Origin of the sequence: Actinosynnema sp. CA-299493, from assembly GCF_050946825.1 — a bacterium.
Taxonomy (GTDB): domain Bacteria; phylum Actinomycetota; class Actinomycetes; order Mycobacteriales; family Pseudonocardiaceae; genus Actinosynnema.
Genome location: NZ_CP191993.1, coordinates 3,025,024 through 3,082,694 on the forward strand (window position 1 = coordinate 3,025,024; position 57,671 = coordinate 3,082,694).

The following is a 57,671-nucleotide window of genomic DNA, read 5'->3' on the forward strand; positions in this document are numbered from 1 at the left end:
CGGTCGCTCCGGCAGCGCGTCACCGCGTGGCGGTCACTCCGGCAGCGGGTAGGCGCCGGCGGCGATGTCGGCGAACAGCGTCGGACCGGTCGGCGTCCAGCCGAGCAGCTCCCGGGTGCGGGCGCTCGACGCGGTGAGGTCCATGCCGGCGAAGTGCCCGATCCAGCCGAAGTGCGCCTCGGCGTCCTCCGGCGCCACCGACACCGTGTGCAGGCCCAGGTGGTCGCCGAGGGCGGCGGCGATGTCGCGGATCGGCAGGCCTCCCTCGGCCACGGCGTGCACCCGCGACCCCGCCGGCGCCTGTGCCAGCGCGAGCCGGACCAGCCGCGCGGCGTCGGAGCGGTGCACGGCGGGCCAGCGGTTCGAGCCGTCGCCGAGGTAGCCGACCGCGCCCCGCTGCTTCGCGACCTTCGTCAGCGTCGAGACGAAGCCCGGGTCGCCCATGCCGTGCACGGACGCGGCGAAGCGCACCGCCACCGGCCGGACACCGCGGTCGGCGTAGGACAGGGCGAGGTTCTCGCTGCCGCCGCGCGGTGAGTCGGCGCCGTGGTGCGGCGACGGGTCGTCCTCCGTCAACGGCCGGTCGGTGATGTCCGAGGCCACGCCGGAGGCGAACAGGAACGGCTTGCCGGTGCCCTCGATGGTGTCGAGCATCCGCCGCACGGCGGCGTGCTCGCTGCGGCCGGCGCCGGCGTAGTCGGCGAAGTCGTGCTTGAAGGCGAGGTGGACGACACCGTCGGCGGCCTCCGCGCCGGCGGCCAGGCTGTCGACGTCGTCCAGGCTGCCGCGGTGCGCGGTCACGCCCCTGGCCTCCAGGGCGGCGGCCGATTCGTCGGAGCGGGCGAGGCCGACGACCTCGTGGTCGTGGGCGAGCAGTTCGTCGGTGACGGCCGAGCCGATCCAGCCGGAGGCCCCGGTGACGAAGACGCGCATGGTGTTCCTTCCGCTATGTCAGTGACTGACATCGACCGTAGCACGCCATGTCAGCGACTGTCATCACTACACTCCCGGTCATGAGCCGCTGGGAGCCGGACGCCCGCGGGCGGATGATCCGCGCCGCGATGGACCTCTTCGCCGAGCGCGGCTTCGAGCAGACCACCGCCGGGGACATCGCCGAACGCGCCGGCGTGACCGAGCGGACGTTCTTCCGTCACTTCGCGGACAAGCGCGAGGTGCTCTTCGACGGCGCCCAGGTGATGGAGCAGGTGGCGTCGACCGCGATCCTCGCCGCGCCGCCCTCCGCCGAACCGCTCGACGCCGCGCTGGCCGGCGTGGTCGCGGCGGGCGCCCTGCTGGAGGACCGGCGCGACCACGCCGTGCGGCGGAACCGCTTGATCGAGGCCAACCCGGGCCTGCGGGAACGCGAGCTGCTCAAGCTCGCGGCGCTGGCCGACGCGACGGCCGGGACGTTGCGCGAGCGGGGCGTCGCCGACCAGGTCGCCGACCTCGCCGCCCACAGCGCCGTGACGGTGTTCCAGGTCGCCGTCGCACGCTGGGTGTCGGAGGAGGAGCCACCCCCCGTCGCCGCCTGCATTGCGGACAGCGCGGCGGTACTGCGCGCCCTTTAGGCCGGTGAGCGGGCCAAGGGCCATCACGCGCCCGACCGGTCTCCGGGGTCCACCGAGCGGCGGACCCCGGAGACCGGGGGAGTCGCGCGGGTCAGGCCCGCGGGAGGGTGAAGATCAGGCCTTGGCTCATCTTCGACCGGATGCCCTGCACGTCCACGCTGACGACCTTCGCCCGGTGCTGCGTGTCGGGGGTCAGCCCGGTCAGCGTGACCTGGTTCTGGGTGACGAAGCCGGTGTGCCCCCCGTCCCCGTCCAGGTACACGTCGTAGCCCCCGATCGGGTTCCACCAGGAATAACCCCGCCAGGTCAGCGTCACCGACGTCGGGGTCGTCGAGACCACCGTCAGCCCGTCGGGGCGCGGCGGTCGCTCCATGATGACCCCCTGCAACGACACGGTGCCCAGCAGGTCGTTCTGCGCCGGATCGTGCGTGCAGGACGCGGTGATCGTGCCCAGTGACGTGCCGTTCGCACGCTTGGGGCGCAGGGTCAGCGTCAGGTCGTCCACGCGCACGTCGTAGGACCCGGAAGTGTTCAGGTACTGCGCCGGGAAGCTGCCCGCGGCCCGCGCCGCGGTCCCCTGGGTGGTCTGCAACCACTTGGGCGCGAAGGTGAACGAGGCCTCGGTGGTCCGCGTCCCGCCCGGACCGACGATCCTCGCGCCGAGCTTCGCGGTGCTGTCGCCGTCCAGGCGCACCCCTTCGGCCAGCGTCAGCACCGGGCGCAGCTCGCGCAGGTCCAGGTCCACGTCGATGTAGAAGTACTGGCTGGTGGGAGCGCTGTTCGAGCCGATGCCCTCATTCGGCAGGCCGCCGACGACCCACACGGTCAGCTGGGCGCTCGGCCAAGCGGAGGTCGTGCACGTGTACTCCATGCGCACCGCCGTCGTCTCCGCCGACGCCGGGCTCGCGGCCCCCGTCAGCGCCCCGGCGGCCACCAGGGCCGACGCCAGGGACAAGGCGGTGACGCGAAATGAAGTCCATTTTCTACGCAACTTTTACGTCCTCTCCGTGTTCACCCGCCCACGGACAGTGTCCCGCAGATCAACCCCTACACGGGTGGACCATCCAGACGCACGGGGAATGAAGAAGGAGGAAATAAGACGCTCGGCGGGCGATCACCGGCTGTCGCGCACCACCTTCGCCGCCGCCGTGCCGCGCGCACGCCTCACCCGACCCGCGACCCTGCCCCCTGCTGCCAGGTCGTCACCGGTCAACGACAGCAGCGGGAACGGCCTCCACGTGACCGGTCACGTCACGCGATCGGACAGTCCGACGCGGGTCCCGTGAAATATGTCGGGGAAGGTGATAAGAATGAAGGTCGACTTCGCCTGAAATGGCGGAAGAAAGACAATCCCAGTATATCACAGGGGGCAAGCGTGACCACCGGGGAATTGTCCGCCGAACAACAGCGGATCACCTTCCTGCACGATCGGCTGGCGCGGGAGCAGGCTGCGGCACGAGCGGAGCTGGCCGCCGCGCTCAAGGACGGCGACGAACAGCGCTGGCACCGCGAGGTGGCCGTCCGCACGTTGTCCGAGCAGGTCAGCCGCCTGGGCGCGGCGGAGGAGAACCTGTGCTTCGGCCGCGTCGACACCACCGAGGACCGCGTCTACGTCGGCCGGATCGGCTTGTTCGACACCGAGCGCGACTACGAGCCGTTGTTGACCGACTGGCGCGCGCCGGCCGCCCGCCCGTTCTACACCGCGACCGCGGCGAACCCGGAGGGAGTGACCCTCCGCCGCCATTTCCGGACCAGGGGCGGGCGCTTGGAAGGCTTCTACGACGACGAGCTCCACCTCACCTCGAAAGCGCTGCTCGACGCGGTGCGGGCGCCCCGCTCCGCCACCATGCGCGACATCGTGTCCACCATCCAGGCCGAGCAGGACGAGGTGATCCGCCTGCCGCACCGGGGCGTGCTGGTGATCGAGGGCGGACCGGGCACGGGCAAGACGGCCGTGGCGCTGCACCGCGTGGCCTACCTGCTCTACGCGCAACGCGACCGGCTCTCCCGCCAAGGCGTGCTGGTGGTCGGCCCGAACCCGGGGTTCCTGCGGTACATCGGCGAGGTCCTGCCGTCCCTGGGCGAGACCGACGTCGTGTTCGCCACGCCGGGCGAGCTGTTCCCCGGCGTCCGGACCGAACGCGAGGACACCCCGGAGCTCCAGGTCCTCAAAGGCGGCCGGTCGGCCGTCGACCTGCTGGTCGCGGCCATCGCCGACCGGCAGGAGCTGCCCGCCGAGCCCATCCCGGTCGAGCTGGAGGACGTCACCGTCGACCTGACCGCCGAGATCGCCGCCCGCGCCAGGGAACGGGCGCGCGCCGCCGGGCTCAAGCACAATGAGGCCCAACCGGCGTTCCACCGGGCGCTGGTGGACGCCCTGGTCGCACCCGCGCTCGACCTCATCGGCGAGGACTGGCCGGAACTGGCGGCCGACGTGCGCCGCGAGCTCACCGGCCACCCCGACGTGCGCCGCGCCGCCGCCGAGCTGTGGCCGATCCTCACGCCCCGACGACTCCTGGCCGACCTCTACGCGGGCCGCTGCTCCGCCCTCGGCCACCCCGAGCTGCGCCGCGAGGACCCGCACGCGTGGACGGTCTCCGACGTGCCGCTGCTGGACGAGGCCGCCGAACTGCTCGGCTCCGACGGCGAGGCCGAACGCCGCGCGGCGGCGGAGCGGAGGCGTGCCGTCGAGTACGCGCAAGGCGTGCTGCACGTCATCGACACCGACCCGGCGATGCACACCGACGAGTTGCGGGCCGTCGACCTGGTCGACGCCGAGTGGCTGGCCGACCGCCACACCGCCGCGGACCACCGCGTCCTGGCCGAGCGCGCCGCCGTCGACCGCGAGTGGACCTACGGCCACATCGTGGTCGACGAGGCGCAGGAGCTGTCCGAGATGGACTGGCGGCTGCTGGCCAGGCGCGGGCCGAACCGGTCCATGACCGTCGTCGGCGACCTGGCCCAGCGGCAGGCCGAGGCGGGCGCCCGCGACTGGCGGACGGTGCTGGACCCGCTCGCCCGGGACCGCTGGCAGCACCGCAGGCTCACGGTCAACTACCGCACACCGGCCGAGATCACGGCCTACGCCGCCGGCGCGCTGGCCGAGGTGGACCCCGACGCCGTCCCGCCGACGTCCGTGCGGCACGGCGAGCCACCACTCGAGGTCACCGGCGCCGACCCCTGGTCGTTCCGCCCGGCCACCGGCACGTTCGCCGTGATCACCCCGACCGGCCCGCTCACGCCGCGCGCGGCGAAGGGCTTGGAGTTCGACACGGTCGTCGTGGTCGACCCCGAGCGGATGACACCGGCCGAGCGGTACGTCGCCCTGACCCGCGCCACCCGCCGCCTGGTCGTGGTGCGCACCTGAGGAACGGCCGGGGACGCGTCCCCGGCCGACCTGGGCAGATCAGGCGTTCACCGTCGCCGGCCCGGGTGCCGGCCCGGCCGTCGCGGGCACGCCGCGCAGCACGGTCACCGCGAGCGTGGCGGCGCCCGCGACCAGGACCGCCGCCACCACCGCGGCCACGTTGAGCCCATTGGTGAACGCCGCCCGCGCCGGTTCCACCAACGCCCGCGCCGCCTCCGCGGGCAGGTCGGCGGCGGCGGCCAGCGCGCCCGGCAGCGAGTCCGCGGCCTCGGCGGGCACGCCGGACGGCATGGTGGCGTGGTAGACGGCGGTGCCGATGCTGCCCATCAACGCGATCCCGAGCGACACGCCGAGGTCGCTCGCGGTGCTGCTGACCGCCGACGCGGCGCCCGCCTTCTCCGGCGGCGCGGCGGTGATCACCAACGTGGTGGTCAACGCCATCGTCGGCGCGATGCCGGGGTAGAGCAGGTAGAAACCGGTGATCAGCAGCGGCAGCCCGCCGACGCCGCCGACCTGCGTCAGCACCACGTACCCGGCCACCGAGAACACCGCACCGCCCGCCACCACGTACGCCGGCCGCACCCGCCGGGCGATGATCGGCGACAACGTCGACACGGCCACCAGCGCCAGCGCGGCGGGCAGGATCCACAGCCCCGCCGCCAACGGCGACAGCCCGGCGACCAGTTGCAGGTACTGCGTGAACAGCAGGTAGATGCCGCCGAGGGCGATGGCGGACAGCAGGAACACGCCCAACGCGCCGCTGAACGTCCGGTTCGCGAACAGCCGCACGTCCAGCAGCGGGTGGTCCAGCCGGAGCTGCCGGCGGGCGAACAGCACCCCGAACGCGACGCCGACGACCACCGTCACCGCGGACGTCACCGTCAGCCCGGACTTGGCGAAGTCCTTGACGCCGTAGACGAACGGCAGCAGCGCCGCCATCGACAGCAGCACGCTCGGCACGTCCGGGAGCCCGACGCCGGGCGCGCGGTACTCCGGCACCGCCAGCGGCGCCACGACCACCACCAGCGCCATCACCGGCACCCCGATCAGCAGCGCCGCGCCCCACCAGAACGACTCCAGCAGCAGCCCGCCGACCAGCGGCCCGACCGCGACGCCGACCGACACCGACGCGGCCCACAGCCCGATCGCCGTGGCCCGCTGCCGCGCGTCCCGGAACATGGTGCTGACCAACGACAACGTGGACGGCATGACGGCCGCCGCGCCGACGCCCATCAGCGCGCGGGCCGCGATCAGCGCCTCGGCGTTCGGCGCGAACGCGGACCCGATGGACGCCATCCCGAACACCACCGCGCCGAACACCAGCACCCGCCGCCGGCCGATCCGGTCGCCGACGGTGCCCATGGCCACCAGGAGCCCGGCCATCACGAACCCGTACACGTCGTTGACCCACAGCAGCTGACCGCTGGTCGGCCGCAGGTCGGCGGCGATGTGCGGGGTGGCCAGGAACAGCACGGTCATGGCCAGGAACAGCAACGCGGTCGGCAGCAGCAGCACCGCGAGTCCGAACCACTCCCTGGTCCCGGCCCGGTCACCGACATCGACATCGACAGACATGGTGTTTCGTTCCCTTGCTCGCACCGCCCGGGCGGGTCATCCCGCCCTGGTCACCCCACGGTGGCCGGGGCCGCTCCAGGAACCCTCCAGATCGACTTCGGGTACGGTCGGACCGTGCGTTTCGGGGTGCTGGGCCCGCTCTCGGCGTGGACGTCGGACGCCCGCCCCGTCCGCGTCCCCGAGGTGAAGGTCCGGGCGCTGCTGGCCCAGTTGGCGATCGACGCGGGCCGCGTGGTGCCCGCCGACCGGCTGATCGACCGCCTGTGGGGCGACCGGCTGCCCGCGAACCCCGCCGGCGCGTTGCAGACCAGGGCGTCCCAGCTCCGGGCCGCGCTGGACGACGCCGAACCGGGCGCGCGGCGGCTGGTCGTCTCACGCCCGCCCGGCTACCTGCTCGACGTCGCGCCGGACGCGGTGGACGCCGGCCGGTTCGAGGCGCTCCTGGCCGAGGCCGCCACGGGCGACCCGCGCGTCCGGGTCGAGCTGCTGGACGAGGCCCTGGCGCTGTGGCGGGGACCGGTGCTGGCCGACTTCGCCGACGAGGCGTTCGCCCGCGAGGCCGCCGCCCGGCTGGACGAACTGCGGCTCACCGCGTGGGAGCAGCGCGCCGAGGCCCGGCTGGAGTTCGGCGAGCCGGGCGTGCTCGCCGACGAGCTGGGCGAGCTGGTGGCCAGGCACCCGTTGCGCGAACGCCTCCGCGCCGCCCACCTGCGCGCCCTCTACCGGGCCGGCCGGCAGGGCGAGGCGCTGGTGGGCTACCGCGACCTGCGGGCCCGGCTGGTCGCGGAGCTCGGCGTCGAGCCCGGACCGGTGCTGGCCGCGCTGCACCGGGCGATCCTCGACCAGGACCCGTCGCTCGGCGGCGCGGTGGAGCCGCCGACGAACCTGCCGCACCCGCTCGGCGACCTGGTCGGCCGGGACGCCGACGTCGACGAGGTGCGGGCGCTGCTCGCGGCGGACCGGCTCGTCACCCTCACCGGGCCCGGCGGCGTGGGCAAGACCCGGCTGGCCCTGGCCGTGGCCCGAGACCTGCTGGCCGGCTTCCCGGACGGGACCTGGCTGGTGGAGCTGGCTACCCTGCCCGCGGGCGCGCCGCCGGACGAGGTGGCGGCCCTGGTCGCGGCGAGCGTGGGCGTCCGCGACGGCGTGGCGACCGACCTGGTGGGCACGCTGGCCGAGGCGGTGCGCGCCAAGCGGATGCTGCTCCTGCTGGACAACTGCGAGCACGTCGCGCCGGCCGTGGCGGAGCTGGCCGCCGGGCTGCTGCGCGCCGCGCCGGGGCTGCGGGTGCTGGCCACCAGCCAACGTCCGCTCGACGTGGCCGGCGAGCTGCTGTGGCCCGTGCCGACGTTGGCCGGGCCGAGCGCCGTCGAGCTGTTCGTGGCCCGCGCGGCGGCGCGCGCGCCGGGCTTCGCCCTCGACCCCGCCAACGCCGACGCCGTCGCGGCGATCTGCCGCCGGCTCGACGGCATCCCGCTGGCCCTGGAACTCGCCGCGACCAGGGTGCGCGCGTGGGGCGTGCACGAGGTGCTGGCGCGGCTGGACGACCGGTTCCGCGTGCTGACCGCCGGGCACAGCGGCGCGCCCGCCCGGCAGCGGACCCTGCGGGCGGTGCTCGACTGGAGCTGGGAGCTGCTGACCGAGGCCGAGCGGACCGTGCTGCGCCGGCTGTCCGCGCACGTGGACGGCTGGACGTTGAGCGCGGCGGAGGCCGTGGCCGGTGACGACGACCTCGACGTGCCCGACCTGCTGGCCCGCCTGGTGGACCGGTCGCTGGTCACCGCCACCCTCGGCGACGACCCGCCGCGCTACCGGCTGCTGGAGTCGGTCGCCGAGTACTCGGCCGCCAGGCTGCGCGAGGCGGGCGAGGCCGCGGCGGTCGAGCGGCGGCACCGCGACCACTACGCGCGCCTGGCCGCGACCGCCGACCCGCTCCTGCGCGGCCCGGAGCAGCGGCGGTGGCTGCGCCTGCTCGACGCCGAGACGGCCAACCTGCGCGCGGCGATCGACCACGCGGCCCGGGACGGCGAGGCGTTGCCGCTGGTGGACTCGCTGGCCTGGTACTGGGTGCTGCGGGGCAGGCTGGGCGAGGGCCTGCGCGCGTTCACGGCGGCACTGGCCGGTGGCGGCCCGGCGGACCAGGCGGGCACGGTCCAGGCCTGGCACACCGCGTTCGGCCTGCTCACGGGGGTGACGTCGAGCCTCGTGCCGCCGCCCGGCGCCCGCCCCGCCGACCGGGACGCCGCGGCGCGCCGGGCCCGGGCCGAGTGGTTCCTCGGGTTCGTCGGCGTGGGGATCGGCGAGCCCGGCCTCGGCGAGGACCTCGTCCGGTCGGCGCTGGCGGTGTTCCAGGACCAGGGCGACCCGTGGGGCACTGCCGCCGCGCTCGGCACCCTCGCGCACTACGCGTCGACGCGCAGCGACCTGGACGCCCTGGCGCGACACGGCGAGCGCAGCATGGCGCTGTTCGCCGAGGTGGGGGACCGCTGGGGCCGGCTGCACGCGACGTTCGGGCTCGGCGCGCACGCCGAGATCGTCGGCGACTACGACCGCGCCGCCGCCCTGCACCGGGAGGGCCTGCGGATCGCCGAGGAGCTGGGCCTGGGCACCGAGGTGGCGGACGAGCTGTCCGCGCTCGGCCGGATCGCGCTGCTGACCGGCGACTACGAGCAAGCCGACGAGCTGCACGCCTGCGCCCGGGCGCAGGCCGCGGCGCAGGGCTACACGCTCGGCGAGGAGTTCGCCGAGCTCGGCCTGGCGCTGAGCCTGCGCCGCCAGGGCCGGTTCGCCGAGGCCGAGGCGCTGCTGCGCAAGTGGCTGGTCTACGACCGGCGGCTGGAGTCGGAGATCGCGGTCTCCCTCATCGTCGCCGAGCTGGGCTTCATCGCCGAACTGCGCGGCGACCCCGACACCGCCCGCGCCCTGCACCTGGAGGGCCTGGCCGCGGCCCGCAAGGCCGCCGACCCGCGTGCCGTGGCCCTAGCGCTGGAAGGGCTGGCCGGCGCGGAATCCCTGGCCGGGGACCACGCCCGGGCGGCCCACCTGCTGGGCGCCGCCGCCACCCTGCGGGAAGGGGCGGGCGCCCCGCTCCCGCCCGGTGAGCGCGGCGACGTCACCCGCATCACCGCGACCACTCGCGCCGCGCTCGGCCCCGAGCGCTTCACCTCGGCGTTCACCCGGGGCCGAACCCGCGGCGCGGAACCGGACCTGCTGGTCCCCTAAGTCCCCGGCCGCACCCTCACCCCGTGGGTGGGGTCTCGTTGGGCGCGGGCCGGTTGGGCGCCGGCGGCTCCGGGGTGGGCGGGATCGGCGGCTCCGTGCCGGGTGACGGCTCCCTCGGCGGTTGTGGCACCGGGGGCGGCACCGGGACGGGACGCGGTTCGGGCGGTTGTGGCTGGACCATGTCAACCTCCTTCCCGCCCGGACTACCCACTTCTCGTGAGTCCTACATCCACAACTCGAGAGTCCTACGGTCAAACCCCGCGAGTCCTACGTTCAGAACACCCGTGTCCTACGTTCGGAACACCCGAATTCAACGCTCAGAACACCCGGCGAGCTTGTTCCGCCCGAAACACCGACGATTCCGAACACGAGAACGAGAGGTTCGGTCGATCGCGGTCACCGGGACGGGTCGGACTGGTGGGCCGCCGTGAATTCGACGGTCAGGACGCGCGGTCCGCGGCCCGTGCCGGCGACGGGTCCAGGTTCGGCAGGACCTCCCGGCCGAACAGGCGGATCGTGTCGAGCACGGCTTGGTGGGGGAGACCGCCTATGTCGACCATCACCAGCTGCGCGTCCAGGCCCAGCAGCCCGGTCAGCCGGTTCAGCCGCGCGGTCACCTCCGCCGGATCGCCGCACACCGCCGCGCCCTCCATCAGCAGGTCGACGTCCACCTCGCCGTCACCGCGCCACGGGTCGGCGAACTCCGCGTACGCCGCCAGGTGGGGCCGCCACGTCTCCCGCGCCTCCGCCGCCGTCGGCGCGACGAACACGTGACTCGGCAACGCCACCCGCCCGCCACCGCCCATCGCCGCCCGGTAGCGCTCCACCACCGACCGGTGCGTGCCCGGGTCGCGCAACGTGCTCGGCAGCATCAGCGGCAGCTCCAGCTCCACCGCCAGGTCCGCCGACACCGCCGACCCGCTGCCGATCCACACCAGCGGCCGGGGCTGCTGCACCGGGCGCGGCGTCGTCGTGACGTCCACCAGCGGGCTGCGGTACTTGCCCTCCCACGTGACGTGCTTCTCCTCCAGCAGCCGCAGCAGCAGCCGCAGGTTCTCGTCGAACCGCGCCCGCAGGTCGTCCTGCACCCCGAACGCCACGTCGGTGCGCTGCGACACGCCCCGCGCCACGATCAGCTCCGCCCGGCCCCGCGACAGCACGTCCAACGTGGCCACGTTCTCCGCCACCCGCACCGGGTCGTGGTGCGCCAGCAGCGTCACCCCGGTGGACAGCCGCAACGTCGACGTGCGGTCGGCGATCGTGGCCAGCAGCAGCTCCGGCGCCGACACGATGTACCGGGTGAAGTGGTGCTCGCCGATCGCCACCCCGGTGAAGCCGGCCTCCTCCGCCACGACGGCCTGCTCGACCACCGCCCGCAGCCGGTCGCACTCGGTCACGGCCCGGCCGGTGTACGGGTTGGGCAGGTGATCGCCCAAGATCAGCAGGTACACGTCCATCAGACAATCTTGCACGCCGCGACTACCGTGACACCCGCCAGTCCAGAGCGTGGAGGAGCACCCGTGACCGCTGTGTCCGTGTCCGACAACCCCGAGCAGTCCCGCTACGAGGTCCGACTGGACGGCGAGCTGGGCGGTTTCGCCGAGTACACCTCGGCGGACGGCGTCGTGACGTTCACCCACACCGAGGTCGCCATCGAGGGCAAGGGCCTGGGCAGCCGGCTCGTCCGGCACGCCCTGGAGGACGTGCGCGCCAAGGGGCTGACCGTCGTGCCCGAGTGCCCCTTCGTGCGCGGTTACCTGGAGAAGCACCCCGAGCTCCGGACCGGGTGACGCGCCGCCGCGTCCGCACGTCGCCGCCCAGTCGAATAGGCGCACCCGCTCACCAGCGCATACCGGGCCGAGGTTGCCCCTGAGTGTGAATCGTCACAAATGGGGGTAACAACACGGCCAAGTAGGCGGCTTTTGGTCAACAGTGGTAGCTGATCGTGTCAACATTGCTGATCGTGGCCTCACTCGTGCTCGATCCCCGCCATGATGGTGATGTCGTCGACGGCAGACGCGGTCGACGGGGACGAGGACCGATCACGAGACCGATGAGGTGGGCCTGGCTGTGACCGCTGAGGTGAGCGGAAGTGGCGCGCGCACGGACGGACCCACCCGCAGGGTGGGCACGTGGTCGGAGGTCATCCGGCAGGTTCCACCCCGGTTGTTGCGACTCGGCGCGCTCGGCGGGCTGCTGATCGCGCTCGGCGGCGTCGGCGCCGGCGCGGTGCTGCGCCGCGACCCGTTGCTGACCGGCACGATCCTCAACGCGGTGCGGTACGGCCACGGCCGCGACCTCGCCACCGCCGTGGTCTTCGTCGGCGTGGGGCTGCTGGTCTACTCGTGGGTCCGGCTCGGCCGGATGGTGCGCGCCGCCCAGGTCGACGGCCGCGGCGTGGTGCTGGCCGCCGCCGCGTGGACCGCGCCGCTGCTCATCGGCCCGTCGCTGTACAGCCGGGACGTCTACAGCTACCTCGCCCAGGGCGCGGTCGCGCTGCACGGGTTCGACCCCTACACGACCGGCGCGTCCGTGCTGCCCCTGTCGCTCGGCGGCAACGTGGCGTCGCTGTGGCAGGACACGCCGTCGCCGTACGGGCCGCTGTTCCTCCTGGTGGCCAAGTGCGTGGTGGCGATCACCGGGGACAACGTGATCATCGGCGCGGTCCTCATGCGGCTCGCCGTGTTCAGCGGGCTGGCGATGCTGGCCTGGGCGATGCCCGGACTGGTCCGGCACCTCGGCGGGCGCACGTCGGTGGCGCTGTGGCTGACCGTGGCGAACCCGTTCGTGATCGCCGTCGGCATCGGCGGCGCGCACAACGACATCCTGATGGTCGGCCTGATGGCGGTCGGCGTGCTGATGGTGCTGGACGGCAAGCACGTGCGCGGCATCGCGGTGATCGCCCTGGCGACCGCGGTCAAGGCCACCGCGGTGCTGGTGATCCCGTTCCTGATCTGGGTGTGGGTGGCGCGGATGTCCGGCCCGGCCCGCCAGCGGTTCTTCCAGGCGTGCGCGGTGGGCGGCATCACGTTCGCCGGCGTCTTCGCGCTCTCCACGATCATCGCCGGGGTCGACCTCGGCTGGGTCAACGTGCTGCAGAGCCAGACGCCGCTGCTGACCTGGATGTCGCTGCCCTGCGCCGTCGCCGAACTGCTCTACTACTCGGTCGGCCGGCACATCCCGGGCGCGACCTACGAGGGCTTCCTCGGCTTCTTCCGGTCCGCCGGCGTGTACGTCCTCGCCGCCGTGCTGGTCCGCCAGTGGTGGCTGGCCAGGGCGGGCGGTGTGGACGCCGTGCGGCGTGCCGCGATCGCCCTGCTCGCCGCCTCCGTGCTGGCCCCGTCCGTCCTCCCCTGGTACTTCACCTGGGTCCTGGCGCTCGCCGCCGCGTTCGCGTGGAAGGACCGGTGGCTCGCCGCCGCCGCGGGCTTCTCGGTCTGGATGGTCCTCATCACGCTCCCCGACGGCACGATCGTCGCCCGCTGGCACTACGGTTCGGCGAACCCCGTCGTGTGGTGGTCCTACCTGGCCGTCACCGTCCTGATCGGCGTGTGGGTCGGCCGGTCGCTCCTGGGCCGCCAACCGGTGTGGTCGCTGTTGAGCGAGCTGCGGGCGCGGTCGGGCGAGGCGGACCGGCCGAAGCTGCTCGTCGAGCAGGCGCCGCGACTCGTCCAGCAGGCGCCGCCGCCCGTCACCGAGCAGGCGCCGACCGAGGTCGAGATCGAGGACGACGACGTGACGGGCGAGCCGGACGCGGCCGGGAAGCAGCGCGGGAGCACGGGTGGTTGACCGGATCGAACAGCGGGTGCTGAGGTTCGCCCCGCTGGTGTTGTGCTTGTCGCTGGGCTGGTACTTCTGGCGCTTGGGCGTGCCGAGCGGCTGGGGCATGATCGACCTCAAGGTCTACTGGAGCCTCGCGCCGAACCTGCTCACCGATCAGCTCTACACGATCGACATGCCGTTCACGGCGGACTTCCCGCTGCCGTTCACCTACCCGCCGTTCGCGGCCGTGCTGTTCCTCCCGCTGTCCTGGTTGCCGTGGGTGGCCGCGCGGATCGTGTGGCAGGTGTTGTCCCTGGTCTGCCTCTGGTGGCTGGTCCGCACCGCGTTGTCGCTGGTCGCCGCCAGGTCGGGGCAGCGTTTCGACGCCACCTGGTCGCGCCGCGCGCTGCTGTGGACGGCGCTCGCGCTGTGGTGCGAGCCGGTGCGCAAGACGCTCGACTTCGGGCAGGTCAACCTGGTGCTGATCGCCGGCACCTTCGCCGCGATGGTCGCCACCCGGCACCTGGTGGCGGGCTTCGGCGTCGGCGTGGCGGCGGGGCTGAAGCTCACCCCGGCGATCTCGGTGCTGTACTTCCTGGTGACGCGCCGGTTCAAGGCGGCGCTGTGGACGGCGGTCGGCTTCGCGTTCACCGTGGCCGTCGGCTTCGCCGCCTCCGCGTCGGACTCGTGGCGCTACTGGTTCGAGCTGCTCGGCGCGGCCGACCGGGTCGGCCCGGTCGGGTCGGCGATCAACCAGTCGTTGCGGGGCGCGTTGTCGCGCACGCTCGGCCACGACGTCGGCATGACGTGGCCGTGGCTGCTCGCGGTGGCGGTGTCGGCCGTGCTGACCGGGTTCGCGCTGCGCGCCGCGGTGAAGGCCGGGGACGCGCTCGCCACCGTGGTCGCCGTGCAGCTGTTCGGGCTGCTGCTCTCGCCGATCTCGTGGAGCCACCACTGGGTGTGGGTGATCCCCCTGGTGCTGTGGGCGGTCTACGGCGCGCGCCGCTCGTGGCCCGTCCTGGCGGTCGCCGCGGCGTGGGTCGTGGTGACCGGCGCGGACCTGATCACCTTCCTGATCGACCAGCAGCCGACCATCTGGGAGATCCCCCGGCCGTGGCCGCTGGCCGCGCTCGGGTGGTGCTACCCGCTGCTCGGGCTGCTCACCCTCGCGGTGATCCCGTCGGGGCTGCGCGGCGAGACCCGCGAGCCGGCCGCCGCCACGCCGCCCGCCACGACGTCGAAGGTCGAGCCCAGTGTCAGCTGAACCACCCTCGTCCGCCGCGCGCGTGCTCGTGAAGGCCGAGCGGTGGCTGCTGGTCGCCGCGCCGGTGCTGCTGGTGGCGTCCGTCGTGGGCCGCGGCTGGACCATCGTCACCGGGTTCGGCAACGAGACGATCGACCTGTACGTGTACTGGGCGCTGGCGCCGCACGTGCTCTCCGGCGACCTCTACGACGTCACGTCGCCGAACTCGCCGCCCGACTTCCCGCTGCCGTTCACCTACCCGCCGTTCGGCGCGCTGGTGTTCCTGCCGATGACGTGGCTGCCGTGGGTCGCCGCGCAGTGGGCGCTGCGGCTGCTGTCCGGGCTGTGCCTGTACTGGATGGTGCGCGTCGCCCTGCGCCTGGTGGCCGGCGAGGGCTGGACGGCGGACGCCGCGGTGTGGCGCCGTCGGGCGCTGCTGTGGACCGCCGTGCTGCTGTGGTTGCAGCCCGTGGTGCACACGTTCGACTTCGGGCAGGTCAACCTGCTGCTGGCGGCGGTGGTGCTGGGCGCCATGACGGCCCGGCACTCCCGGCTCGCGGGCCTCGGCATCGGCCTGGCGGCGGGCGTGAAGCTCGTGCCCGCCATCTCCGGGCTGTACTTCCTGGTCACGCGCAGGTTCGCGGCGGCGGTGTGGTCGGTCGTGGCGTTCGCGGTGAGCGTCGGCCTCGGCTTCCTGGTGGACCCGGCGCAGGCCAAGCACTACTGGTTCGAGCTGCTCGGCGCGGCCGACCGGGTCGGCCCGATCGGCACCGCGCACAACCAGTCGTTGCGCGGCGCGTTGTCGCGGACCCTCGGCTACGACGTCGAGATGACGTGGCCGTGGGTGCTCGCGGCGGTGGTGTCGGCCGTGCTCGCCGGGTTCGCGCTGCGTGCCGCCGTGCGGGCGGGCGACGTGCTGATCGGCGTGCTGGTCGTGCAGGTCCTCGGTCTGCTGCTCTCGCCGATCTCGTGGGACCACCACTGGGTGTGGATCGCGCCGCTGCTGATCTGGCTGGCGCACACCAGGATCGCGCCGTGGGCCCGGGGCGTGCTGCTGGTGCTGTGGTGCCCGGTCATGTTCTGGGACGTGATCGCCTTCCAGCTCGACCGGCAGCCCACGATCTGGACCATCCCGAGGCCCGGCTACCTCTCCGCGATCGGCTGGGCCTACCCGGCGTTGGCGCTGCTCACGCTCGCCGTGATCCCGTTCGTGGTGAAGGCGGTGGCCCGGCGTGCGCCGGCGACCGCGTCACTGACGGGCCACACCGGGGTTACCGGCAAGTAGGATCCGGGGATGGAGTGGACCGAACCCGGAGTCTTCGAGGTCGCGCCCGGTGTCTACCGGATCCCGCTGCCCCTGCCCAACGACGGGTTGCACACCGTCAACGTGTACGCGGTCGACGACGGTGACGGCCTCGTCCTGATCGACTCGGGCTGGGCCCTCGACGCGGGCGAGACGGCGCTGGAATCGGCGCTGGGCGCGCTCGGGCGCGGTTTCGAGGACGTCCGCCGCTTCCTGGTCACGCACGTCCACCGCGACCACTACACGATGGCCGTGGCCCTGCGCCGCCGGTTCGGCACGAAGATCGCGCTCGGCGCGGGGGAGCAGCCGTCCCTGGCCAAGGTCATCGGCCGGCGCCGGGATGGTGTCCGCGACCTGGCCCGGTGGGGCGCGCCGCACCTGGCCGAACGGTGGGAAGCGGTGGTGGCGTCGATGGGCGAGGCCGAGCTGCGGGACTACGAGGAGCCCGACGAGTGGCTCCGCGAGGGCGACCTGGCCCTGGAGAAGCGGGTGCTGCGCGTCCTGCCGACGCCCGGTCACACCCGCGGGCACGTGGTGTTCGTCGACGTCGAGTCGTCGCTGCTGTTCGCGGGCGACCACGTGCTGCCGCACATCACGCCGTCGATCGGCTTCGAACCCGCCCGGCCCGCGCTGCCGCTCGGCGACTACCTCGACTCGCTGCGCCTGGTCCGCGACTTCCCGGACCTGCGGCTGCTGCCCGCCCACGGCCCCGTCACCGAGTCGAGCCACGCCAGGGTGGACGAACTGCTCGCCCACCACGAAGACCGGCTCACGGCCACGCTGGACGCCGTGCGGGCGGGCACCGGCACCGGCTTCGAGACCGCGCGCAAGCTCGGCTGGACCAGGCGCGGCCGGAAGTTCGACGAGCTGGACCTGTTCAACCAGGTGCTGGCCACCGGCGAGACGGCCGCGCACCTCGACGTGCTGGTCCACCGCGGTCTGCTGAGCGCCACCGAGGAGGAGGGCGTGGTGCGGTACGCGATCGGCTGACGCCCCGCACGCCGTCCGGCCTAGCGGGGCAGCTTCACCACGGTCACGAAGAAGTCGTCGATCTGCCGGACGACCTCGATGAACCGGTCGAAGTCCACCGGCTTGGTGACGTAGGCGTTGGCGTGCAGGTTGTAGCTGCGCAGGATGTCCTCCTCCGCCTCCGACGTGGTCAGCACCACCACCGGGATCGACCGCAGCGTCGCGTCCGCCTTGATGTCGGCCAGCACCTCGCGGCCGTCCATCTTCGGCAGGTTCAGGTCGAGCAGGATCAGCCCCGGCCGCGGCGCGTCCTCGTAGCGGCCCTCGCGGCGCAGGAACTCCAGCGCCTCGACGCCGTCGCGGACCACGTGCAGCTGGTTGCGGATCTTGTGGTGCTCGAACGCCTCCTGCGTCATCAGCGCGTCGCCCGGGTCGTCCTCCACCAGCAGGACGTCGATCACGTTCAGCGGGTTGCTCATTGCTCGTCGTCCTCTACTGCCGGCAGCGTGAACTTGAAGGTGGTCCCGGTGGCGCCCTCGCTGGTGTCCAGCCAGATCGTGCCACCGTGGTACTCCACGATCTTCCGGCACATCGCCAGTCCGATGCCGGTGCCGGGGTAGTCGTCCTTGTGGTGCAGGCGCTGGAAGATCACGAAGATCCGCTCAGCGTACTCGGCGTCGATGCCGATGCCCTGATCGCTCACCGTGAACGTCCAGAACTCGCCCGTCCGCTCCACGTCCACGCGCACGTGCGGTGGGTCGTCGCCGTGGAACTTCACCGCGTTGCTGATCAGGTTGCCGAACACCCCGCCGAGCAGCGACGCCTCGCCGCGCACCGTCGGCAGGTCGGCCACCTCGATCGTCGCCCCGGTCCGCTCGATGGCCTCGGAGTAGCTGTCCAGCACCTCGGACACCAGCTCGTCGCAGTCCACCAGGGTCTGCTCGCGGGCGAGCCTGCCGACCCGGGAGAACGCCAGCAGGTCGTTGATCAGCACCTGCATCCGCTTCGCGCCGTCCACCGCGAACCTCAGGTACTGCTCGCCGCGCTCGTCTAGCTCACCCGAGTAGCGCCGCTCCAGCAGCTGGCAGAAGCTCGCCACCTTGCGCAACGGCTCCTGGAGGTCGTGCGAGGCGACGTAGGCGAACTGCTCCAGCTCCGAGTTCGACCGCCGCAGCTCCTCCAGGTCGGACAGGATGCGCACCCGCATGGCCTCGACGTCCTGGCCGAGCATCACCGTCTCCTTGGGCCCGCCCGCCTCGACCGCGTGCGCGTAATCGCCCGACGACACCTGCCGCACGTCCGCCGCGAGCCCGCTCAACGGCGCGATCACGATCCGGTACAGCATCACCGCCACCCCGGCGATGATCAGCACCAGCAGCAGGCCCAGCCCGACGACCAGCCAGAACACCTGCGCGGCCACGTCGTTCACGTTCGCCCGGCCGGCGGCGGAGACCTCCTCGACCTTGGTCTTCAAGGCCACCATCGCCGCACTCGCGCGGTCGAACAACGTCTTGCCGCGCTCGGCGTCGGCCAGGGTGGTCTGGGGGATGCCCGACACGTACACCAGGTCGACCAGCGGGTCGGCGTAGCTCTGCCGCCAGTCGGTCGCCAGGCGCTCCACCTCCTCCAACTCGCGGGCCAGGTCGGGCCGCGCCACCGACAGCAGCGAGTGGGCGGACTCCACGGCGTCCAGCTCGGCCTGCTGGCCGTCGGTGTAGGGGGTGAGGAAGTTCCGGTTGGCGGTGAGCACGTACCCGCGCACACCGGTCTCCTGGTTGACCAGCGCGGTCTGCATCTCGAGCACTTCGCGGCTCGTCGGGTCGATCCGCTCCAGCAGCTCGGTGCGGGCGTCGGTCAGGTTGTCCAGCGCGACCAGGACGCTGCCGATGGCGCCCGCGCAGACCACGATCAGGATCGCCACGGCCGCGCCGAGGAGCTTGCTCGCGGGCCAGCGGGTGCGGTAGTCCGTCATGCGCGGTCCGAGATCAGCAGCACGGCCATGTCGTCGTCCAGCTCCCCGCCGTTGAGTTCCTTCACCCGGCTGATCAGGTCGTCCAGCAGTGCCGCCGGCGTTCGTGGCCAATCCGGTCGCTCCTCGGTGATCTCGCCGATCAGGTCGATCAGCCGTTCCGAGCCCAACCGCTCGCTGTCGCCGTGCACCCGGCCCTCGACCAGGCCGTCGGTGTAGAGCAGCATCGACCACCCCGGCGGCAGCGGCACGTCGAGGCCGCTCCACGTGCTGTCCGGCAGCACGCCGAGCGGCAACCCGGCCCGGTCGCGGGGCAGCTCCACCACGCGGTCGCCGACCAGCAGCATCGGCTCCGGGTGCCCGGCCAGGTAGACCCGCGCCCACCGGCGGTCCGGCGAGATCGTCACCATGCACGCCGTGGTGAACAGGCCGGGCTGGTGGCGTTCGTGCTCCAGGATCTCGTGCAACGTGCGCAGCACCCGGGACGGCTCCTGGTCGGCCAGCACCAGCGCCCGCCACGCGATGCGCAGGAACACGCCGATCGCGGCCTCGTCCGGGCCGTGCCCGCACACGTCGCCGATCAGCACCTGGAGCGTGCCGTCGGCGGTGCGCACCACGTCGTAGAAGTCGCCGCCGAGCAGCATCCGGCTGCCGCCGGGGCGGTAGCGGACCTGCCAGCCGATGTCGTCGCCGTGCATGATCGGCGACGGCAGCAGGCCGCGTTCCAGGCGGGTCTTCTCCGCCGCGAGCAGCTTCTCGTCGCGCAGCTGGCGCTGGGTCTCCTCGACCCGCTTGCGGCCGACCGCGTAGCGGATGCTCCGGGCCAGGGCCACGCCGTCCACCTGGCCCTTGACCAGGTAGTCCTCCGCGCCCTGGGCGACCGCCCTGGTGCCCTGGTGCTCGTCGTTGAGACCGGTGAGCACGATGATCGCCACCGGCGCCGGGTCGGCGAGCAACCTGGTCAGGCCGTCGAGGCCGGTCGTGTCCGGCAGGCCGAGGTCGAGCAGCACGCAGTCCGCCTTGGCCAGCAGGCCCTCGGCTTCCCGCAGCGTCCGCGCCCGGTGCAGGGCGACGTCCGCGTCCACCTCGTCCAACAGGGCCTCGACCAGCACGGCGTCGCCCTCGTCGTCTTCGACGAGGAGCACGTTGATCCGGTTCACCGCGGTCCGCGGTGCGGGGAGCCCTGCCACGGGGGAGGAGATTAGTCGAACTCGATCAGAGCCGGGCGAGGGCGGTGCGGTGGGGCGCGGTGACGGCCTCCGCGGCCATGGCCGAAGATCCTGGCGTGACGTTCTCCCAGATGGTGGCGCTGACGACCCGCTTGCCCCGACGGGGCCGCGGTTTCTGGTACTCCGTGGCGATCGACCTGCTGTGGCCGCTGGTGGTGCTGTTCGTGCGGATGAGGATGGCGGGCCGGACCAACATCCCGCGCGAGGGCGCGGTGCTGCTGGCGTCCAACCACCTGTCCTTCGCGGACCCGGTGACGCTGACCGCGTTCGCGCTGGCGTCCGGCCGGGTGCCCCGGTACCTGGCCAAGGCGAGCCTGTGGAAGGCGCCGGTGCTCGGGTGGGTGATGTCGTCGGGACGGCACATCCCGGTCGACCGCGACAGCGTGCGGGCCGGTCGGGCGCTGGACAGCGCGCGCACGTCGTTGGACGAGGGGCAGTGCGTGATCGTCTACCCCGAGGGGACCTTCACCAACGACCCCGACGGGTGGCCCATGCGCGGCAAGAACGGCGTCGCGCGGCTGGCGCTGACCTCCCGCACGCCGGTCGTGCCGGTGGCGCAGTGGGGCACCCGGGAGCTGCTGCCGCCGGGGAAGTTCGTGCCGCGGCCGTGGCGGAAGGTGTCGGTGGTGGCGGGCGCGGCGGTCGACCTGTCCGACCTGTACGGGCTGGAGCCGACCAAGGCCGTGCTGGACGAGGCGACCGCGCGGATCATGGACGCGGTGACCACGCTGCTCAGCGGGGTGCGCGAACTGCCCCGGCCCGCGACCGGCTGACGGTCAGGGGCTCTTCCCGGCCCTGCCCGAGCGCTCCCGCTCCCACCGCAGGTACTGGCCCGTGACGGTGGACACGCTGGTGAGCAGCCACACGGCCACGCCCGCGTCGTCGGTCACGCCGATCAGCGGCAGCAGCTCGGGCAGCAGGTCGACCGGGGAGACGAGGTAGAGCACGGCGAACGCCCACGTGGCCATCGTGCCGGTCGGCAGGCCGTAGGCCTTGCGCTCGCGCAGCAGCCGGGGCAGGGCCTTGGCCCGGTCGAGGACGTTGCCGACCGGGCGCGGCTCGCCGTTGCGCTCCCACCGGCGCCGCCTGCGCACGACCCACAGCACGCCGGCCGCCACGCCGAGCACGACCAGGGCGGAGCCGGCGACGACGGGGGGCAGGCCGACCAGCTCGTCGTCACGCCACAGCAGCGTGCTCAGCCCGAGCAGGGTGAAGACCACGCTGAGGAAGATCACACGGTCATGGTAGTGGCGGCGGGGGGTGCCCGCGGGCGGAGCGGGTGCGGATTCCGGGTGCGGCGTCACGGCGCAGGACCACGGCGCCGGGTCATGGCGCGGGGCCACGGCGTCGGATCACGGCGCAGGACCACGGCGCCGGGTCATGGCGCGGGGCCACGGCGTCGGATCACGGCGCGGGGCCACGGCGTCGGGTCACGGCGCGGAAACTTCCGGATCAACCCCGGGGTGGCGCGGTCGGTCCGGTCCATACGATGGCCCGGTGAGCGATTCTCCCCGGTTACCGCCGCGATCCGTCGTCGTGGTGCTGTTCGTCGTGGCCGCGTGCGCCGTCCTCGCGGCCGGCGGGTTGACCGCCGTGGTCCTCGCCGACGACCGGCCTCGTGAAGCCGTGCCGGTGGCGGCCGGGCGGCCCTCGCCCACCGCCCGCGCGGACACCACCCGACCCGTCGGGCCGCCGTTGTGCCTGATCGGCTCGTGGCGCACGGTGGAGGAGCAGGTGATGGTCAAGTTCTACAACAACGAGGACCTCCTCCCGATGGTCACCAGCGGGCGGGTGTTCGAGTTCCGGCCCGACGGCACCGGGACCGAGCGGATGACCGACGTGGTGTTCCAGGGCACGTTCAACGGCAACGAGCTGCGGCTCGTCGGCAACGGGGTCATCGAGTTCACCTGGACCGCGACGGACAGGGCCATCGCCTACGGCGCCCAGACCAAGGCGGAGTTCACCTGGGCCTACTACGACCAGCGCGGTCTGGTGGAGACCCAGACGATCCCCTCGGAACAGGCGCGGCACGAGGTGGACGACTACGCCTGCCAGGGCACGCAGCTCGTGGAGAGCAACTCCCGCGGCTACCGGTCGGTGTGGGCGCGGACCGCCGGGTTCGGGGTGTACGGCTGATGCGCGCGGTGTTCGCCGCGGCGGCGTTGCTGGCGCTCACGGCCGCCCCCGCCGCCGTTCCCGCGCCTGTCGCGGTCGCCGCGGTCGTTCCCGCTCCCGCCGCGGTCGCCGCTCAGCCGTCGAGCCCGGAGGAGCTGGCCGCGGCCATCGCCCGGCCGGCGATCGTGTTCATCACCGTGCAGTGGCACGGCTGGGTGCGCGACAAGCGCACCGGCGAGGTGTTCGGCGGCGCGAACGGCTACGTCGTGAAGGCGACGTGCAGCGGCGTGGTGATCCGGCCGGACGGGCACGTGGCCACCGCCGCCCACTGCGTCCACACCGGACCGCAGGGCGGCGCGGGCGCGTTGTTCGACGCGGCGATCGAGGACCTCGCGGCGGTGGGCCGGGTCGTGGACCGGGCCAGGGCCAAGGCGCAGCTGGCCGAGCACGCCGTCGCCGAGGGCGCGGACCCGGACCGCCCGGTCGACCGCGCGATCCAGGTCGAGCGGATGGAGGCCACCGGCGACGGCCCGATCAGGGACGTCGCGCCGGCCACCGTGGTCGACCTCGTCGCGCCGACCGAGGGCGACGTGGCGGTGCTGAAGGTGCCGCGCGAGAACCTGCCGTCGTTGGGGATCAGGACCGACCAGACGCCGGTCGGCACGCCCATCCTGGCCATCGGCTACCCCGGTTCGGCGGGCGCGGCGGTCGACCCGAGCCTGGAGCCGAGCAACAAGAACGGCCAGGTGTCGGCTCGTCGGACGCAGAACGACCGGCCGTTCTACGAGTTCAGCGCCGCCGCCACGCAGGGGATGAGCGGTGGGCCGGTGGTCGACATGGACGGCCGGATCGTCGGTCTGGTGAGCCAGGGCTCGCCGGGGGAGACGCAGTCGTTCAACTTCGCCGCCGCGTCGTCGACGTTGTCGGACGTGCTGGCGGGCAAGGACGTGAAGGCCGAGCCCGGCGCGCACGACCACGACTACCGGGCCGCGCTGGACCGCTACTTCGCGGACGACTTCGACGGCGCGGTGGAGGGTTTCGACGACGTGCTGGCCGCGTCGCCCGGACACCTCCAGGCGACCGAGTACCGGCGGCTCGCGGTCGACCGGGGCGGGTCGGCCGGCGGGAGCTCGTCGTGGCTGATCGGGTTCGCGGTGCTCTGCGGCGGTGTCGCGGTGGCCACGGCGACGGCGGGCACGGCCATCGCGCTGACCCGCCGGCGCCGGCTGTCGCCCGCCGTGCCGCCGCCGTCGTCGGCCTCGCCGCCGGTGGTGTCCGATGTGGACACCCCGCCGCTCGGGATCCCGGTGCGGTTCGCGCCCGTCGCCCAGCCGCCCGTCGCCCAGCCGCCCGTCGCCCACCCGGTGGTGGTCCCGCCGGCGATGGACGGCGAGGCGGAGACCGCCAAGGTGCGGCGGCGCGACGACGAGGGCGGGGGCCGGGACGAGGACGAGCCGACCACGCGTGGTTAGCCGTGCAGGTCGCGGTAGGTGGCGGCGGCTCCCGGGTGCAGTGGCAGGCCCGCGGTGCCGATCAGGCTGCGCACGTCCAGGAACTGGGTGCCCACCGTCTGCCGGGGCACCAGGGCGGCGGCGCGCGAGATCAACGTCCGGGTGACCGCGGCGGCTGCCCCGTCCGGCAGCGACGCCCGGCACACCAGCAGGTTCGCCACCCCGATCGTGGGCACCTCGCGGGCCGCGCCGTACACCCCGACCGGCACCGGCACCTGCTCGTACACCGAACCGTGCGCCGCCCGCAGCTCGGGCACCAGGTCGGCCAGCGGCAGCAGGCGGATGCCGGGCAGCCCGTCCAACGTCGGCGTCGGCACGCCGCCCGACCACAGCAGCGCGTCGACCCGCCCCGCCGCCAACGCCTCCGCCGCGTCGCCGAGCTTGCGGTGCTCCACCCGCACGGAGCCGCCCAGTCCGAGCGCGACGAGCATCCGCTCACCGGACAGCGACGCGCCGGAGCCCTCCGCGCCGAGCGACACGGTCCGCCCGGCCAGGTCGGCGGGCGTCCGCGCCGGGTCGCCCTCCCGCACGACCAGTTGCAGGTAGTTCTCGTACACCCGGCCGAGGGCGCGCAGCTCCAGCCCGGGATCGGCCACGAGCGCGGAGTCGGCCAGCGCGAGCGCGACCTGGGCCTCGCCCGACGCCAGCAGCGCGAGGTTCGCCAGGCTGCCCTCGGTCTCCAGCGCCCGGCCGCGCACGTCCACCAGCTGCTCCGCGAGCAGGGTGGCGAAGTCGAAGTACATGCCGCCGCGCTCACCGGCGGCGATGGCCAGCTCACCCGCCGGCGCGCCGGTCGCGCACCCGGCGGCCAGCAGCCCGAGCAGGAACACCCGCCGGTTCACAGCGCCGGCTCCAGCGGCAGCTCGACCCGGGCGGTGAACCCGTCCGCCGACGACAGGGCCAGCACGCCCTGCCGCGCCTTGACCAGCTGCTCCGCGATAGCCAGGCCGAGCCCCGTGCCCGGCTGCCCGGACCGCCCGCGCCAGAACCTCGACGTGGCCAAGGCCAGCTCCTCCCCGCTCAGGCCGGGACCGTCGTCGTGCACCTCCACCCAGCCGACACCGGCCGCGCGGTCCGCGCCGAGCGACACCCGCACCGCGCCGCCGTACTTGACCGCGTTGTCCAGCAGCACGTCCAGCACCTGCGCGAGGTCCGACTCCGGGCAGCGCACCAGCACCGCCAGCGCGGGCGTGGACGGCACCGGCACCTGCCAGAACCCGGCCCGGTCCACGGCCACCGCGCCGACGTCGGTCAGCTCCGGCTCACGCCCGCCCGCCGCGACCTCGGTGGCCGCGCTCTCCGCCGACGCCAGCGCCAGCAGCCCGTCCAGCAGCGACTCCAGCCGTTCGATCTCGGCCACCCCCGCCGTGTACGCGCGCACACCCTCCGGCTTGACCTGGCCGCTCAACGTGTCCATGCGCAGCCGCAACGCCGCCATCGGGTTGCGCAGCTGGTGCGAGGCGTCCGCGATCAGCCGTCGCTGCTGGTCGGCGGCCTCCGTGACGGTGTCGGACATCCGGTTGAACGACTCCGACAGCTCGCGCACCTCCGGCGGCCCGCTGCCGCTGGCCACGTGCGCGCGCCGTTCGCCCGCGGCCACCGCCCGGACGCCGGTCGCCAGCTCCGCCAGCGGCTTGAGCAGCCACCGGGTGACGGCCAGCACCAGCAGGACCGAGATGACGGCCGCCGCCAGCGCGCCGCCGAGGACCAGCAGCCACCGCCCGGTCACGTCCGCCGCCGCGCGGTCCACCGACGCGCGCAGCACCACCGCCCCGGCCACCCGGGTGCCCGTGCCCACCGGTCGGGCGAACACCACGTGCCCCGACGACCACGGCGCCAGCGTCGGCACCGACGACGCGGGCTGGTTGCGCAGCGCCGCGTCCAGCACCCGCGCCAGCGCGGGGTCGTCCGAGGTCAGACCGGCCTGGGCGACCGGCTGCCTGCGGGCGTCGACCACCACCACCGGGTCGCCGTACAGCTCGACGTACGCGGCGACCTCGTCCTCCAGCGCGGCCTCGTCGCCGGTGGTCTCGGCCTGCTGGGCGAGTGCGGCGAACCGGTCCAGGTCACCGGTGCGGGCCAGCACGAACCGCTGGGTGCGCTCGGTGGCCGTGGACGACAGCAGCGGCACGGCGAACGCGGCCACGGCGGCGGCCGAGAACAGCAGGAGCACCAGCAGCAGGCGGCGGCGCATTCACTCCCCCGTCCGGCCGTCGGCTCCGCCGGGGCCCAGCCGGTAGCCGAAACCGCGGATGGTGGTCAGCAGGCCGGGGCGTCCCAGCTTGGCCCGCAGCCCCGCCAGGTGCACGTCCAACGACCGGGACACGGCCAGGTAGGCGTCACCCCAGACCTCGTCCATGAGCTGCTGGCGGCTGACCGCCGTGCCCGCGCGGCCGGCCAGCGCGGCCAGCACGTCGAACTCCTTGGTGGTCAACAAGACCTCCCCGTCGCCGACGACCACCCGCCTGCCCTCCAGGTCGATCTCCACGTCGCCGATGCGGACCGTCCGGTCCTTCGGCCCGGTGAGCGCCGCGCTGCGCCGCGCGACCGCGTCCATCCGGGCGAGCAACTCTCCGAGGCGGACCGGTTTCACCAGGTAGTCGTCCGCGCCGAGCCGCAGACCACGCACTATCGACCGCTCGTCGCCCCGTGCTGTGAGAACCAGCACCGGCACCGGCGACACCTTGCGGATCTTGCGCAGCACCTCCAGCCCGTCCGTGTCGGGCAGCCCGAGGTCGAGCAGCAGCAGGTCGAAGTCGCGGTGCACCAGGAGGGCGTCCGAGCCGCGCGCCACCCGGCTCGGCCAGTGGTCGTTGGCCTCCAGCGCCTCGACCAAGGCGTCCGCGACCCCGTCGTCGTCCTCGACGAGCAGCACGCGCACCCGTCCACCCCCTTTGGTTGGGGCGATTATGGCCTTCAAGGTGTAAACAAGTGGCTGTGAGCATTGAGGAACACGTGCCTGCGTCCCTGCTGGACGAGGCCAGTGAGGCGCTGGAGGAGCTGGCAGGCGTGCTCGCCGACGGCCAGACCCTGAACGACGCCCTCCAGCAGCTGGCCGACTCCGCGGCACGCGTCATCCCGGACGCGGAGAACGTCTCCGTGACCGTCATCGACCAGGATGGCGCGTCCACCGCGGCCTGGACCGACGAGAAGGTCGTCGAGGTCGACCGGGACCAGTACGCGGCGGGCAACGGACCGTGCCTCGAGGCGGCCAGGACCCAGCGGCCGGTGCGGGCCACCGTGGTGGGCGGCCGGGAGAAGTGGCCCGAGTTCGCCGCCGCGGCCGAGCGGGCCGGCGTGCGGGCGTACCTGTCCGCGCCGATCTCGGTCGAGGACGACATACTCGGCTCACTGAACCTCTACAGCTCGGAAGACCGGGCGTTCGACCCGTTCGACGAGGCGTTGTTGCGGCTGTTCGTCACCGCCGCGTCCACCTCCATCACCGGGTTCCGCCGGTACGAGCGGTCCCGCCGGCTGGTCGAGCACCTCCAGCACGCGCTGGAGTCGCGTGCCGAGATCGACCAGGCCAAGGGCGTGCTCATGGCCGCGCACGGCGTCGACGCGGGGGAGGCGTTCGCCCGGTTGGTGACCGAGTCGCAGCAGAACAACACCAAGCTGCGCGAGGTCGCCCGCAACCTGCTCGCCTCGGTGCGGAGACCTTGATTGTCATGTCCCTGACAAAAGGCACAGTCGATTTTTGGTTTTAGCAACAGGCGTGAATTGAGCGGTTCCGGTACTCCTCGGTGCGGTTAGAGTGGTCGGGCAGAAAGTCGATTTCCCCCATTCCGGTCCGAGGAGAAGCATGCGCAAGAACCGTGTCGCCGCGGCGGGGTTCGCCGTCGTGGTCTCCGCCGCGCTCACCGCGTGCGCCGACGACCCGTCGTCGGCGATGAGGACGTTCGACACGCCGCAGGCGCTGGCCGAGGCGAACCGGGTGGCCGCCGAGGGCAAGGGGTCGGTCACCGTCGACCTGGACCTCGCGACCAACGGCAAGGGCAGCTGCGGGTTGCGCACCGACGACTTCGCCGCGTCGTGCCGGATCGCCATCGCGGACGCCGAGGAGGTCTCGTACGTGATGGTGCCGGACGGCATCTTCGTGCGGATACCGCGGGGCCAGGCGCCGCAGCCGGCCAAGCCCTGGCTCCGGATCGACCCGGACGACCCGACCAACGCGCTGGCGCGTGCCATGGCGGACGTCGCCGTGCGCATCCGCGACGCCGCCGACATCCGCAAGGCGCTGCCGGAGGGCGCGCGGATCGTGGAGAGGGCCGAGGAGCCGGTGTCCGGCAGGCAGACCATCCGCTACACCGCGCACGTGGTGGTGGACGGGCGGACGTCGGTGCTCAAGCTGTGGGTGGACGACCAGGACCTGCCGGTGAAGACGGAGGCGAGCACGCCGGTCGAGGGCGGTGAGCCGGTGCTGGTGGTCGCGAACTACCGCGACTGGGGCAAGCCGGTCGACGTCACGCCGCCCACGCCGGACCAGCTCGCCGAACTGCCCGCGATGCCCGGCTGACACCGCGCGATCGGCCCCCTCCGGGTCTGCCGGAGCGGGCCGATCGCGGTGGCGGGCAAGGACGTGTCAGGTGCGCCGGCGGGTCCGGCGGAGGTGGAGGAGCAGGCCGGCGCCCACGGCCAGGAGCGCGCCGCCGAGGACCAGCGGGCCCGTGATCGAGGAGCCGGTGTCGGCTAGCCCCCTGTTGTCCGGGTGCGCCACCGGGACCACGGCTTGCGACGTGGTTGTCGTGCTGCTGCTGGTGGTGGCCGACGTCGTGGTGCTGGTGGCCGCGCTCGTGGTGCTGGACGTCGGAGCTGTTGTGGTGGTGGACCTCGTGGTGGTGCTGGTGGTGGTCGGTTGAGTGGTGGTCGTGCTCGTCGTCGTGGTGGTGGTCGGCCGAGTGGTCGTCGTCGTGGTTGTGGTGGTTGTGGTGGTAGTCGTCGGACTCGTCGTGGTCGTCGTGGTGGGATCGGTAGTGGTGCTCGTGGGCGACGTAGTGGTCGTGGTGGTGGGTTCCGTTGTCGTGGTGGTGGGGTCGGTGGTGGTGGTCGTCGGCTCCGTGGTGGTGGTGCTGGTGGTCGTTGTCGTGGGTTCGGTCGTCGTGGTGGTGCCCTCGGGCCGCACCGTGAACTCGTGCAGGCGAGTCGACTGGCCCGGCTTGAGCGTGCACGGCGAGGTGAACGTGCCCAACCCCGTCTCCGAACCGTCGGCGGTGCGCGGGGTCAGGGTGGTCACGAAGTCGCCGACGTCGATGGTCGTGGCGCCCGCGAAGGGGAAGCTCAACGACGGCGTGGTGCCCGTGGCGACCGTGTCGAACTCGCCGGACTCCGGGACCGCGGTCTCGGCCACGGTGAGGTCGGGCAGGATGTCGAGCACCAGCCCCGCGTTGTCGATCACGGTCTGCGCCGTCGCGGTGCCTTCGACGGTCACCGCGCCGACGAGGTGCAGGCCCTGCGTGGCCAGCTCCGGCGCGGTGGCGGTGGCGGTCACGCGGGCCTCCGGGACGGGTTCGCCGACCACCGCGGTGTCCGGGAGGTCCTCGACCACGATCTCGACGCTCATGTCCTGCGCGCCGATCAACGGGAACGGGCAGTTGTAGACCAGGGTCAGTCGTGCCGTCGCCGCGCTGCCGACGCCCGCGCCCCACAGGGCCGATCCGCCGACCACCACCGCGGTGACACCCAGCGCGGCCACCCGGTGCCGCAATCTCATGTCAGGTCCTCTCCTGGCGGGAACGTCGGGGCGGGCCGGCGACGTCGCCGGCCCGCCCGCGGTCGGATCACTGCCCGGTGCCGTCGACGACGGTCAGGCCGCCGACACGGTGAAGGTGTGGAGCAGGGTGTTCTGGCCCGCCTTGAGCGTGCAGGCGGAGGTGAACGTGCCGAGGCCGGTCAGGCTGCCGTCGGCCCGGCGCGGCGTCAACGTGGTGCTGAAGGCGCCGACGTTGACCGTGGTGGCGCCGGCCCTGGCGAAGGTGACCGGCGCCGTGCCGCCCGTGGCGATGGTGTTGAACGAGCCGGACGCCGGGATGTTCGTCTTGGCCACCACGAGGTTGGCCACGACCTCCTGCACCGCGCCCGCGTTGTCCACCGCGGTCTTCGAGACGGCGGTGCCTTCCACGGTCGTCGCGCCGACCAGCCTGAGCCCCAGGGTCGCGCTCGCCGGCACGGTGGCGATGGCGGTCACCCTCGTCGCCGGGACCGGTCGGCCGACCACCGCGGAGTCGGCCAGGTCGGCCACGGTGATGCGGACCGACATCTCCTGCGTGCCGATCAACGGGAACGGGCAGCTGTACGCCAGGGTCAGGCTCTTGGTGGCGGCCACGCCGGTGCCCGCGCCGGCGAACGTGACCGATCCGACGACGGCGGCGGCGACCGCGAGTGCGCCGAGGACCGTCCGGCCAGTGAGTTTCAGCATGTGCGTCTCCTCGTCGAGAGCAGTGCGGAAAACAGGGTTTTCGATGTGCGGCGGAAGGCTACTCGTCAGTAAAGTAGCTTTGTCGTCCAGGTTGGGCAAGTATCTGTTTCACGTTTTCCGGCAGGTGTGGGGGGTGCGACAAAAGCGCCGGAAAGAGTTGTCACCCGCGTGACAAATCATTGATCGGCGCTTGTGCGGACCGGGTTCGGGAAAGTATTTTCGCGGAATGAGCGGAGCGGTGCGGTGAGGATCGCGGCGGTGCTGGCCGCGGTCGCCGCGCTGCTGGGCGCGGCGCTGACCCCGACGTGGGTGGTGCGCCACGCCGAGGTGCGCGCGCCGGTGCCGACGGCGGGCATCGAGGTCGTCTACCGGGTCGAGGGGGTGAGCCGGATCCACAAGCTCCAGTCCGACCTCGCCATCGGCCCCGGCCTCCTCGAAGCCGAGATCGACCTCGTCAGCGGCACCATCACGGGCGAGCTGTCACTGCCGCCGAGCCTCGGCTACTTCATCGCGTTCGGCTTCGTGCCCACCACCGCGCGCACCGACCTGATCCCGGTCGCCGAGGTCACCGGGACGATCCAGGACGGTGACGTCAGGGCGAACACCAGGCTCGTCGTCAAGCTCGCCGACGTCGCCGTCGCCGAGCAGCCGTTGGACGTCGGCGGGACGTGCCAGACCGTCGAACCCGCGTCGATCGACCTGGCGGGGCCGTTCGAGCTGGCGGAGATGCGGATGACGGGCGTCTACGCGATCCCGCCCTTCGCCGGCTGCCAGGGCCGTGAGCGGCTGGACCCGCTGCTGACCGGCCTGGTCTCCGGGCCGGGCAACGCGCTCGACCTCACGCTGACCTTGCTCCCGGGGGTCCCGTGAACCCCCGCGGGCCCGCTGGCCCGAGCCGGCGCGGCTGCCCGGCCGCGCCGCCCAGCAGCCGCAGCGCCCGCAGCGCGATGCCCATGTCGAACAACGCGTCCGGGTCGTGCAGCTTCGCCCCGAACAGCTCCTCCAGCTGCCGCAACCGGTAGCGGACCGTCTGCGGGTGCACGGCGAGGCTCGACGCGACCTCCGGCGCGCTGCCGCGCGTCTCCACCCACGCGGTCATCGTCTCCCGCATCCGCTGCTGCTGCTTCGGCGTGAGCCCCTCCAGCGGCGCCAACGTCCGCTTCACCAGCTCGCGCACCAGCTCCTCGTCACCGAGCAGCAGCAAGGTCGACAGGTGCTCGGTGGTGTCCACCATCGGCCGGTCCGCGATCACACCCGACTGGATCAGCGTGATGGTGCGGCGCGCCCAGCGCAGCGACTGCCGCGCCGACGTCAGCGGCACGACGGGGCCGACGGCCGCGCGCCACCCGCCGAGCTTCTGCTCCAACGCGACCAGCTGCCGTTCCGGGTCGGTGAGCAGCAGGCACGGCTCGCTGCCCTCCAGGTCCATCAGGATGTCCTCGTGCAGCACCGGTATCGGCAGCTGGTGCTGGTCGGTGCGCCGTTCCAGCGCCACCACCAGCACCTTCTCCGGCAACGGCCAGTGCGCGGCCTCGGCCAGCTCGGCGAGCGCGTTCGGGTGGTAGCCCGGCTCGCCCAGGAGCAGCTCCAGCAGTCGCTTGCGCCGTCGCTGCACCGCGCCCGCGTGCCGGGCCTGCGCCTCGGCGTAGCCCTCCATCGACCGCAGCGACAGCTCGTCGATGTAGGCGAAGATCGCCTCGGCGATCAGGCACATGGTGGCCAGCGGCACCCGTTCGGTCTGCCCGAACTCGGAGATCCGCCGCCACGCCACCCGCGCGCCGATCCGGTACGCGGTCTGCAGCAGGTCGAGGCTGCGGCCCGCGCTGACCTCCAGCTTGCCCAGCAGGCGGAACAGCTTGGCCCGGTCCTCCCGCTGCGCGGTGGGGTCGACCATCCGGTCGATGAACTGGTGGATCGCCTGTTCCACCCCCTCGACCACCACTTGGCCGAACATCCCCTCCAACTTCTGTGAATACTCGGCGATCTGGTTCTGGATTTCCCGGACCATGTCCACGGCCACGTCCCCGGCCCTGGCGCGGAACTTCGGCGCGAGATCGGCGGGCAGTTGCTCCCACAGGTCCGCGTGCCCGATGAGCGGTAACTCGGAGGCTCGGCGTTCTCCGGTTCTGTTCATGCTGATCGCCCACCACCAAACGGTCGGGTGTGATTCCTAACACTGTATTTTTGATCAAGAAAAGTTGTCAACCACGGCGCACTCGGGTGGCGGAGTCGCCAGTGTTGTCGTACGCCGCGTGACGGCGACCGGGCTGCCCGCCGCCACGATCGGAGCAGTCGCCGGACCGGTCCCGGCCACGGGGCAGGCGGTCCGGCCTTCGGGATGTCGCGTCGGCCGGCCGGTCTCCGGCGGACCCGGTGTCGCACGGCGAGCACCACGTGCGCACCACCCCCGACTCTCGGCAACGGCCATCATTGGTAGCCGCAACGCGGGCCGCCGCGCCAGGGCGCGATCGGGTTTGTGCACGCGGGTGAGTGTTCCTCACACGGTTTTTGTCACGTGCTTGACAAGGATTCCAGGTTGCTTGTGCGGTGCGTCATCCGTTAGTAACGTACTCACCGGTAACGTCATTTCGGTTTATTCGCGCCGCACTTTCGGAGAATACCTGTGGCATTGCGCCGTCGCCTGCTGGGGCTGCTGTTCGCCGCCCTTCTCGTCGCGCTGTGCGGCTTGTCCGTCGCGGCGTACCAGAAGGTGTTCACGCCCCGGGTGACCGTGCTGCTGCGCACCGACCACGTCGGCAACCAGCTCCAGACCGAGTCGGACGTGAAGCTGCTCGGCGTGCTGGTCGGCGAGGTGCGGGCGATCCGCTCGCGCGGCGACGGCGCCGAGCTGGAGCTCGGCCTGAGCCCGGACCAGGTCGACCGCATCCCGGCCAACGTGTCCGCCCGGCTGCTGCCGAAGACGTTGTTCGGCGAGAGGTTCGTCAGCCTGGAGCTCCCCGACGACCCGGCCGGCGCGCTCGACGACGGCGCCGTGATCGAGCAGGACCGCACGTCCGGCGCGGTCGAGCTGGAACGGGTGCTCGCCGACCTGCTGCCCACGTTGCAGGCCGTGCGGCCGGACAAGCTCTCCTCCGCGCTGACGTCGATGGCGCGGGCGCTGGACGGGCGCGGCGCGACGCTGGGGCAGGCGATCGTCCAGCTCGACGCCTACCTGCGCGAGCTGAACCCGCAGCTGCCCGCGCTCAAGGAGGACATCAGCAGGTTCGCCGACGTCACCGGCGTGTACGCGGACGCGGGACCGGACCTGGTGCGGGCGTTGACCGACGCCACCGCGCTCAGCCGCACGCTCGCCGAGCAACGGGCCGACCTCGACGCCGTGTACTCCAGCCTCACCACCGCGTCCGCCGACCTGACCGGGTTCCTCCGCGCCAACGGCGAAACGGTGGTGGCGCTCGCGGACCGGTCGCGGCCGACGGTGGAGTTGGTCGCCACCTACTCGCCCGAGTTCGGCTGCGTGCTGAGCGCGGTCAACGCCATCCGGCCGCGGATGGACGAGGTGCTCGGCAAGGGCACGGACCAGCCGGGCGTGCACGTGGAGTTCACCGTCGTGCCGCCGGCCGAGGCGTACGTGCCCGGCCGGGACGACCCGGTGCACCGGGGCGGCGGCCCGCACTGCCCGTCGGGCCCGGCCACCGCCGTCGCGCCGGACCGGGTGCCCGACTGGGCGGGTCTGCTGATGGGGGTCGAGTGAGGGGGACCGATGAGGGGCGTCACCGCGCCGCTGGCCAAGTTCCTGGTGTTCGTCCTGGTCACGGTCGCCGCCACCGGGTTCCTCGCGGCGACCGTCGCGGGCAGCCGGGTCGGCTCGACGGCCGGCTACCAGGCCCGGTTCACCGACGTCACGGCGTTGGCCGAGGGCGACGACGTGCGCATGTCCGGGGTGAAGGTGGGCCAGGTCGAGTCGCTGGAGCTGGTCGACGACGAGCTGGTGGACGTCGGGTTCTCGGTCGCCGACGGCCGGTCGCTGTCCGCCGACGTCACCGCCACCATCAAGTACCGCAACCTGGTCGGCCAGCGGTACCTCGCGCTGGAGCAGCCCGCCGGGCGGCTGGGGGAGAAGCTGCCGCCCGGCGGCCTCATCCCGGTCGAGCGGACCACCCCGGCGCTGGACCTGACCACCTTGTTCAACGGGTTCAAGCCGCTGTTCCAGGCGCTGAACCCGGAGGACGTCAACAAGCTGTCGCACGAGATCGTCCAGGTGTTGCAGGGCGAGGGCGGCACGGTGGAGAGCCTGCTCGCGCACACCGCGTCGCTCACCACCACGTTGGCGGCGAAGGACGACGTCATCGGCAAGGTCGTGGCGAACCTGAACGCCGTGCTGGAGACCGTGAACTCGCGGGACGACCGGTTCGGCGAGCTGCTGACCTCGATGCGGCGGCTCGTGTCCGGGTTCGCCGCCGACCGGGAGCCGATCGGCAACGCGATCACCGGCTTGGCCGCGTTGAGCGACAGCACGGCGTCGTTGCTGGAGCAGGGACGCCAACCGCTCAAGGACGACATCGCCGCGCTCGGCCTGCTTGCGGGCAACCTCGGCGACGCGCCCGAGCTGGAGCCGTTCATCCGGAACCTGCCGGTGAAGTTCGAGGCGATCGGCCGCACCGCGTCCTACGGCTCCTGGCTCAACTTCTACCTGTGCTTCGCCTCCTCGCAGGCGCCGCCCGCGCCCGGCGGACCGCCGGTCGGCATCCCCGTCACCGAATCGAGGTGCCACCGATGACCTCCAGCAGGTTGGAACGCGGACCGGTGCTGCTGGGAGCCGTCGGCCTCCTGGTCATCGCGCTCACCGCCCTGCTCACCTTCTTCCTGGAGGACCTGCCGTTCTTCGGCGGCGGCGCCGAGCACACCGCCGAGTTCACCGAGGCGGCCGGCCTGCGCGTGGACGACGAGGTCCGCGTCTCGGGCATGAAGGTCGGCGCGGTGACCGACGTCGGGCTGCACGAGGGCCGGGTGCGGGTGGCGTTCCGGGTCTCCGGCGTCGAGCTGGGCGACCGCAGCCGGGCCGAGATCCGGATCAAGACCCTGCTCGGGCAGAAGTACCTGGCGTTGGACTCCGAGGGCCGCGACCCGCTCACCGACACCATCCCGGTCGAGCGCACGACCTCCCCGTACGACGTGGTCGAGGCGTTCAACGAGCTGTCGACCACGGTCGGCGGGATCGACACCGACCGGCTGGCGCAGAGCTTCCAGGTACTCTCGGAGACCTTCCGCGACTCCCCCGAGCACGTGAAGCAGGCGTTGGAAGGGCTGTCGGCGCTGTCGAAGACCATCTCCTCGCGCGACGAGCAGCTGGCGTCGCTGATCAAGGGTGCGCACCAGGTCAGCGGGGCGTTGGCGGAGCGCAACACCGACTTCGCCGCCCTCATCGCCGACGGCAACCTGCTGCTGGAGGAGATCGGACGCCGCCGTGACGCGATCGCGGCGCTGCTCGACGGGACGCGGGCGCTGTCCCGGCAGCTCTCCGGCCTCGTCGCGGACAACGGCGAGCAGCTGCGGCCCGCGCTGGAGCAGCTGGAACGCGTCACCGACGTGCTGCGGGACAACCAGGACGCGCTGGACCGCGGCCTCGCGCTGGCCGGGCCGTACTACCGGGTGCTGAACAACGCCCTCGGCAACGGCCAGTGGGTGGACACCTACCTGTGCGGGCTCGTGGTCGAGCCCGGCGCGCGGCGCGACTGCCCGACGGGAGGCCGCTGATGTTCGTCCGGACGAGGGGCCGTCGTCGGCTGGTGGTGGCGTTGGCGCAGGGGTTCGCGCTGGTGCTCGTGGCGACGGCGGTGGTGTGGTGGGTCTTCCTGCGGCCTTCGCCCACCCGTGTCGCCGCCTACTTCACCGCGGCCGTCGGCGTGTACGAGGGCTCGGACGTGCGGGTGCTCGGGGTGAAGGTCGGCCGGGTGGTCGGCGTGCTGCCCGAAGGCGGTTCGGTCCGGGTGGACCTGGAGCTGGACCACGACGTGGAGGTGCCCGCGGACGCCCGTGCCGTGGTCGTGTCGCCGAACATCGTGGCCGACCGGTACGTGCAGCTCACACCCGTCTACACCGGGGGCGACCGGATCGCGCCCGGGGCGGTGATCACCAGCGCGCGCACGGCGGGCACGGTCGAGCTGGACGAGCTGTACTCCAGCCTGGACGCGTTGCTGACCGCGCTCGGCCCGAACGGGGCCAACCGCGAGGGCGCGTTGTCCGACCTGCTGAGCACGGGCGCGGCGAACCTGGACGGGACCGGCGCGGCGTTGGGCGAGTCGATCCGGCAGCTCGCGGACGTGGCGAAGACGTTGGCCGGGTCGAAGGACGACCTGTTCGGCACCGTGGACGACCTCCAGTCGTTCACGTCGATGCTCGCGGCGAACGACGAGCAGGTGGGGCGCTTGGCCGACCAGCTGGCCGACGTGTCCGGGTTCTTCGCCGAGGAACGGGACGACCTGGGCGCGGCGTTGGGCGAGCTGGCCACGGCGCTGGAGCAGGTGCGCGGTTTCGTGCACGACAACCGCGACCGGGTGAAGTCCACTGTGGAGGACCTGGCCGTGCTGACGGGAACCCTGGTGCGGCAGCAGGAGTCGTTGACCGAGGTGCTGGAGGTCGCGCCGGTCGCCTTGCACAACGTGGTGAACGCCTACGACCCGGCGACCGGGACGCTGAACGCGCGGGCCAACCTGACCGAGTTCGTGACCGACTTGCTGAGCGTGCCCGGCCAGGCGGGTGCGCGGTGAGGCGGCTCGCGGCGGTGGGGGTCGTCCTGGTGCTGACGGGGTGTTCGGCGATGCCGAGCGCGTACGACCTGCCGCTGCCCGGCGGCGCGGACCTCGGCGACCGGCCGTACCGGGTGACCGTCGAGTTCGACGACGTGCTCGACCTCGTGCCGCACGCCGGCGTGAAGGTGGACGACGTGGCGGTGGGCGAGGTCGAGGACATCGGGTTGTCCGAGGACGGCTCCACGGCGTTGGTCCGGGTCGCGGTGCGCGGTGACGTGCTGCTGCCGTCGAACGCGCTGGCCCGGCTGCGGCAGTCGAGCCTGCTGGGGGAGAAGTACGTGGAGCTGGCCGTGCCGACCGGGCGGTCGGGGTCGCCGCTGGCGGACGGCGCGGTGATCCCGGTGACGCGGACCAACCGCAACCCCGAGGTGGAAGAGGTGTTCGGCGCGTTGTCGATGCTGCTCAACGGCGGCGGCATCGCGCAGATCCGGGACATCTCGCGCGAGCTGAGCGCCGCGTTGTCCGGCAACGAGGCCGCGGTGCGGTCGCTATTGTCCACTGTGGACTCATTCGTGGGCGCGCTGGACTCGCACAAGGACGAGATCACGCGCGCGCTCGACGGGATGAACGAGCTCGCGTCGTCCTTGGCAGCGCGCAAGGGGGACATCGGCGAGGTGCTGGACGGGCTGGAGCCGGGTCTGCGGGTGTTGCACGACCAGCGCGGGCAGCTGGTCGGGCTGCTGAACGCGTTGCGCGAGCTGTCCGACGTGGCGGTCGACACGGTGAACCGCAGCCGGGAGGACCTGGTGGCCGATCTGCGGGCGCTGGAGCCGACGTTGCGGCGGCTCGCCGAGTCCGGGCAGAACCTGCCGCAGTCGCTGGAAATGTTGCTGACGTTCCCGTTCACCGACGCGGTGCTGGACGGCATCAAGGGCGACTACCTCAACACCTACCTGACCCTGGAACCTGGAGCGCGTTGATGATCACCCGGCGGATCAGGTTCCAGGTCGCGCTGTTCGCGGTCATCGCGCTGCTCGGCGTCACGTACGTGAGCGCGAAGTACGTGGGGCTCGTGGTGGTGGACGACGGGTACGTGGTCCGGCTGGAGCTGGCCCGGACCGGAGGTCTGTTCACCGGTGGCGAGGTGACGTACCGGGGCGTGCCGGTGGGGCGGGTCGGGCCGATCCGACTGGGCGACGGTCAGGTCGAGGTCGAGTTGCGCATCGCGGCGGGCACGCCGCCCATCCCGGTGGACCTGGACGCCGTGGTCGCGAACCGCTCGGCGGTGGGGGAGCAGTACGTCGACCTCCGGCCGCGCGGCGACAGCGGGCCCTACCTGGGCGACGGTTCGGTGATCGCGCGGTCGCGGACCAGGCTGCCGCTGCCGGTGGAGCAGGTGCTGACCAGCCTGGACGACCTGGCGCGTTCGGTGCCGGTCGAGTCGCTGCGGACCGTGGTCGACGAGCTCGACCAGGCGTTGCGGGGCACCGGACCGGACCTCCAGGTGCTGCTGGACGCGACCACCGAGTTCATCGGGACCGCGAGCGCGCACCTGCCGCAGACCACGCGGTTGCTGAACGACTCCGCCGCCGTGCTGCGGACGCAGCTGGACCACTCGGCGGCGATCAACTCCTTCGCCGACAGCGCGCTGCTGGTGGCGTCACGGCTGCGCGAGTCGGACGGCGACCTGCGGCGGCTGATCGGGGCCGTGCCGGGCGCGTCGGCCGAGGTGAGCGCCCTGCTGCGGGAGTCGGGGCCCAACCTCGGCATCGTGCTGGCCAACCTCCTGAGCACGGCGGACGTGCTCGTCACCCGGCAGGCCGCGGTGGAGGAGGTCCTGGTGACGATGCCGGACGCGGTCTCGGTGGGCGCTTCGACCGTCGCGTCCGGCCAGGCGCGGTTCGGGCTGGCCCTGACGTTCTTCGAACCACCGCCGTGCGAGGCGGGCTACGAGTCCACCCCGCGCAAGAGCGGCCTCGACACCTCCGCCGGCCCGTTCAACACGGCCGCCGCCTGCACCCTCCCGCGCGGCTCCGCCACCGGCGTCCGCGGCTCCCAGAACGTCCCGCGCTAGTCGGGGACGTCGACCAGGTCGGGCGGGTCCTCGGCGAGGGCGGTCACGAACTCGTCCGGGACCCGCAACCCGGACCCGCGCGTGGCGGAGAGGGTAGGCATCAACGCCGGCCTGACACCCCGCGCGACGACGCCGCGACCCTGCAACATGCGGGTGATGCGGTCGACCGGACCGGTGAAGCCCTGCACGCTCTGCTCGTTGATGGTCGAGATCATGTAGATCGCCGTGTTGGGGATGAACCCGCCCAGACGCGCCGCCTCACGGATGACGTCTGCCTGGGGCCGCTCCTCGAAGTCGAGGTGGCGCAGCAACTCGGCCACGCCGTGGGGTGTCCAGGCCGCTTCCTCCTGGCTCTCGCTCACCCGCGCGACATCGCTCACCGATTCACTGCGCACCTCGACGTCGAGCGTGGCCGCCCGCCGGATGAGGTCGACGGGCCGCATCAGGTAGAGCCGCTGGTCGGACCTGGCGGCGAACTCCTCCACCAGCTCGACGCGCGGACCGAGGAACTCCGACCGGTAGCGCCACCACCAGTCCTCCTTCTCGTCACCGGTCACGAAGAGCAGGTCGGCGCCGCGGCGCACCGCCTCCTCGACCGCCTGCGCCCAGACCAGGTAGTCGCCGGCCGCGCCCTCGGGCAGGCTGGAATCGTCCTTGCCCGCGTCGAGGTAGCCGGGCGGCTCCTTGGCGGCGGCCCGGCGCTTGCCCTCCTTGACCAGCTCGTCCCACTGCTTCGGCTCGGGCTTCGCGCCCACCTTGCCGCGCAGGAGCGCTTCCAACTCCTCCAGCACGGGTTCTCGACCGGGTGCCCCCGGTGAGTCGGGCGACGGCGGGGTGTGCGACCCGATGGCGGCCACCAGCTCCCGGTGCAGCTCGGCGACCTTGCGCACGAGGTCGTCGCGAACCGCGTCGGCGAGGGCCGTGGTCTTCGCCCACTGGTGCAGCGCGTCGTCAGCGGCCCGCTGCTGCTTGGCCAGCGCCGTGAGCACCTGGTCGGTCGACGCCGCGCGGCCGGCCAGGACCGTCAGCCGGTTGCGCCAGAACTCGCGCATCACCTGGTGCGGTATCCACAGCCGGTCGCCCACCCCGCGCAGCAGGCCGAGCAGGTCGTCGCGGGTGGACTCGTTGTACCGGTAGAGGTTGAGCAGCACGTTGGCGTCGACCACGACCAGCGCGGAGCGGAGGGCCTCGGCCAACTCCTCCTCGGACGGACGGCGGTAGCCCGGGAAGGCGTCGTAGATCCCTGAGTTGCCGTCCGGCTGCTCGACCATGTCCGGTAGATCGTCCTGGTGACGGCCGGCGTTTCAGGCGGGGGAGACGTAGCGCCAGGAACCGTCCTCGCGGACGAAGCGGCTGTTCTCGTGCAGCACGTCGCGCTGTCCCCGCCAGCGGTAGTGGGCGCGGAACTCGACCGTGCCCGTCGTCTGGAACGGGGTGCCGCCGGTGTGCGAGAGGATTTCCAGGTGGGTCCAGCGCTGGTCCGGGTCGAGGTCCAGCGAGGCCGGGCGGGTGTCGGGGTGCCAGGTGGCCAGCAGGTAGTCCTCGTCGCCCAACGCGAACGCGCTGTAGCGGGAGCGCATGAGTGCCTCCGCGGTGGGCGCCTTGCGCCGCCCTTGGTGCAACGGCCCGCAGCACTCGTCGTACGGCTCACCCCGGCCGCACGGGCAGCGGTCGCTCATTCCGGCCGGTCGCACGCGGTGCGGCCGGAGCGGTCGTAGCGCACCCACGCCAGCGCGTTCTCCGCTTCACGGTCACCGGCCGCCGCCTCCGCCGACAGCGAGGCGTGCACCTGGTACCGCAGGTCGGCGGGCACGGCGGGGTTGGTGAGCAGGTTCGCGCGGATCGCGGGGCTCGGGTCGTCGGCGAGCGCCGCCAACGCCTCGGCGGGCGCGGACGGGTCGGTCGACAGCGCCTCGCGCACCGCCGCGGACATCGGTTCGGTCACGTGCACGAGGATATAAGGAGAGCGGCTCCCCTCCCGTTGACTGCCAGTCGGGGAGGGGAGCCGCTTCGGGGGCTGGGGCTACGGCGTCAGCCGCACGCCGCACCGTTCAAGGTGGGAGAAGTGAACGGTGGGGTACCGCCGCTGAAGCTCGCGTTGTAACCGATGGTCGCGGTACCACCGGTCGCGAGTCCGCCGTTCCAGGCCGCGTTGCCGACGCGGACGATGTCGCCGCCGTCGGTCCACGTCCCGTTCCAGCCCTGGGAAACGGTCACGCCGGGCGCGGAGAACGTCAGGGTCCAGCCGGTGAGGGCCGGGCCCCGGTTCTCGATGACGATTTCGCCGGTGTAACCGCCCGACCACTGGCTCACCACGCGGTGCGTCACCCTGCATCCGTCCCCTGGAGGCGGAGTGGTGGTCGTGGTGGAAGTGGTCGTGGAAGTAGTAGTGGTGGTTGTCGTCGTGGTCGTAGACGTCGTGGTGCTCGTGGACGTCGTCGTGCTGGTCGGGCCCGCCGCGATCGCCATGTCGTACGCCCGCTGCGGCACGAACTGCCCCGCGCCCGCGATGCAGCCGTCGGCCTCACCGGGGAGCTTGATCCACAGGAACGCGTCGATCTGCGGGTCGCCCGTGGCGGTGGTGCTGGCCGTGCCGATCGCCCGGCCCGCCGGGTCGCACCACGTGTCACCCAGCGGCCCGTTGCCGTTGCGGCTGGTGTCGATGACCGCCTTGAACCGCGAGTCGCCCAGGTTGTTGAGCACGGCCTTGGCGAACGACACCTCGTCACGGGTGTACCGGTAGTTCGACACGTTCGTGGCGATGCCGTCGGCGCTGTTGGCGATGTCCGCCCCCCGCAGCCGCTGCCCCGCCTCGGCCGGCGTGAGCCACGCCGAGTGGCCGATGTCGAAGTACACCTTCGTCTGCGCGGAACCGCTCTTGAGCTTCTTGCCCGCGTAGGCCATCGACGCCATCGTCTCGGCCTGCTGGGAGGAGCTCTGGCAGTTGGTCATGATCGGCAGCACGTCGGGTTCCAGGACGATGGACGCCGGACGGCCCGCGACACCCGCGGCCACCTGGTCGATCCACGCCCGGTAAGCCGAGTGCGAGGGCGCGCCGCCGCCGCTCGCGCCCCCGCAGTCTCGGTTCGGCACGTTGTAGACGACCAGGATCGGGATCTTCCCGGCCGCCGCCGCCGCGCCGACGTATGCGTCGACCTGCCCCCTGACCTCGGAGGTGTTGGTCGTGGTGTACCACCGCGCCTGCGGTGTGCTGACGATCCGGTCGCGGATCACCGCGGTCCGGGAGTCGTTCGGGTTCTGCGCGACCCACCTCGCCGCCGAGGTGTTCGGGTCGACGTAGAACGCCGAGTCGGCCGCTTGCGCGGTCGTCGCGCCGCCGCCGAGGACCAGGGCCACGGCACTGGCGACCAAGGCGCCGGAGAGCGCGCCCGCCGCGGCCAACCTCGCCCGGTGGCGTGGTCGGCGGACGTCGGTGCCGGATTCGTGGGCGTTGAGTGCTCGCATCGGAAGGTCCTCGCAGCGTCGGTGCTGAACGGGGGCTGACTTCGGCTGGGAGCGCTCCCAGGTGGCAGGACTGTAGCCAGTCGGAAACGGTGAAGAAAAGAGGGCGTGATCGGAAGGTGACCCCCGCCGTTTCTCACGTTCCGTGAAGAAAACGCCGAATGAACAGTGGCTGAGACGGGCAGGCCACCGTCGAAGGCGGCGTTGACCACTGAAGGTGAACTTTTGTGGGGTCCATTAGTCCGATCAGGTGACTGAGATCCACGTCACGGCCGAGTCGAAGTTGATGTCGAAAATTCGTCGAATTGCGCCGTGCGGCAGCGGTGGCGCTACGCCGAAAAGGTCAGCACTGGTGCGAAAAGCCGGACATTCCTACTCTGGGAACGCTCCCAGCCCTCTTTCGGACCCTGTTCCCGACCCGGAGGCAACGCAATGACGCGCACTCCCTCCCGACCCGTCGCGGTGGCCGCGACGACGGCCCTCCTGGCGGCCGTCGCCCTCGCCGCCACCGTGCTGGTGCCGCACCTGCGACCGGTCGCGACCGCCCAGGTGGCGGCCCAGGTCGACCCGCGGGTGGAGCAACTGCTCGCCCGCATGTCGCTGGACGACAAGGTCGGCCAGATGACCCAGGTCGACCGCGGCGCGCTCAAGTCCACCGCGGACCTGGCCACCTACCGGATCGGCTCGCTGCTGTCCGGCGGCGGCTCCGCGCCGACCCCGAACACGGCCCAGTCGTGGGCCGACATGTACGACAACTTCCAGCGCACGGCCCTGTCCACGCCGCTGGGCATCCCGCTGATCTACGGCGTGGACGCGGTGCACGGCCACAACAACGTGCGCGGCGCGACGATCTTCCCGCACAACATCGGCCTGGGCGCGACGCGCGACCCGGAGCTGGTCAAGCGCATCGGCGAGGTCACCGCGAAGGAGGTCGCGGGCACCGGGATCGACTGGAACTTCGCGCCCTGCCTGTGCGTGGCGCGCGACGACCGGTGGGGCCGCACCTACGAGTCGTTCGGCGAGGTGCCGGAGATCCCCACCGCGATGACCACCTACGTCGACGGCCTCCAGGGCGCGACGCTCGGCGGCACGGCCGGCTCCGTGCTCGCCACCGCGAAGCACTACATCGCCGACGGCGGCACCGCCGCCGGCGACGACCAGGGCGACGCGCGGATCACCGAGCAGGAGCTGCGCGCCGTGCACCTGCCGCCGTTCGAGGCCGCCGTCGACCGGGGCGTCGGCTCGGTGATGATCTCCTACAGCAGCTGGAACGGCGTCAAGGCGCACGGCCACCGGTACCTGATCACCGACCTGCTCAAGACCGAGCTCGGCTTCACCGGCTTCGTGGTCTCGGACTGGGCGGGCATCGACCAGATCGACGGCGCGACCGGGTTCACCGGCGCCGAGGTCGCCGCGGCGGTCAACGCGGGCATCGACATGGTGATGGTGCCGACGGACTACCAGCGGTTCACCGGCCTGCTCAAGGCCGAGGTGCAGGCCGGTCGCGTGAGCACGGCCCGGATCGACGACGCCAACCGCCGCATCCTGACCAAGAAGTTCGAGCTCGGCCTGTTCGAGCGCCCCCTCACCGACCGCTCGCTGACCTCGACGGTCGGCTCGGCCGCGCACCGCGACCTGGCCCGCCAGGCGGTGCGGCAGTCGCAGGTGCTGCTGCGCAACGACGGCGTGCTGCCGCTGGCCAAGTCCGGCCGGTACTTCGTGGCCGGCAAGTCGGCCGACGACATCGGCAACCAGAGCGGCGGCTGGACGATCTCCTGGCAGGGCGGCAGCGGCAACACCACGCCGGGCACCACGATCCTCCAGGGCATCCGCGACCTGGTCGGCACCGGCGCCGCGATCACCCACGACCGCTACGGCGCCGGGGTGGACGGCTCGTACGACGCGGCCATCGCGGTGGTGGGCGAGACCCCGTACGCCGAGGGCCAGGGCGACCGGCCGTACGGCCTCGGCCTCGACCGCGAGGACCTGGAGACGATCAACCGGCTCCGGTCCGCGGGCATCCCGGTGGTCGTCGTGCTGGTGTCCGGGCGCCCGCTGGACATCGCGAGCCAGGTCGGCGACTGGGACGCGCTGCTCGCCTCCTGGCTGCCCGGCACCGAGGGCCGCGGCGTGGCCGACGTGCTGTTCGGCGACCACAACCCCACCGGAAAACTGCCCGTGACGTGGATGAGCAGCGGTTCGCAGCAGCCGATCAACGCCGGTGACGGCAAGGCCGCCCTCTACCCGCTCGGGCACGGCCTGAGCTACCGGCCGACCACCACCAGCACCACCCCGACCAGCACGTCCACCACCACGACGACCACGTCCACCACCGCCACCACGAGCACCACGACGACGACCTCCGCCCCGCCGCCCGGCGGCTGCGTGGCCACGGCCCGGGTGACCGGCTCCTGGCAGGGTGGGTTCCAGGCCGAGGTCACCGTCGTCAACCCCGGCGCCGCCCGGCTCAACGGCTGGACGGTCACCTGGACGAGGGCCGGCGACCAGGCGATCACCTCGCTGTGGAACGGCAGGCTGACCCAGACCGGCACGGCCGTGTCCGTGGACGACGTCGGCTGGAACGGCACGCTCGCGCCGGGGGCTTCGGGGTCCTTCGGGTACACCGCGAGCGGTTCGGCGGCCACGGCCGAGCTGACCTGCCGGGCGAGGTAGCACCGCGTCGTGGTCACTTTCTGGGAGCGCTCCCCCACGCTGGGTCATTCAGCCCAGCGCGAGCCACCGTTCAGCCCACACTCCGGGAGACCGCAAGCCGAATTTGTCAAGGCTTTGTGGCTGAACCCTCTTTTCACGGTGTTTCGTTGCCGTTACAGTCCCGGACTGGGAGCGCTCCCAGAAACCTCCACCGCCCTGCCCCTCGGAGGCACCGCATGCGACGACGCATGTCCGGTGCGCTGGCCGGCACGCTCGCTGTGCTGGTCAGCGCCTTGACGCTGACCCCGTTCCAGCCGTCCGCGACGGCCGCGCCCGCGTTCAACTACGGCGAGGCCCTGCAGAAGTCGATCTGGTTCTACGACGCCCAGAGGTCCGGTGACCTGCCTGCCGACAACCGGGTGAACTGGCGCGGCGACTCGGCGCTGCGCGACGGCAGCGACGTCGGACTCGACCTCTCGGGCGGCTTCTACGACGCGGGCGACCACGTCAAGTTCGGCCTGCCGTTCGCGGCCACGATGTCGATGCTGGCGTGGGGCGCGGTGGAGAACCGCGACGCCTACGAGAGCTCGGGCCAGCTGCGGCACCTGATGGCGAACCTCAAGTGGGGCACGGACTGGATCATCAAGGCCCACCCGTCGCCCAACGTGGTGTACGGGCAGGTCGGCAAGGGCGACGACGACCACAAGTGGTGGGGCGCGGCCGAGGTCATGCAGATGGCCCGCCCGTCGTACAAAGTGGACGCTTCCTGCCCCGGCTCGGACCTCGCGGGCGAGTACGCGGCGGCGATGGCGTCGGCCTCGATGGTGTTCAAGGCGACCGACCCGACCTACTCGGCGACGCTGCTGACCCACGCCAAGCAGCTCTACGGCTTCGCCGACACCTACCGCGGCAAGTACAGCGCCTGCATCACCGACTCGGCGAACTTCTACAACTCCTGGAGCGGCTACCAGGACGAGCTCGTGTGGGGCGCGATCTGGCTGTACCGCGCCACCGGCGACGCGAGCTACCTGGCCAAGGCCAAGGCGGAGTACCCGAAGCTGTCCACGGAGCCGCAGACCACCACGCGGTCCTACCGGTGGACCATCGCGTGGGACGACAAGTCCTACGGCGCCTACGCGCTGATGGCCAAGCTCACCGGCGAGGCCGAGTACGTCGCGGACGCCAACCGGTGGCTGGACTACTGGACCACGGGCTACAACGGCAACCGGGTGCGCTACTCGCCGGGCGGCCAGGCGCACCTCGACACCTGGGGCTCGCTGCGGTACGCGGCCAACACCGCGTTCGTCGCGCTCGTCTACAGCGACTGGCTGCGCGACCGCGACGCCGCAAGGGCGACCGCCTACCACGACTTCGGCGCGCGGCAGATCAACTACGCGCTGGGCGACAACCCGCGCAACGCCAGCTACGTCGTCGGCTTCGGCGCCACCCCGCCGCGCAACCCGCACCACCGCACCGCGCACGGCGCGTGGGCCGACACCATGCAGGATCCGGTGACCAGCAGGCACGTCCTGTACGGCGCGCTGGTCGGCGGCCCCGGCACGAACAACGACGCGTACAAGGACGACCGCACCGACTTCGTCGCCAACGAGGTCGCGCTGGACTACAACGCCGGGTTCACCGGCGCGCTCGCCCGGCTCTACAAGGAGTACGGCGGCACGCCGCTGACCACCTTCCCGGTCGCCGAGGCGACGGACGGCCCCGAGCTGACCGTGCAGGCCTCGGTCAACCAGAGCGCGGCCGGCTTCACCGAGGTCAAGGCGTTCGTGCTCAACAAGACCGCGTGGCCCGCCCGGGTGTTCAACGGCTCGCTGCGCTACTACTTCACCCTCGACGGCGCCACCACGCCGGACCAGGTCACCGTCGCCACCAACTACAACCAGTGCGGCACGCCCAGCGGTCCCAAGCAGCACAGCGGCTCGGTGTACTACGTGGACGTGCCGTGCCCCGGCGTGTACCCCGGCGGCCAGTCCGCGCACAAGCACGAGGTGCAGTTCCGCATCACCAGCGCGGGCGCCTGGGACCCGTCCAACGACTGGTCGTTCGAGGGCCTCGGCACGGGCAACACGGTCGCGCTGACCGAACGCCTGGTGCTGGTCCAGGACGGCCAGGTGCAGTGGGGCAAGGAACCCGGCCCGGCCGTGGTGGACCGCGAGGCCCCCACCGTCCCGACCGGACTGCGCGCGTCCAACGTCGGCGCCACCAGCGCCACGCTGACCTGGACCGCGTCCACCGACAACGTCGGGGTGACCGGCTACGACGTGCTCCGGGCGGATGGCACGTCCGTAGGTGCCCCGGCCACCCCGACGTTCCAGCTCTCCGGCCTCGCCCCGGCGACCTCCCACACGTTCACCGTGCGGGCCAAGGACGCCGCGGGCAACCGCTCGGCCGCGAGCGCGGTGATCACCGTGGTCACCACCGACACCACCGGCGACCGCGAGTCGCCGACCGTCCCGGGTGGACTGTCCGTCTCCTCGGTCACCAGCACCGGCGCGACGCTCACGTGGACCGCCTCCACGGACAACGAAGCCGTGGCGGGCTACGAGGTCCTCCGCCCGGACGGGACGGTCGCGGCCACCACCACGGGGGTGGGCCACCAGCTGACCGGCCTGACCGCGGACACCGCGTACACCTTCACCGTCCGCGCCAAGGACACCTCCGGCAACGTCTCCTCGCCGAGCACCGCGGTGGCGTTCCGGACCACCCCGGGCGGCGCGACCGGCCCGGTCGCCGTGCAGCAGCGCGGCAACGGCTCGGCGAGCGCCAACCAGATCGGCGCGACGCTCGCCGTGGTCAACCGCGGCACGACGGCGGTCGACCGGTCCGCCGTCACCCTCCGGTACTGGTTCACCGGTGACACCGCCAACGCCAACTACCAGGTGTTCTGCGACTGGGCGGTGGTCGGCTGCGCGAACGTGCGCGCCACCGTGGTGAAGCTGCCCACCGCGCGACCGGGCGTGGACTCCTACCTCCAGGTGTCGTTCGCGGCGGGCACGCTCGCCGCGGGCGCGAGCACCGGCGACATCCAGTTGCGGGTGGCCAAGTCCGACTGGTCGACCTTCAACCAGGCCGACGACCACAGCTACCGGGTCAGCGCGACCCTCACCGACTTCGACCGGGTGACCGCCTACACCGGCGGGACCCTCGCCTGGGGCACCGAGCCCTGACCCAGACTCGGCACGGGGCGTTCTGCGCGCCCAGGCGTCCCGTGCCGACTCCACTCTCCGCCACGCCCTTTCAAGCTTCGCGGGTCAATGGCTGATCCGTGCAGGAGGAGGACGCATGAGGTACCGCACCAGAGCGGGACGGTTGCGCACCGGTCCGCTCGCGCTGATAGCCGCGGCGGCAACTGCCGCGGGTGTTATGCCGTTCGTCGCGCCGGTGGCGAACGCGGCCGTCGCGTGTACGGTCAACTACCAGGTCACCAACCAGTGGCAGGGTGGCTTCGGCGCCAACGTGTCCGTCCGCAACGAGGGTGACCCGGTGAACAACTGGCGCCTCACGTGGACCTTCCCGGATGGCCAGCGCGTTCAGCAGGGTTGGAGCGGCACGTTCTCGCAGAGCGGCGCCGCGGTGACCGTGGCGGCCCCGGGTTGGGCTCCCAACCTCGGTACCGGCGCCACCGTGACGCCGGGCTTCAACGGCTCGTGGACCGGCCAGAACCGGCCGCCCACGGACTTCGCCCTCAACGGCACGCGCTGCACCGGCCCGAACGTCAACGTCAACCCGACGGTGTCGCTGACGTCGCCGACGACCGCGCAGTCGTTCCAGGTCGGCCAGGCGGTCCCGCTGGCGGCCACCGCGGCCGACACCGACGGCACCGTCGCCAAGGTCGACTTCCTGGCCGACGGCGTGGTGGTCGCGACCGACACGAGCGCCCCGTACACGGGCTCGTGGACCGGCGCGACCGTGGGCGAGCACGCGATCGTGGCCCGCGCCACCGACGACAAGGGCGGCATCGGCAACTCCAGCATCGCCAGCATCCGCGTCATCGCGGGCCAAGCGGTGCAGGTCAGCCCGCCGTCGTTGAGCGTGAAGCAGGGCGCCACCGGCACCTTCGGCGTCTCCCTGGCCACCGCGCCCACCTCGTCGGTGACGGTCACCGTCGCGCGTTCGGGCGGTAGCACCGACCTGACCGCCGGTCCGGCCTCGCTGACGTTCACCACGGCCAACTGGGCGACCAAGCAGAACGTCACGGTCACCTCGGCGGCCAACGGCGGCGACCTGGCCACGGCCACGTTCACCGCCAGCGCGACCGGCGCCACCGCGGCCACGGTCGAGGTCAAGGAGATCTCCGACTCCGCGTCGGACTTCGAGCAGGCCTTCCTCGACCAGTACGCCAAGATCAACGACCCGGCGAGCGGCTACTTCCGCACCTTCTCCGACGGGCTGAAGGTGCCGTACCACTCGATCGAGACGCTGATGGTCGAGGCGCCGGACCACGGTCACCAGACCACGTCCGAGGCGTTCAGCTACTACCTGTGGCTGGAAGCCAGCTACGGCAAGATCGTCGGTGACTGGGCGCCGTTCAAGAAGGCCTGGGCCTCGATGGAGAAGTACATCATCCCGGCCAAGGCGGACCAGCCGACCAACGACAAGTACGACGCCTCCAAGCCGGCGACGTACGCGCCGGAGCACCCGCGCATGGACCAGTACCCGTCGGTGCTGGACGCCGGCGTGCCGGTCGGCCGCGACCCGATCGCCGCCGAGCTGAAGTCGGCCTACGGCAACAGCGACATCTACGGCATGCACTGGCTGATCGACGTCGACAACACCTACGGCTTCGGCCGGTGCGGCGACGAGTCCGACGCGGCGCCCGCGTACATCAACACCTACCAGCGCGGTTCGTCGGAGTCGGTGTGGGAGACCATCCCGCAGCCGTCCTGCGACACCTTCGCGCACGGTGGCCCCAACGGCTTCCTCGACCTGTTCACCAAGGACGCCAGCTACGCCAAGCAGTGGAAGTACACCAACGCCCCGGACGCCGACGCGCGTGCGGTGCAGGTGGCCATGCTGGCGCAGGAGTGGGCGACCGAGCAGGGCAAGGCCAGCGAGGTCGCGCCCGAGCTGGAGAAGGCCGCCAAGATGGGCGACTACCTCCGCTACGCCATGTTCGACAAGTACTTCAAGAAGATCGGCAACTGCGCCAGCACCAGCTGCCCGGCCGGTACCGGCAAGGACAGCGCGCACTACCTGATGTCCTGGTACTACGCGTGGGGTGGCGCGACCGACACGTCCGCGGGTTGGGCGTGGCGCATCGGTGACGGCGCGTCGCACCAGGGTTACCAGAACCCGCTCGCGGCCTACGCGTTGGCGAACGTGCCCGCGCTGAAGCCGAAGTCGGCGACCGGCCAGCAGGACTGGGCCACGTCGATGACCCGCCAGCTGGAGATGCTGCAGTGGCTCCAGTCGGCCGACGGCGCCATCGCCGGTGGTGTCACGAACAGCTGGGAGGGCCAGTACGCCGCCCCGCCGTCGGGCACGCCGACGTTCTACGGCATGTACTACGACGCCCACCCCGTGTGGCGCGACCCGCCGTCGAACCGCTGGTTCGGCTTCCAGGCGTGGCAGATGGAGCGCACCGCCGCCCTGTACGAGAAGACGGGCAACGCGGCGGCCAAGAAGATCCTCGACAAGTGGGTCCCCTGGGCCATCGCGAACACCACCGTCGGCACCGGTGGCACGTTCCAGATCCCGTCCGACATCGAGTGGACTGGCGCTCCGGACACCTGGAACGCCACCAACCCCGGCGCCAACGCGAGCCTGCGCGCCCGGGTGCTCAACTTCAGCCAGGACGTCGGCATCGCCGCGTCCTACGCCAAGACGCTCCTCAACTACGCGGCCAAGTCGGGCAACGCCCAGGCGAAGACCGTCGGTGAGGGCCTCTTGACGGCGCTGCTGGCGCACGAGGACGACAAGGGCATCGCGGTGCCGGAGGAGCGCAAGGACTACAACCGCTTCGACGACGTCTACAACACGTCGACGCGTGAGGGTCCGTACGTCCCGACCGGCTGGTCCGGCGACATGCCCAACGGCGACCAGATCAAGCCCGGTGCGTCCTTCTTGGACATGCGTTCGATGTTCAAGCAGGACCCGGAATGGCCCAAGGTCCAGGCGTACCTGGACGGCGGCCCCGCGCCGACCTTCACCTACCACCGGTTCTGGGCGCAAGCTGAGATCGCCACGGCGTTCCAGCTGCACGTGGAGCTGTTCGGGTAGACCCGCGAAGGTCGCCGACACCCCCCTCACGACGTGGTGAGGGGGGTGTTCGGCATGTCTCGGGGCGTCTTGATCGTGGCAGCCGCCGCCGGTGGGACGACTTCGGCACTCCGGTGTTGACTCCGATGAGAGAGCTGTGCCACATTTCTGGCACCCCGCCCGCTGACCCAGGTCGGCGTTGTTGTCGCAGCAATCGAAACGATTCGATTCAGTGAGCTGCAGCTTCGAACAATTCGACGACCGCGAGAGGTGTGCCGTGGACCCGCTGCCGTTCCGCGATCCGGGTCTGCCGGTCGAGGACAGGGTGACCGACCTGCTCGGCCGGCTGACCGACGAGGAGAAGGTGGCGCTGCTGCACCAGCACCAGCCCGCCGTGCCGAGACTGGGGTTGGCGGCGTTCCACACCGGCATGGAGGTGCTGCACGGCGTCGCCTGGGCGGGGCCCGCCACGGTGTTCCCGCAAGCCGTGGGGCTGGCGTCGTCGTGGGACACCGGACTGGTGCGGCGGGTCGGCGAGGCGACCGGTGTGGAGGCGCGGGGTTTCCACCACCGCGACCCGGTCGCGCACGGGCTGAACGTGTGGGCGCCGGTGGTGAACCCGTTGCGCGACCCGCGCTGGGGCCGCAACGAGGAGGGCTACTCCGAGGACCCGACGCTGACCGCCGCGATGGGCACGGCGTACGCGACCGGCCTGCGCGGCGACCACCCGCGCTACCTGCGCACGGCGCCGACGTTGAAGCACTTCCTGGGCTACAACAACGAGGACGACCGCTGCGTCACGTCGTCCGACCTGCGCCCCCGGGTGCTGCACGAGTACGAGCTGCCGTGCTTCCGGGGGCCGGTCGAGGCGGGCGCGGCGGTGGCGGTGATGCCGTCGTACAACCTGGTCAACGGCCGTCCCGCGCACCTGAGCCCGTTGATCGAGCAGGAGTTGCGGACGTGGGCGCCGGACGGGCTCGCGGTCGTCAGCGACGCGTACGCGCCGTCGAACGTGGCCGGTTTGCAGGCGTACCTGCCCACGCAGGCGGAAGGGCACGCGGCGTTGCTGAACGCGGGCCTGGACAGCTTCACCGACCAGGACGCCGACCCGACGTTGACGATCGAGAGCGTCACCACGGCGCTCAAGGACGGCCTGCTGGACTTCTCGGCGGTGGACCGCGCGGTGGGCAACGTGCTGGCGCTGCGGTTCCGGCTCGGCGAGTTCGACCCCGTCGACGACAACCCGCACGCCTCGATCACGTCGGACGTGATCGGCACGCACGGCGAACTGGCGTTGGAGGCGGCACGGCAGGCGGTCGTGGTGCTGCGCAACGAGTCGGCGCTGCCGTTGCGGCGCGGCGCGCAGCTCGCCGTGATCGGCACGCACGCCGACACGCTGTTCGAGGACTGGTACAGCGGCACCCTGCCCTACCAGGTGACCGTCCGAAGAGGACTGGAGGAGTTCGCCTCGTCGGTTTCCTGCACCGAGGGCGTCGACCGGATCGCGCTGCGCGCGGCGGACGGCCGCTACCTCGGCGTGCGCGGCGGCGTGGTCGGCCTGGGTGAGCGGGCGCTGTTCGACCGGTTCGACTGGGGCGACGGGGTGTGGGCGCTGCGCGACGTGGGCTCCCGCCGGTACCTCGGCGTGGCCGAGGACGGCTCACTGGTCGCCACCGCCGCGATGCCCGGCGGCTGGGACGTGCGCGAGCTGTTCGAGCCCCGGCTCACCGACGGCGGTGTGGTGCTCCGCAACAAGGTTCAGGGCAACGACACCGTCCCGTTCGAGGTGGAACGGGTGGTGGACGGGATCGCCGCCGCGGTCGAAGCGGCCTCCGCCGCCGACACCGCCGTGCTGGTGCTGGGCAACGACCCGCACGTCAACGGCCGCGAGACCGAGGACCGCACCACGTTGCGCCTGCCGTCGCTCGACCTGGTGCGCGCGGTGCGGGAGGCCAACCCGAACACCGTGCTGGTGCTCGTGAGCGGCTACCCGTACGCGTTGGACGGCGAGGAGGAGCACCTGCCCGCCGTCGTGTGGACCGCGCACGGCGGGCAGGAGCAGGGCCGGGCGGTCGCGGAGGCGTTGTTCGGCGCGTTCTCCCCGTCGGGCAAGCTCACCCAGACGTGGTACCGGTCCGACGACGACCTGCCGGACATCTTCGACTACGACATCATCCGCGCGGGCAGCACGTACCTGTACTTCACCGGCGAGCCGCTGTTCCCGTTCGGCCACGGCCTGTCCTACACCACGTTCGAGTACGCCGACCTCGCGTGGGCCGACGGCGTCGCCACGGTCTCGGTCACGAACACCGGTGACGTCGCGGGCGCGGAAGTCGTGCAGCTGTACTCCGCGGCGCTCGACTCGCGGGTGCGCCAGCCGGTGCGCAAGCTCCAGTCGTTCCACCGGGTCCACCTCGCGCCGGGCGAGACCGCGGTGGTCGACCTGCGGTCCGACCAGCTGTGGCACTGGGACGTCACCACGGGCCGGCGGGTGGTCGAGGCCGGTCGGTACGAGCTGCTGGTCGGGTCGTCCTCCCGCGACATCCGGGCCCGGCTGGTGGCCGACGTGCCGGGGGAGACCCGCGTGCCGCGCACGGGCGCGTTGCCCGCCTTGACCTTCGACGACTGCGACGGGGTGCGACTGGTGGACGACGAGGTGGTGTTCACCCGCGAGGGCGCGTGGATCTCCTTCCGGGACGTGGCGCCGGGGTCGCGGTCCGCCCCACCGGACACCCGGCTCTCGGCGGACGGCACGTCGCTGGTGCTCACCGCCGACGTGGCCGGCGTGCGCGTGCGGGAGGTGCGCTGACGTGGTCACCATCGCCGATGTCGCGCGGCACGCCGGAGTCGCGCCCAGCACCGTGTCCTACGTGCTCACCGGTCGCCGCTCGATCTCCACGGCCACCAAGGCGAGGGTCGAGGCGAGCGTGCGGGAGCTGGGTTACCACCCGCACGCGGGCGCCAGGTCGTTGGCCAGCAACCGCGCCAACGTGCTCGCGCTCGTGCTGCCGATGCGCGAGGGCATGCACATGCCGGTGCTGATGCAGTTCGTCGTCGCGGTCGCCAACGCGGCCCGCCGGCACGACCACGACGTGCTGCTGGTGACCGCCGACCAGGGCGCGGCGGGCCTGCGCCGGGTGGCGGGCAGCGCCCAGGTCGACGGGCTGCTCGTGATGGACGTCGAGATGCACGACGAGCGCGTGCCCGTGCTGCGGGACCTGGACCGGCCGTCGGTGCTGATCGGCTTCCCCGCCGACGCGGCCGGGCTGACGTGCGTGGACCTGGACTTCGCCGAGGCGGGTTCGCGGTGCGTGGACCACCTGGCCGACCTGGGTCACACCTACGTGGCGCTGGTCGGCGCGCCGCGCGCGGTCTACCAGCGCGACACCGGGTTCGCGCACCGGACCATGGCCGGGTTCAGCGCGGCGGCGATGCGGCGCGGCGTCTCCTCGACCACGCTGCCCACGGAGCCCGACCACGAGTCGGTGCGGGTGGCGATCACCGGTCTGCTGGAGCGCCACCCCGGGGTGACCGGCCTGGTGGTGCACAACGAGGCCGCGCTGCCGTCGGTGGTCGAGGTGCTGCGGTCGCTGGGGCGCAAGGTGCCCGACGACATCGCGGTGATCGCGATCTGCCCGGACGACCAGGCCGAACGCCTGATGCCGCCGCTGACCTCGGTGGCCGTGCCCGCCGAGCAGCTGGGCCACCACGCGGTGGCGCTGCTGATGGCCAAGCTCGACCGGACCCCGACCCCGCCGCTGACGTTGCTGCCGCCGCGGCTGACCGAACGGGCCAGCACGACCCGCTGACCACCGCCCGCCCGGCGCCGCCGCTACCCTCCGGAGGATGAGCGACAACCACGTCGTGGTCATCACCACCACCGACAGCGAGGACGCGGCCGGCGCGTTGGCGAAGGCGATCGTCGAGGCCCGGCTGGCGGCGTGCGTGCAGATCAGCGGCCCGGTCCGCAGCGTCTACCGGTGGGACGGCGAGGTCAGGGACGACCACGAGTGGCAGCTCTGGATCAAGACCGCCTACGACCGGGTGGACGAGCTGACCGGGTTCGTGACGGCGCGGCACACCTACGACGTGCCCGAGGTGCTGGCCCTGCCGGTGCTCGGCGGCAACCCCGACTACCTGGCGTGGCTCACCGACGAAACCCGCCCCTGACCCCGCGAGTCCTACGTTCACGCCCCGAGAGTCCTACGTTCACGACCTCTGAGTTCAACGCTCACGACCCGTGCCGCCTGACGTGAGCGTTGAACTCGAGGTGCGTGAGCGTAGGACTCTCGCGACCTGGACGTAGGACTCTCGCGAGGTCAGAGGCGCAGCCGCCGCCGGAGCAGGGTGGCCGTGTGCACGGGTTCGGCGGCCGAGCCGTGCCGGACCTGCGTGCGGCAGCTGAAGCCGTCCGCCACGACCGCGGTGTCCGCGCCGGCGGCCCGCACGGCGGGGAACAGGGTCTGCTCGCCCACCGCCATCGACACGTCGTAGTGCCCGCGCTCGAAGCCGAAGTTGCCCGCCAGCCCGCAGCACCCCGCCAGCACCGACGCGCTCACCCCCGCCTTGGCCAGCAGCTCCCGGTCCGCGTCCAGCCCCAGTTCGGCGTACTGGTGGCAGTGCGGCTGGACGACCGCCCGGACGTCACCCGCCACCGGCTCCAGCAGCGGCGACACGTGCTCGGCGAACGTGCGCACCGACTCCGCCAGCCGCACCACGTCCGGGTCGTCGCCCGCCACCTCCAGCGCGTCGGACCGCAGGAACGCCGTGCAGCTCGGCTCCAGCCCCACCACCGGCACGCCGTCCCGCGTCCACGGCCGCAGCAGCCGGGCCGTCCGCCGCACCACCCGCCGCGCCACGCCCAGCTGGCCGGTGGAGAACCACGTCAACCCGCAGCACACCGCGCCGCGCGGCACCTCGACGGCCTGCCCCGCGTGACCGAGCACCGCCGCCGCGTCGAACCCGACCTCCGGCTCGAAGTGGTTGGTGAACGTGTCCGGGAACAGCAGCACCCGCTCACCGCCGCCACCACCACCGGAGAACCGCGACTGGAACGTGCGCACCGGCGTCGGCAACGGCCGTTCCGGCGCCACGCCGCCGAACCGCCCGAACCGCGCGCTGAGCCCGTTCACCAACCGCAGCCGCAGCCACAGCGGCAGCCACCCCATCGAGTAGTGCGCCGCCGGCCGCACCCGTCCCCGGTAGTGGTGGTGCAGGAACTCCGCCTTGTAGGTGGCCATGTCCACGTCCACCGGGCAGTCCCGCTTGCACCCCTTGCAGCCCAGGCACAGGTCCAGCGCGTCCCGGACCTCCTCGGACCGCCACCCGCCGCGCACCACCTGCTCGCCGAGCATCTCGAACAGCAGCCGCGCCCGGCCCCGCGTGGAGTGCTTCTCCTCCTTCGTCACCCGGTAGCTCGGGCACATCACCCCGCCGGACGTGTTCAGGCACTTGCCGACGCCGACGCACCGTCGCGTCGCCGCCGCCAGGTCGCCGCCGTCGGCGCGCAGCGCGAGCTTCGCCCTGGTCGGGATCACCGGGGGAGCCACCAGCACGCGCAGGTCGTCGTCCAGCTTCGCGGGCGCGACGATCCGGCCCGGGTTCATCAGGCCGCCCGGGTCGAACGCCGCCTTGAACCGCCCGAACGCCTCGATCGCGGCCGGCGGGTACATCCGGGGCAGCAGCTCCGACCGCGCCTGCCCGTCGCCGTGCTCGCCGGACAACGACCCGCCGTGCGCCACGACCAGGTCCGCCGCGTCCTGGAGGAACGACCGGTGCCCGCGCCGGAAGTCGAAGTCGATCCGCACGTGCAGGCAGCCCTCGCCGTAGTGCCCGTAGGTGACGCCACGCCTGCCGTGCCCGGCCAGCAGCGCGTCGAACTCCCGCAGGTAGGCGCCCAGCCGCTCGGGCGGCACGGCCGCGTCCTCCCACCCCGACCACGCCTCGCCGCCGTCGGCCATCCGCGTCGCCAGCCCCGCGCCGTCCTCCCTCACCCGCCACAGCGCGCGCTGCCGCGCCGGATCGGTCACCACCACCGAGTGCGGCGCGAGCGCGGCGGCCAGGTGCGCGACCGAGTCCTCCGCCGCCTCGACGAACAGCCAGCTCTCGCCCCGCGGCAGCAGCCGCCGCGCCCCGCCCGCGGCCCGTGCCAGCTCGACGTTCAAGCCCTCGATCGTGAGCACGTCCAGCTCGCGCAGCCGCGGCGCCAGGTCGGCGGCGTCGTAGGGGCCGTCGAAGCCGAGCACGGCCAGCACCCGGCGCGGCGGCGCCTCCACCAGCCGCACGGTCGCGCCGAGCACGGTCGCGCAC

Annotated in this window: 45 protein-coding genes and 1 pseudogene (1 of these 46 running past the window's edge); 27 read left to right on the forward strand and 19 right to left on the reverse strand. The window is 72.4% G+C overall.

What is annotated here, in order from left to right; genetic code table 11:
• Nucleotides 1–33: 33 nt before the first annotated feature.
• Nucleotides 34–933 carry an SDR family oxidoreductase gene (locus ACQPYE_RS14170; RefSeq protein ID WP_498721620.1) on the reverse strand — a complete coding sequence of 300 codons (900 nt, stop codon included), beginning with the start codon at nucleotides 931–933 and terminating at the stop codon, nucleotides 34–36.
• 80 nt (nucleotides 934–1,013) lie between these two features.
• On the opposite strand from ACQPYE_RS14170, the gene ACQPYE_RS14175 reads away from it, so the two are divergent.
• Nucleotides 1,014–1,568 carry a TetR/AcrR family transcriptional regulator gene (locus ACQPYE_RS14175; RefSeq protein WP_498721622.1) on the forward strand — a complete coding sequence of 185 codons (555 nt, stop codon included), beginning with the start codon at nucleotides 1,014–1,016 and terminating at the stop codon, nucleotides 1,566–1,568.
• A gap of 91 nt (nucleotides 1,569–1,659) precedes the next feature.
• Here ACQPYE_RS14175 and ACQPYE_RS14180 read toward each other — a convergent pair whose 3' ends face one another.
• Nucleotides 1,660–2,523 (reverse strand): DUF6801 domain-containing protein, encoded by an 864-nt coding sequence (locus ACQPYE_RS14180; RefSeq protein WP_498721623.1) that lies wholly within the window; start codon nucleotides 2,521–2,523, stop codon nucleotides 1,660–1,662.
• Nucleotides 2,524–2,943: 420 nt separating this feature from the next.
• On the opposite strand from ACQPYE_RS14180, the gene ACQPYE_RS14185 reads away from it, so the two are divergent.
• Nucleotides 2,944–4,935: a UvrD-helicase domain-containing protein gene (locus ACQPYE_RS14185; protein ID WP_498721624.1), complete on the forward strand. Its 1,992-nt coding sequence runs from the start codon at nucleotides 2,944–2,946 to the stop codon at nucleotides 4,933–4,935.
• A 39-nt stretch (nucleotides 4,936–4,974) separates the two neighbouring features.
• On the opposite strand, the gene ACQPYE_RS14190 is transcribed toward ACQPYE_RS14185, so the two are convergent.
• Nucleotides 4,975–6,510: an MFS transporter gene (locus ACQPYE_RS14190; RefSeq protein ID WP_498721626.1), complete on the reverse strand. Its 1,536-nt coding sequence runs from the start codon at nucleotides 6,508–6,510 to the stop codon at nucleotides 4,975–4,977.
• A 114-nt stretch (nucleotides 6,511–6,624) separates the two neighbouring features.
• Here ACQPYE_RS14190 and ACQPYE_RS14195 point away from each other — a divergent pair, with 114 nt between their 5' ends.
• Nucleotides 6,625–9,732 carry an AfsR/SARP family transcriptional regulator gene (locus ACQPYE_RS14195; RefSeq protein ID WP_498721627.1) on the forward strand — a complete coding sequence of 1,036 codons (3,108 nt, stop codon included), beginning with the start codon at nucleotides 6,625–6,627 and terminating at the stop codon, nucleotides 9,730–9,732.
• 440 nt (nucleotides 9,733–10,172) lie between these two features.
• Here ACQPYE_RS14195 and ACQPYE_RS14200 read toward each other — a convergent pair whose 3' ends face one another.
• Nucleotides 10,173–11,189, reverse strand: coding sequence for an LLM class flavin-dependent oxidoreductase (locus ACQPYE_RS14200; RefSeq protein ID WP_498721629.1), 1,017 nt, complete (start codon nucleotides 11,187–11,189; stop codon nucleotides 10,173–10,175).
• 63 nt (nucleotides 11,190–11,252) lie between these two features.
• On the opposite strand from ACQPYE_RS14200, the gene ACQPYE_RS14205 reads away from it, so the two are divergent.
• The 5 genes from ACQPYE_RS14205 to ACQPYE_RS14225 all read left to right on the forward strand — a co-directional run bounded on the left by ACQPYE_RS14205 (nucleotide 11,253) and on the right by ACQPYE_RS14225 (nucleotide 17,030).
• Complete coding sequence (locus ACQPYE_RS14205) at nucleotides 11,253–11,522, forward strand: GNAT family N-acetyltransferase (protein WP_498721631.1); 270 nt, start codon at nucleotides 11,253–11,255, stop codon at nucleotides 11,520–11,522.
• 280 nt (nucleotides 11,523–11,802) lie between these two features.
• The gene (gene mptB / locus ACQPYE_RS14210) at nucleotides 11,803–13,521 is read left to right on the forward strand and encodes a polyprenol phosphomannose-dependent alpha 1,6 mannosyltransferase MptB (RefSeq protein WP_498721632.1); all 1,719 of its coding nucleotides are present in this window, start codon (nucleotides 11,803–11,805) and stop codon (nucleotides 13,519–13,521) included.
• A complete protein-coding gene (locus ACQPYE_RS14215) occupies nucleotides 13,514–14,758 on the forward strand; it encodes a glycosyltransferase 87 family protein (RefSeq protein WP_498721633.1) in 1,245 nt (414 codons plus the stop codon). Before mptB ends, ACQPYE_RS14215 begins: the two co-directional genes overlap by 8 nt.
• Entirely contained in the window at nucleotides 14,748–16,022 is a 1,275-nt protein-coding gene (locus tag ACQPYE_RS14220; RefSeq protein WP_498721634.1) for a glycosyltransferase 87 family protein, read from the forward strand. Before ACQPYE_RS14215 ends, ACQPYE_RS14220 begins: the two co-directional genes overlap by 11 nt.
• A gap of 9 nt (nucleotides 16,023–16,031) precedes the next feature.
• Nucleotides 16,032–17,030 carry an MBL fold metallo-hydrolase gene (locus tag ACQPYE_RS14225; protein ID WP_498721635.1) on the forward strand — a complete coding sequence of 333 codons (999 nt, stop codon included), beginning with the start codon at nucleotides 16,032–16,034 and terminating at the stop codon, nucleotides 17,028–17,030.
• Nucleotides 17,031–17,050: 20 nt separating this feature from the next.
• On the opposite strand, the gene ACQPYE_RS14230 is transcribed toward ACQPYE_RS14225, so the two are convergent.
• The 3 genes from ACQPYE_RS14230 to ACQPYE_RS14240 are packed head-to-tail and all read right to left on the reverse strand — an operon-like array spanning nucleotide 17,051 to nucleotide 20,168.
• On the reverse strand, nucleotides 17,051–17,488 hold the full coding sequence (locus ACQPYE_RS14230; RefSeq protein WP_498721636.1) for a response regulator: 438 nt from the start codon (nucleotides 17,486–17,488) through the stop codon (nucleotides 17,051–17,053).
• On the reverse strand, nucleotides 17,485–18,981 hold the full coding sequence (locus ACQPYE_RS14235) for a sensor histidine kinase (RefSeq protein WP_498721638.1): 1,497 nt from the start codon (nucleotides 18,979–18,981) through the stop codon (nucleotides 17,485–17,487). The genes ACQPYE_RS14230 and ACQPYE_RS14235 overlap by 4 nt, the downstream gene beginning before the upstream one ends.
• Complete coding sequence (locus tag ACQPYE_RS14240) at nucleotides 18,978–20,168, reverse strand: PP2C family protein-serine/threonine phosphatase (RefSeq protein WP_498721640.1); 1,191 nt, start codon at nucleotides 20,166–20,168, stop codon at nucleotides 18,978–18,980. The genes ACQPYE_RS14235 and ACQPYE_RS14240 overlap by 4 nt, the downstream gene beginning before the upstream one ends.
• A gap of 110 nt (nucleotides 20,169–20,278) precedes the next feature.
• On the opposite strand from ACQPYE_RS14240, the gene ACQPYE_RS14245 reads away from it, so the two are divergent.
• Nucleotides 20,279–20,980 (forward strand): lysophospholipid acyltransferase family protein, encoded by a 702-nt coding sequence (locus ACQPYE_RS14245; RefSeq protein ID WP_498722910.1) that lies wholly within the window; start codon nucleotides 20,279–20,281, stop codon nucleotides 20,978–20,980.
• A gap of 3 nt (nucleotides 20,981–20,983) precedes the next feature.
• On the opposite strand, the gene ACQPYE_RS14250 is transcribed toward ACQPYE_RS14245, so the two are convergent.
• Nucleotides 20,984–21,442, reverse strand: a complete 459-nt coding sequence (locus ACQPYE_RS14250) for a YkvA family protein (protein ID WP_498721641.1) — start codon at nucleotides 21,440–21,442, stop codon at nucleotides 20,984–20,986.
• A 262-nt stretch (nucleotides 21,443–21,704) separates the two neighbouring features.
• On the opposite strand from ACQPYE_RS14250, the gene ACQPYE_RS14255 reads away from it, so the two are divergent.
• Both ACQPYE_RS14255 and ACQPYE_RS14260 read left to right on the forward strand, forming a co-directional pair.
• Nucleotides 21,705–22,343, forward strand: a complete 639-nt coding sequence (locus tag ACQPYE_RS14255; protein WP_498721642.1) for a hypothetical protein — start codon at nucleotides 21,705–21,707, stop codon at nucleotides 22,341–22,343.
• Nucleotides 22,343–23,794: a trypsin-like peptidase domain-containing protein gene (locus ACQPYE_RS14260; RefSeq protein WP_498721643.1), complete on the forward strand. Its 1,452-nt coding sequence runs from the start codon at nucleotides 22,343–22,345 to the stop codon at nucleotides 23,792–23,794. The genes ACQPYE_RS14255 and ACQPYE_RS14260 overlap by 1 nt, the downstream gene beginning before the upstream one ends.
• Here ACQPYE_RS14260 and ACQPYE_RS14265 read toward each other — a convergent pair.
• The 3 genes from ACQPYE_RS14265 to ACQPYE_RS14275 are packed head-to-tail and all read right to left on the reverse strand — an operon-like array spanning nucleotide 23,791 to nucleotide 26,714.
• Nucleotides 23,791–24,675, reverse strand: a complete 885-nt coding sequence (locus ACQPYE_RS14265) for a TAXI family TRAP transporter solute-binding subunit (protein ID WP_498721644.1) — start codon at nucleotides 24,673–24,675, stop codon at nucleotides 23,791–23,793. The genes ACQPYE_RS14260 and ACQPYE_RS14265 overlap by 4 nt on opposite strands.
• On the reverse strand, nucleotides 24,672–26,027 hold the full coding sequence (locus ACQPYE_RS14270; protein ID WP_498721646.1) for a sensor histidine kinase: 1,356 nt from the start codon (nucleotides 26,025–26,027) through the stop codon (nucleotides 24,672–24,674). Before ACQPYE_RS14270 ends, ACQPYE_RS14265 begins: the two co-directional genes overlap by 4 nt.
• Nucleotides 26,028–26,714: a response regulator transcription factor gene (locus tag ACQPYE_RS14275; protein ID WP_498721647.1), complete on the reverse strand. Its 687-nt coding sequence runs from the start codon at nucleotides 26,712–26,714 to the stop codon at nucleotides 26,028–26,030.
• Nucleotides 26,715–26,770: 56 nt separating this feature from the next.
• Here ACQPYE_RS14275 and ACQPYE_RS14280 point away from each other — a divergent pair, with 56 nt between their 5' ends.
• Entirely contained in the window at nucleotides 26,771–27,496 is a 726-nt protein-coding gene (locus ACQPYE_RS14280; RefSeq protein WP_498721648.1) for an ANTAR domain-containing response regulator, read from the forward strand.
• Nucleotides 27,497–27,635: 139 nt separating this feature from the next.
• Complete coding sequence (locus ACQPYE_RS14285; protein ID WP_498721649.1) at nucleotides 27,636–28,349, forward strand: hypothetical protein; 714 nt, start codon at nucleotides 27,636–27,638, stop codon at nucleotides 28,347–28,349.
• A 66-nt stretch (nucleotides 28,350–28,415) separates the two neighbouring features.
• On the opposite strand, the gene ACQPYE_RS14290 is transcribed toward ACQPYE_RS14285, so the two are convergent.
• Together ACQPYE_RS14290 and ACQPYE_RS14295 are read right to left on the reverse strand one after the other, a co-directional pair.
• The gene (locus tag ACQPYE_RS14290) at nucleotides 28,416–29,543 is read right to left on the reverse strand and encodes a DUF6801 domain-containing protein (protein ID WP_498721650.1); all 1,128 of its coding nucleotides are present in this window, start codon (nucleotides 29,541–29,543) and stop codon (nucleotides 28,416–28,418) included.
• A gap of 93 nt (nucleotides 29,544–29,636) precedes the next feature.
• Nucleotides 29,637–30,248: a DUF6801 domain-containing protein gene (locus tag ACQPYE_RS14295; protein ID WP_498721652.1), complete on the reverse strand. Its 612-nt coding sequence runs from the start codon at nucleotides 30,246–30,248 to the stop codon at nucleotides 29,637–29,639.
• Between the two features lie 243 nt (nucleotides 30,249–30,491).
• Here ACQPYE_RS14295 and ACQPYE_RS14300 point away from each other — a divergent pair, with 243 nt between their 5' ends.
• On the forward strand, nucleotides 30,492–31,118 hold the full coding sequence (locus ACQPYE_RS14300; protein WP_498721653.1) for a hypothetical protein: 627 nt from the start codon (nucleotides 30,492–30,494) through the stop codon (nucleotides 31,116–31,118).
• Here ACQPYE_RS14300 and ACQPYE_RS14305 read toward each other — a convergent pair.
• Complete coding sequence (locus ACQPYE_RS14305) at nucleotides 31,087–32,382, reverse strand: PucR-like N-terminal domain-containing protein (RefSeq protein ID WP_498721654.1); 1,296 nt, start codon at nucleotides 32,380–32,382, stop codon at nucleotides 31,087–31,089. The genes ACQPYE_RS14300 and ACQPYE_RS14305 overlap by 32 nt on opposite strands.
• Nucleotides 32,383–32,871: 489 nt before the next feature.
• Between ACQPYE_RS14305 and ACQPYE_RS14310 the strand changes: the two genes are divergently transcribed.
• Genes ACQPYE_RS14310 through ACQPYE_RS14335 form a run of 6 tightly spaced genes read left to right on the forward strand, consistent with a single transcriptional unit; the run spans nucleotide 32,872 to nucleotide 39,032 of the window.
• Nucleotides 32,872–33,960 (forward strand): MCE family protein, encoded by a 1,089-nt coding sequence (locus tag ACQPYE_RS14310; RefSeq protein ID WP_498721656.1) that lies wholly within the window; start codon nucleotides 32,872–32,874, stop codon nucleotides 33,958–33,960.
• Between the two features lie 9 nt (nucleotides 33,961–33,969).
• Nucleotides 33,970–34,986 carry an MCE family protein gene (locus ACQPYE_RS14315; protein WP_498721657.1) on the forward strand — a complete coding sequence of 339 codons (1,017 nt, stop codon included), beginning with the start codon at nucleotides 33,970–33,972 and terminating at the stop codon, nucleotides 34,984–34,986.
• Nucleotides 34,983–35,963, forward strand: coding sequence for an MCE family protein (locus tag ACQPYE_RS14320; RefSeq protein WP_498721659.1), 981 nt, complete (start codon nucleotides 34,983–34,985; stop codon nucleotides 35,961–35,963). Before ACQPYE_RS14315 ends, ACQPYE_RS14320 begins: the two co-directional genes overlap by 4 nt.
• On the forward strand, nucleotides 35,963–36,976 hold the full coding sequence (locus ACQPYE_RS14325; RefSeq protein ID WP_498721660.1) for an MCE family protein: 1,014 nt from the start codon (nucleotides 35,963–35,965) through the stop codon (nucleotides 36,974–36,976). Before ACQPYE_RS14320 ends, ACQPYE_RS14325 begins: the two co-directional genes overlap by 1 nt.
• Complete coding sequence (locus ACQPYE_RS14330; RefSeq protein ID WP_498721661.1) at nucleotides 36,973–37,938, forward strand: MCE family protein; 966 nt, start codon at nucleotides 36,973–36,975, stop codon at nucleotides 37,936–37,938. The genes ACQPYE_RS14325 and ACQPYE_RS14330 overlap by 4 nt, the downstream gene beginning before the upstream one ends.
• Nucleotides 37,938–39,032: an MCE family protein gene (locus ACQPYE_RS14335; RefSeq protein ID WP_498721662.1), complete on the forward strand. Its 1,095-nt coding sequence runs from the start codon at nucleotides 37,938–37,940 to the stop codon at nucleotides 39,030–39,032. Before ACQPYE_RS14330 ends, ACQPYE_RS14335 begins: the two co-directional genes overlap by 1 nt.
• On the opposite strand, the gene ACQPYE_RS14340 is transcribed toward ACQPYE_RS14335, so the two are convergent.
• The 4 genes from ACQPYE_RS14340 to ACQPYE_RS14355 form a co-directional block, all read right to left on the reverse strand.
• Nucleotides 39,029–40,303, reverse strand: coding sequence for a PIN-like domain-containing protein (locus ACQPYE_RS14340; RefSeq protein WP_498721663.1), 1,275 nt, complete (start codon nucleotides 40,301–40,303; stop codon nucleotides 39,029–39,031). The genes ACQPYE_RS14335 and ACQPYE_RS14340 overlap by 4 nt on opposite strands.
• Nucleotides 40,304–40,336: 33 nt before the next feature.
• Nucleotides 40,337–40,711, reverse strand: a complete 375-nt coding sequence (locus ACQPYE_RS14345; protein WP_498721664.1) for a YchJ family protein — start codon at nucleotides 40,709–40,711, stop codon at nucleotides 40,337–40,339.
• Nucleotides 40,708–40,977: a hypothetical protein gene (locus ACQPYE_RS14350; RefSeq protein WP_498721665.1), complete on the reverse strand. Its 270-nt coding sequence runs from the start codon at nucleotides 40,975–40,977 to the stop codon at nucleotides 40,708–40,710. Before ACQPYE_RS14350 ends, ACQPYE_RS14345 begins: the two co-directional genes overlap by 4 nt.
• 86 nt (nucleotides 40,978–41,063) lie before the next feature.
• On the reverse strand, nucleotides 41,064–42,497 hold the full coding sequence (locus ACQPYE_RS14355) for a glycoside hydrolase family 6 protein (RefSeq protein WP_498721666.1): 1,434 nt from the start codon (nucleotides 42,495–42,497) through the stop codon (nucleotides 41,064–41,066).
• Nucleotides 42,498–42,926: 429 nt separating this feature from the next.
• On the opposite strand from ACQPYE_RS14355, the pseudogene ACQPYE_RS14360 reads away from it, so the two are divergent.
• The 7 genes and pseudogenes from ACQPYE_RS14360 to cutA form a co-directional block, all read left to right on the forward strand.
• A pseudogene (locus ACQPYE_RS14360) lies at nucleotides 42,927–44,765 on the forward strand (glycoside hydrolase family 3 protein); the annotation flags it as partial.
• Nucleotides 44,766–44,879: 114 nt separating this feature from the next.
• Nucleotides 44,880–45,167, forward strand: coding sequence for a cellulose binding domain-containing protein (locus ACQPYE_RS14365; protein ID WP_498722911.1), 288 nt, complete (start codon nucleotides 44,880–44,882; stop codon nucleotides 45,165–45,167).
• A gap of 215 nt (nucleotides 45,168–45,382) precedes the next feature.
• The gene (locus ACQPYE_RS14370) at nucleotides 45,383–48,331 is read left to right on the forward strand and encodes a glycoside hydrolase family 9 protein (RefSeq protein ID WP_498721667.1); all 2,949 of its coding nucleotides are present in this window, start codon (nucleotides 45,383–45,385) and stop codon (nucleotides 48,329–48,331) included.
• A gap of 115 nt (nucleotides 48,332–48,446) precedes the next feature.
• On the forward strand, nucleotides 48,447–51,383 hold the full coding sequence (locus ACQPYE_RS14375; RefSeq protein ID WP_498721668.1) for a glycoside hydrolase family 48 protein: 2,937 nt from the start codon (nucleotides 48,447–48,449) through the stop codon (nucleotides 51,381–51,383).
• 256 nt (nucleotides 51,384–51,639) lie between these two features.
• On the forward strand, nucleotides 51,640–54,171 hold the full coding sequence (locus ACQPYE_RS14380; RefSeq protein WP_498721669.1) for a beta-glucosidase family protein: 2,532 nt from the start codon (nucleotides 51,640–51,642) through the stop codon (nucleotides 54,169–54,171).
• 1 nt (nucleotide 54,172) lies between these two features.
• A complete protein-coding gene (locus ACQPYE_RS14385) occupies nucleotides 54,173–55,171 on the forward strand; it encodes a LacI family DNA-binding transcriptional regulator (protein ID WP_498721670.1) in 999 nt (332 codons plus the stop codon).
• 37 nt (nucleotides 55,172–55,208) lie between these two features.
• A complete protein-coding gene (gene cutA / locus ACQPYE_RS14390) occupies nucleotides 55,209–55,532 on the forward strand; it encodes a divalent-cation tolerance protein CutA (protein ID WP_498721672.1) in 324 nt (107 codons plus the stop codon).
• 149 nt (nucleotides 55,533–55,681) lie between these two features.
• Here the strand turns inward: cutA and ACQPYE_RS14395 are convergent, their stop codons facing one another.
• A protein-coding gene (locus tag ACQPYE_RS14395) for an FAD-binding and (Fe-S)-binding domain-containing protein (RefSeq protein ID WP_498722912.1) crosses the window boundary here: on the reverse strand, nucleotides 55,682–57,671 show its 3' portion. Its footprint extends 656 nt past the window's final position; only the last 1,990 of its 2,646 coding nucleotides appear in the window; its start codon lies beyond the right edge, outside the window — the gene reads right to left on this strand; it ends in the stop codon at nucleotides 55,682–55,684.

What these genes read in the sequence shown, in the direction of transcription:
- ACQPYE_RS14170 (WP_498721620.1), bottom strand. Translation starts at nt 933, where the DNA reads ATGCGCGTCTTCGTCACCGGGGCCTCCGGCTGGATCGGCTCGGCCGTC.
- ACQPYE_RS14175 (WP_498721622.1), top strand. Translation starts at nt 1,014, where the DNA reads ATGAGCCGCTGGGAGCCGGACGCCCGCGGGCGGATGATCCGCGCCGCG.
- ACQPYE_RS14190 (WP_498721626.1), bottom strand. Translation starts at nt 6,510, where the DNA reads ATGTCTGTCGATGTCGATGTCGGTGACCGGGCCGGGACCAGGGAGTGG.
- ACQPYE_RS14200 (WP_498721629.1), bottom strand. Translation starts at nt 11,189, where the DNA reads ATGGACGTGTACCTGCTGATCTTGGGCGATCACCTGCCCAACCCGTAC.
- ACQPYE_RS14225 (WP_498721635.1), top strand. Translation starts at nt 16,032, where the DNA reads ATGGAGTGGACCGAACCCGGAGTCTTCGAGGTCGCGCCCGGTGTCTAC.
- ACQPYE_RS14230 (WP_498721636.1), bottom strand. Translation starts at nt 17,488, where the DNA reads ATGAGCAACCCGCTGAACGTGATCGACGTCCTGCTGGTGGAGGACGAC.
- ACQPYE_RS14235 (WP_498721638.1), bottom strand. Translation starts at nt 18,981, where the DNA reads ATGACGGACTACCGCACCCGCTGGCCCGCGAGCAAGCTCCTCGGCGCG.
- ACQPYE_RS14245 (WP_498722910.1), top strand. Translation starts at nt 20,279, where the DNA reads ATGGTGGCGCTGACGACCCGCTTGCCCCGACGGGGCCGCGGTTTCTGG.
- ACQPYE_RS14260 (WP_498721643.1), top strand. Translation starts at nt 22,343, where the DNA reads ATGCGCGCGGTGTTCGCCGCGGCGGCGTTGCTGGCGCTCACGGCCGCC.
- ACQPYE_RS14270 (WP_498721646.1), bottom strand. Translation starts at nt 26,027, where the DNA reads ATGCGCCGCCGCCTGCTGCTGGTGCTCCTGCTGTTCTCGGCCGCCGCC.
- ACQPYE_RS14285 (WP_498721649.1), top strand. Translation starts at nt 27,636, where the DNA reads ATGCGCAAGAACCGTGTCGCCGCGGCGGGGTTCGCCGTCGTGGTCTCC.
- ACQPYE_RS14290 (WP_498721650.1), bottom strand. Translation starts at nt 29,543, where the DNA reads ATGAGATTGCGGCACCGGGTGGCCGCGCTGGGTGTCACCGCGGTGGTG.
- ACQPYE_RS14295 (WP_498721652.1), bottom strand. Translation starts at nt 30,248, where the DNA reads ATGCTGAAACTCACTGGCCGGACGGTCCTCGGCGCACTCGCGGTCGCC.
- ACQPYE_RS14305 (WP_498721654.1), bottom strand. Translation starts at nt 32,382, where the DNA reads ATGAACAGAACCGGAGAACGCCGAGCCTCCGAGTTACCGCTCATCGGG.
- ACQPYE_RS14315 (WP_498721657.1), top strand. Translation starts at nt 33,970, where the DNA reads ATGAGGGGCGTCACCGCGCCGCTGGCCAAGTTCCTGGTGTTCGTCCTG.
- ACQPYE_RS14320 (WP_498721659.1), top strand. Translation starts at nt 34,983, where the DNA reads ATGACCTCCAGCAGGTTGGAACGCGGACCGGTGCTGCTGGGAGCCGTC.
- ACQPYE_RS14325 (WP_498721660.1), top strand. Translation starts at nt 35,963, where the DNA reads ATGTTCGTCCGGACGAGGGGCCGTCGTCGGCTGGTGGTGGCGTTGGCG.
- ACQPYE_RS14335 (WP_498721662.1), top strand. Translation starts at nt 37,938, where the DNA reads ATGATCACCCGGCGGATCAGGTTCCAGGTCGCGCTGTTCGCGGTCATC.
- ACQPYE_RS14340 (WP_498721663.1), bottom strand. Translation starts at nt 40,303, where the DNA reads ATGGTCGAGCAGCCGGACGGCAACTCAGGGATCTACGACGCCTTCCCG.
- ACQPYE_RS14345 (WP_498721664.1), bottom strand. Translation starts at nt 40,711, where the DNA reads ATGAGCGACCGCTGCCCGTGCGGCCGGGGTGAGCCGTACGACGAGTGC.
- ACQPYE_RS14355 (WP_498721666.1), bottom strand. Translation starts at nt 42,497, where the DNA reads ATGCGAGCACTCAACGCCCACGAATCCGGCACCGACGTCCGCCGACCA.
- ACQPYE_RS14370 (WP_498721667.1), top strand. Translation starts at nt 45,383, where the DNA reads ATGCGACGACGCATGTCCGGTGCGCTGGCCGGCACGCTCGCTGTGCTG.
- ACQPYE_RS14375 (WP_498721668.1), top strand. Translation starts at nt 48,447, where the DNA reads ATGAGGTACCGCACCAGAGCGGGACGGTTGCGCACCGGTCCGCTCGCG.
- cutA (WP_498721672.1), top strand. Translation starts at nt 55,209, where the DNA reads ATGAGCGACAACCACGTCGTGGTCATCACCACCACCGACAGCGAGGAC.